Origin of the sequence: Kocuria sp. NBRC 114282 (assembly GCF_030268385.1) — a bacterium.
Lineage (GTDB): Bacteria > Actinomycetota > Actinomycetes > Actinomycetales > Micrococcaceae > Kocuria > Kocuria palustris.
Genome location: NZ_BSQO01000006.1, coordinates 1 through 56476 on the forward strand (window position 1 = coordinate 1; position 56476 = coordinate 56476).

Sequence of the window (56476 nt, forward strand, 5' to 3'; positions counted from 1 at the left end):
GCAACCTGAGCGCCAGCTGCTTCTGCTCCCGGCTGAGATGACCGTGCTTGCCCTGCATCCGGATCCTCCTGTGGTCAGTGACTGTCCCATCTCACAGGAGATGTTGCGCTGACCGCTTGAATCCGCCGATCCTGCGATCGGCTTCGGCTTCTTTCGCAGCGGAGCTCGACCGCCCACAGCGCTGATCGTGGAGTTCATCGACCAGCACAAGCAGAAGTTCGGTGCTCACACCGATCTGCCGCACGCTCATGTCGGCGGGCACGCAGATCGCACCGAGCACGTACTACGCCTTCAAGACCCGCCCACCCTCGAGGCGATCGGTTCGAGATGAACAGCTGCTGGTGCAGATCCGGCGCGTTCACGCGGAGAACTTCGGGGTCTACGGCGCCCGGAAGCTGCACGCTCAGCTGCACCGTGAAGGACTCCCGGTAGCCCGGTGCACGGTCGAGAGACTCATGCGCGCAGCCGGACTGCGCGGGATCAGCCGCGCCAAGGGGCCACGCACGACCATTCCCGGCCATGGCCGCGAGACTCGACCTGATCTGGTCGAACGCGATTTCACGGCGACGGCTCCGAACCAGCTGTGGGTCGCCGACATCACCTACTGCCGCACGTTCGCCGGCTGGGTGTACGCGGCGTTCGTCACCGATGTGTTCTCACGGCGTGTGGTCGGCTGGCAGCTGTCGAAGTCGCTGCGCACCAATCTGGCTCTGGACGCACTGGAGATGGGAATCTGGACCCGCCAGCGCGCTGGCCAGGACGTGGAAGGGCTGAAGCAACACAGCGACAAGGGTGTCCAGTACGTCGCGGTGCGCTACACCCAGCGCCTGTCAGAGGCCGGGGCAGTCGCTTCAGTCGGCTCGACGGGAGATTCCTACGACAACGCCCTGGCCGAGGCCTTCAACTCACTGTTCAAGGCCGAGCTGGTCCGCAATCGCGGGCCCTGGAAGAACATCGACGAGTTGGAGATCGCGACCGCGGAGTACATCGACTGGTTCAATCACCGAAGGCTCCATGGAGAGATCGGTATGATCCCACCCGTCGAGTTCGAGGACGTCTACGATCACGACCAGGCCGTGCCGGCGACCGCCGCTACGGCACTTGCGAGCCTCTAGCAAACCCGGGGCGATACAGTCGGGAGCGCCCGCCGGGGGCGCGCGGTCAGGCGGCGCCGAGCATCCCGCCGGGGTCGATCACCCGGAGGTCTACGCCGTCGGCCTCGAACCGGCGGACGCCCTCGGAGACGAGGAGACGGCCCACGCGCGTCACGCGGTCCCCGTGCCCGGGCGCCACACCCTGGGCCGCGCCGAGCACCTCGTCCTCCCACTCCGTCGATGGGGGAGGCGAGGTAGTCCTGCACGGGGTCCTTCCGGAGGGGCCGGGTCGGCACGGACCGGCCCGGGGCGCACGGGGCCGGATGGACCAGCCTGCGGGCCGGACGGCTCAGCCCCGGGCCGTCACGACGTCCTCATCGACCCAGTCGCGGGAGCGTTCCACGGCCTTCTTCCACAGCCGCAGGGCGCGCTCAGCCTCCTCCTCGTCCATGGTGGGCTCCCAGCGCTTGTCCTCCTCCCAGTTGGCCCCGAGCTCGTCCTGGGACGACCAGAACCCCACCGCCAGGCCTGCGGCGTAGGCGGCGCCGAGAGCTGTGGTCTCGATGACCTTGGGGCGCACGACGGGCACGCGCAGCAGGTCCGCCTGGAACTGCATGAGCAGCTCGTTGGCGACCATGCCACCATCGACCTTCAGCTCGGTGAGGTCCACGCCGGAATCCGCGTTCATGGCGTCCAGGACCTCGCGGCTCTGGAAGGCGGTGGCCTCGAGCGCCGCGCGGGCGATGTGTCCCTTGTTGACGTAACGGGTCATGCCCACCATGGCGCCGCGGGCTGTGGCGTCCCAGTGCGGAGCGAAGAGGCCGGAGAACGCGGGGACAAAGTACACGCCGCCGTTGTCCCCTGCACCGGCGGCCAGGGTCTCGACCTCCGGGGCGCTACCGATCATCCCGAGGTTGTCCCGCAACCACTGGATCAGCGAGCCGGTGACGGCGATCGAGCCCTCCAGCGCGTACACCGGCTTCTGGTCGCCAATGCGGTATGCCACCGTGGTAAGCAGGCCGTTGTCCGAGTGCACCGGCTCCTCGCCGGTGTTGATCAGCATGAAGTTGCCGGTGCCGTACGTGTTCTTGGCCTGGCCGACCTCGAAGCACGCCTGGCCGAAGGTCGCCGCGTGCTGGTCGCCCAGGATGCCGGTGATCGGCGTCTCGCGCAGCAGCTGGTGGCCGGCCACGGTGCCCACCTCGGCGGAGGAGCTGACGATCTCCGGGAGCATGGACATCGGGATGCCCATGTCCGCGCAGATCTCCTTGTTCCAGTCGAGGGTGTCCAGGTTCATCAGTATGGTGCGGGAGGCGTTGGTGACGTCGGTGACGTGCCGGCCGCCCGCGCCGCCGCCGGTGAGATTCCACACCAGCCACGAGTCCATGGTGCCGAAGACGAGGTCGCCGTTCTCGGCGGCCTCCCGGGCCCCGTCCACGTTCTCCAGAATCCAGGCCACCTTGGGACCGGAGAAGTACGTGGCCAGCGGCAACCCGACGCGCTCCTTGTAGCGGTCCGCGCCGGCGTCGCCGGCCAGGCGCTCACAGAGGCGGTCGGTGCGGGTGTCCTGCCACACGATGGCGTTGTACACCGGCCTGCCGGTGCTGCGGTCCCACACCACGGTGGTCTCACGCTGGTTTGTGATGCCCACGGCTGCGACGTCGTGCCGGGTCGCCTCGGCGCGGGCCAGGGCTTCGCCGATGACCTCGCGCGTGTTCTTCCAGATCTCCACCGGGTCGTGCTCCACCCAGCCGGCGCGCGGGAAGATCTGCTCGTGCTCGCGCTGACCGGAGGACACGATGGCCCCATTGTGGTCGAAGAGGATCGCGCGCGTGGACGTGGTGCCCTGGTCGATGGCCATCACGTAGCGGGATGTGGTCATGTCCTACTCCTTCGAAGGTGGGTTACGGGGGTGTGGGGGTGGCGGGCACGTTCCCGCAGGGGAACGTGTCCGCCCGGGTCGGACGGGCAGACCGCTCAGACGGACGAGCTCCTCAGACGAGCAGAGGCGCGGCGAGGCCGGCCAGGACGGCGCCGACGAGCGGGCCGACGATCGGCACCCAGGCGTAGCCCCAGTCCGAGCTGCCCTTGTGCCGGATCGGCACGACGGCGTGGAACAGGCGGGGGCCGAGGTCGCGCGCCGGGTTGATGGCGTACCCCGTGGGGCCGCCCAGGCTCGCGCCGATCGCGACGACGAGCAGGGCCACCGCGAGCGGGCCGAGCCCGGAGGGAGTGGAGCCGAACAGCAGGACCACGAACACCAGGACGAACGTGGCGATCACCTCGGTGACCATGTTCCACAGCGGGTTGCGTATCTCGGGGCCTGTGGCGAAGGTGGCCAGGATTGCGCCCTGGTCCGTCTCCGCCCGGTAGTGGTCGCGGTAGGCCAGCCAGGCCAGGGCCGCGCCGAGGAAGGCGCCGATCAGCTCCGCCGCGAAGTACGCGAGCGTGGTGCCGAGGGTCACGGCGATGCCGGGGGCGTACTCCTCGGCACCGCTGACGAGCAGGCCGACGGTCACGGCGGGGTTCAGATGCGCACCGGTCGCGGCAGCGACATAGACGCCCGCGAAGACGCCCAGCCCCCAGCCGAAGCTGATGAGCAGCCAGCCTCCGCCGTTGCCCTTGGTCCCTGTCAGGACGACGTTGGCGACGACGCCGACTCCGAGCAGGAGGAGGATCGCCGTGCCGGCGATCTCATGCAGGAAGATCGTTCCCATGGACGGGTTCCTCTCAGTGGATGGGGGCGGCGTCGGCGGCTGCGAGCGCGCCGGCGGCGGTGACGTCGTCGTGGGCGGTCTCGCCGCGGAGGCGGGCGGCGACGAGGTTCTTGTACGCGCGGATCTCACCGGCGATGCGCTCAGCATCCCAGCCCAGCTCGGGGGCCACGAGGGACGCGATCTCCTCGGCCGCCGCGACGCCGCGGTCGCGGACCTCGGTGGACAGGCGCGTGCGGCGCTCGATGACGTCGTCCAGGTGGACGACGCCCTCGGTCCGGGCGGCGTGGACGATCTCGGCGCGCAGGTAGCGCGGCGCCTTGGCGAGTGGGACGCTCAGGGACCGGTCCGCGTCGATCAGGTCGAGCACGTGGCGCAGCACGGTGCCGTAGCGGAACAGGAGCCGGTCCACGCGGGCCTCGTCCAGGCCGTAGTCGACGGCGATGCGGTCCGCCTCCGCCTCGATCTCCGAGTAGCCGAGGCCGCCGAGCACGGGGATGTGCTCGGTGAGGCTGGGACGGGTCGGGTGGGTCTCGCGCACCACGAAGTCCACGACGTCCTCGGACATGGCCCGGTACGTGGTCCACTTGCCGCCGGCCACGGCGGTGAGGCCGGGGGCCACCTCGGTGACCGTGTGCTCACGGGAGATCTTGGTGGAGGGGCCGTCGGATCCGGCGACCGGCTGAAGCAGCGGCCGCAGGCCGGCGTACGTGGCGATCACGTCCTCACGCGTGAGGTCCTCCTTCAGCACCGCGTTGGCGTGCTCGAGGATGTAGTCGATGTCGTCCGCGGTGGTGGCCGGATGGGCCACGTCCTCTGCCCACGGGGTGTCCGTGGTGCCGATCACCCAGTACTCGTCCCACGGGATGAGGAACAGCACGGACTTCTCCGTCTTGGTGATCACGCCGGTGGCGGCGTCGGCGCGGATGCGGTCGCGCGGGACGGTTATGTGGGCGCCCTTGGAGGCGAGCACCTCGAGGCCGCCGTCGGCCTCGGCCAGCTCCTGCTGCTCCTGGGTCCACACGCCCCCGGCCAGGATGACGGCGCGCGCGTGCACGTCGAACTCCTCGCCGGAGGTCTCCTCGCGGACGCGCACGCCATGCACACGGCCGTCGTCGCCGCGCAGGTAGTCGGTGACGGCGGTGTAGTTGGCGGCCACGGCGCCGTGGTCCACGGCGGAGCGCACGAGCATCATGGCCAGGCGGGCGTCGTCGAACTGGGCGTCGGCGTACTCCACCGCGCCGACGATCTTCTCATCGTCGAGGGAGGGGAAGGTCGCGGCCATGGAGCGGCGGCTGAGATGGCGGTGCGCGCCCACCGCGCGGCGGCGGCCGAGCGACTGCATGGCGTCGTACATGGTGACGCCGGCGCCGATGAAGCCGCGGTCGATCACCTTGTGGAAGAACGGGAAGACGAAGCGCAGGGGGCGCACCAGGTGGGGCGCGGTCTGGGTGAGCAGCAAGTCGCGCTCACGCAGCGCCTCGTACACCAGCTTGACGTCCAGCATCTCGAGGTAGCGCAGGCCACCGTGCATGAGGCGGGAGGAGCGGGACGAGGTCCCGGAGGCCCAGTCGCGGGCCTCGACGATGCCCACGTCGAGGCCGCGGGTGGCCGCGTCGAACGCGGCGCCCACGCCGGTGGAGCCGCCGCCCACGATCAGGATGTCGAGGGGGGCCTCCGGGCTGGTGGCCCGGAGGCGGGCGAGGTGGACCTCCCGCGTGGCGGCGGAGAGGGGGACTGTTCGCGGGGTCGACATGGAGGGGTCGCTCCTTTATTGGTGGAGGCACAGTGTAGTGGCGTGGCTCACGCTACCAGGTGTCACATCACGAGATCCGGTATCAGCACGAGCCGAGGTCCATGAGGGACTGCCGTACGGATAGGTGACATCTGATCTGGCTTGCCCGTTGGGCGGCCTGGAAGGATGTGCATCATGCCCGCTGCCTACCCCCAGGAGTTCCGGGAAGACGTCGTGCGAGTGGCCCGGTCCCGTGAGGACGGCATCACGATCGCGCAGATCGCGAAGGACTTCGGAGTCCAGGAGATGACGCTGCACAAATGGATCCGCCAAGCCGATATCGACGACGGCAACCGCCCCGGCAGGACACGGGAGGAGTCGACCGAGTTGCGCGAGGCCCGCAAGCAGATCCGGCTGCTCCAGCAGGAGAACGAGGTCCTGCGCCGTGCCGCGGCCTACCTGTCCTAGGCGCACCTGCCGGGAAAAGGTTCTACCCGCTCGTGAGTGAGCTCGCCGCTGACGGCATCCCCGTCGCGGTGTCCCTGCGGGTCCTGAAGCTCTCCCGTCAGCCCTACTACCGCTGGCGGAAACAGCAGGTCACCCAGGCCGAGCTGATCGAGGCATACCGGTCCAACGCGCTGCTGGACGCCCACGTCGACGACCCCGAGTATGGCTACCGGTTCCTGGTCGGCGAAGCCGCCGAGGCCGGCGAAGTGATGTGTGAGCGGACGGCGTGGAGGATCTGCCGGGACAACCAGTGGTGGTCCGTGTTCGGGAAGAAGCGCGGCAAGAACGGGAAACGTCCCGGGCCGCCGGTCCACGACGATCTCGTGAAGCGGGACTTCTCCGCCGATGACGTCAACGAACTGTGGCTGACCGACATCACAGAGCACTGGATCGACGAGGGAAAGCTCTACCTCTGCGCCATCAAGGACGTGTTCTCAGCCCGGATCGTCGGCTACTCGATCAGCGACCGTATGAAGGCGCGACTGGCGGTGAACGCCCTGGACAACGCCGCTTCCCGCCGCGGTGACGTCGCTGGCTGCATCGTGCATTCGGACCGAGGATCCCAGTTCCGGCCGCGCAAATTCGTGCAGACGTTGAACCGTCATCACCTCATCGGATCGATGGGGAGAGTCGGTGCCGCTGGGGACAACGCCGCGATGGAGTCCTTCTTCGCCCTGCTGCAGAAGAACGTCCTGGACCGGAAGCGGTGGCGGACCCGCGACGAGCTCCGGATCGCGATCGTCACCTGGATCGAACGCAAGTATCACCGCCGCCGTCGACAGGCCCGTCTGGGTCGATTGACCCCCATCGAATACGAGACCATCATGAACCCCGCCGTGAGCCTCGCGGCCTGACACCCCAACTGTCACCTGTTCGTGCGGCAGTCCCACGCGTCCCTGGCATCGGTCTTCGACCTGCCGGGATAGAGATCGGCGGCTTTGCGCATCGCCAGACCAGGCAGATACGCAACTTCGCAGCCGACATCACGAGCGACAGCGATCGGCAGGGCACCGATGGTGTTGGGCTGATCCACGACCATCAACACAGCCCCATAGGCCTGCAGAGCGCTGAACAGCTCGCGCAGCTGGGCCTCGTCCTGTGGTAGGGCCTTGTCGAAGAGTCTGGTCCCGGCCGGGTCGAGAGCACAGGCGTGATGCCCGGTCTTCCCGACATCGAGACCGATCACGACGGCGAATCCAGAGGTCATGATGTCGTCCTCCTTGAACGCATCACTGCTGGTCGCAGTCTTGACACCCGATGCCGGCACCCACGTTACGAAGAGACCTCAGGGCGTCCTGGGCCGTGTCCCTATCAGCGGTCAACGCGTGTCTCTCGACCGGGCGGCAACACCCCCCGGACCATCTATGGCAGGGCAACACAGCCATACCCGATCGAGCGACCAGACCCCGTCCATCGGGGTGCTCACAAGGTAACGGGGCTGATCCTGCCCGCCGAGTACCAGCGGGAGCGACGCAAGCTCGCCCAGCGGCGCCGGGCCGCGTTCGCCGCCGGGCCGACCGGGCCGAACCAGGTCTGGCAGCTGGACTTCTCCGAGTTCGAGACCACCACCGGCGGAACCTGGCGAATCGCAGCTCGCCGGGACTACTTCTCCAAGTACGAGTTCGACGCCCACGTGTCGTCGACGGCGAACATGCACGATGCGATCACGGCGATCGAGAAGGCCCTGGCCGAGTCCGAGCAGTTGCTCGGGGCGCCGCTGGCCGACCACGCCCGGGTCGACCCGGAGACCGGGGAGGTCTCCCCGGTGGTGACGGTCGTGACCGACAACGGCGGTCCGTTCCGCTCCTTCACCTTCGAGGCGTTCATCGCCGCCCGTCCCGAGCTCCACCACGTGCGCACGAAGGCCAGGACCCCGGGGTAGAACGGGTCACGCGAACGCGGGTTCGGCACCGTGAAGTACGAGTGGCTCTTCCTGGAGGAGATCGACCACGGGCTGTCTCTGGTCGAGCACGTGGAAGCCTGCCGCGCCGACTACAACCACGTCCGCCCGCACGAGGCCATCGCCTGGAACCGGCCCGCCGAGGTCCACGCCGGGCTGGCCGACCCGACCATCCCCACCTTCGATCGAGAAGAAATCCTGCCACTTACTTGACGCGGGACACTCATCATCTCTCATCGAGTGGCCCCGCTATGTGCGCTTCAGCGATCTCCGTTCTCGAGCGGCCGATTCCGGCCCGCTCAGCGAGCCACCGGCCGAATTGCCACCGTTCACGAGCCTGAAGCGGTGGCGATTCGGCCGGCGGATGCCAGCGAGGTGTGGAATGGGCCTCTCGGACGATGATCGCGGAGTGAGGCTCAGAGGGCCTTCGCCAGTGAGCGGCCGACCGTCCTATCTGTGAAGAGGCACCCGCCCAGGAAGGTGCCCTCCAGTGCGTTGTAGCCGTGGGCACCGCCGCCGCCGAAGCCGGCCGCCTCGCCTGCCGCGTACAGCCCGGGGATGGGCTGTCCATCGGCGCGCATGGCCCGGCCAGCGAGATCGGTCTGGATCCCGCCGAGGGTCTTGCGGGTGACGATCCACCGGCGAACGGCGATCAGGGGGCCGTGGGCGGGGTCGAGGATCCGGTGCGGCTTGGCGATGCGGGTGATCTTGTCGCCCAGGTAGCGCCGGCTGCTGCGGATGCCCATGGCCTGGGCGTCCTTCGAATACGGGTTGGTCATCTCGTGATCCCGTGCTCGGGGGATGTCCTCGACCTCGGTGAGCTCCAGGAGGTCGTCTCCGGTGAGGGCGTTCATCCCATCGACGAGCTCGGGCAGGGTGTCCGCGATGACGAACTCGTCGCCGTGAGCCATGAAGTCCTGCACCGGCCCGGGGCGGGCAGCTGGTGCCCGCGCATCAAGCCAGACCGACGACGGACCGGGGAGGATCCGGATCGCGTGATCGGGCCAGACGGGGTCCCAGTTCTGCAGGCCCTCCCTGTAGTGCCACATCCGATCCCGGTTCACGAGCCGGACGCCCTGATCGGTCGCGATGTCCCGCATGCGTCCGTCCACGTACTCCGGGACGCCGGTGATCATCTTCTGCGGCGGCGTGCCCAGGCGCGAGGGCCACCACTTGCGCACCTGCTCGTGATTGCCGCCGATGGCGATGACGACGGCCTGGGCGCGAAGCTCGAAGCTGCCGACGGGACTGCGGCTGGACGGCGCACCGCGGCGGGCGGCATCCGGCTCCAGCACGGTCCCGACACGCCGGTGACCTGGTCGCCGTCGAACAGGAGGCCGTCGACCTGATGCCGGAAGGCGAAGCGCACCAGACCTGATTCGGCAGCCGCCCGGGCCTTGGCGACGAACGGGTCGGAGATGCCTGTGCCGGTGCCCCAGGTACGTGGAACCTCGGCACGGAGTTGCCGTGGCCGCGTGCGGTGAGGTCGCCTCGCTCGACCCAGCCCACGAGCGGGGTGAACTTCACGCACTGCTCCTTCAGCCACGGGAGCTTGTCATCGGCTGCGAACTCGACGTATGCGCGTCCCCACTGCCGAGCCTATTCGTCCTCGGGCTGCTCGACCTCCAGGCGGTCTCAGCCCTCGGAGCCCTGCCAGTCCTGCCAGGCGAGTTCGAAGGAGTCGCGGACTCCCAGGCGGCGCTGCAAGGGGGAGTCCACCAGGGACATGTCGCCGAAGGACCAGTGCGTCTGGCCGCCGAGGTTGGCCTCGTTCTCCTGCTCGTCGACAGGCGGCCGACGGGGCGGCTCGGCGGAGCCGGTGCCGCTGGGGGCGGGTGCGCCGGTCGATTGGATCTAATACCCCATGGGGGTATAGTCATGTGTAGGAGGAATAGTGGAAACGACGCACTCACAGCATCAGCAGCACGGTCATCCGGCCGCGCACGAGGAGCATGACCACCAGGACCATGGCGGCCATGAAGGCCACGGGGGACATGGAGGTCACGGCGGTCATCACGACCATGTGGCCATGTTCCGCCGCCTGTTCTGGATCTCGGTGGTCCTGGCGATCCCCACGGTCCTGCTCAGCGGGGCCTTCGCGCATCTGGTGGGCTACGACCTGCCGGACAGCCCTGTCATCGCCTGGATCCCGGCGATCCTGGGCACCGTGCTCTACGTCTGGACCGGCCGCCCGTTCCTGACGGGCGCGGTCGACGAGATCAAGCAGCGCAGCCCCGGCATGATGACCCTGATCGCCCTGGGCATCACCGTGGCCTTCCTGGCCTCGTGGGGAAGCCACCTGGGCCTGCTGGACCCGCAGCTCGAGTTCTGGTGGGAGCTGGCGATGCTGGTGGTCATCATGCTGCTGGGCCACTGGGTCGAGATGGCCTCCCTGGCGCGGACCTCCAGCGCTCTCGATGAGCTGGCCGCACTGCTGCCCGACGAGGCCGAGCTGCTCCAGGACGACGGCTCCACGCGCACCGTCGCGCCCTCGGAGCTCAGCGTGGGGGACCGCGTGGTCGTTCGCCCGGGTGGACGCATCCCGGCCGACGGCCGCGTCATCGACGGCCAGGCAGACGTCGACGAGTCCATGGTCACCGGCGAGTCCACCCCGGTGTCCCGTGGTGAGGGCGAGCGGGTCGTGGCCGGGACCGTGGCCACCGACCGGCCCCTGACCCTCGAGGTCACCGAGATCGGCGAGGACACCGCTCTGGCCGGCATCCGCCGTCTGGTCGAGCAGGCGCAGTCGTCGTCGACCCGCGCGCAGCGCCTGGCCGACCGTGCCGCGGCGCTGCTGTTCTGGTTCGCCCTGGGGGCCGCGGTGATCACCGCGGTGGTCTGGATGATCGTCGGCACCCCGGACATGGCCCTGACCCGCGTGGTCACGGTGCTGGTCATCGCCTGCCCGCACGCCCTGGGCCTGGCGATCCCGCTGGTCGTGTCCATCTCGACCGGCCGGGCCGCCCGTCAGGGCGTGCTGGTCACCGACCGGGGCGCACTGGAGGCCATGCGCGGGATCGACACGGTCGTCTTCGACAAGACCGGAACGCTGACCCGCGGCGAGCCGGCTCTGCTGGAGACTCAGCTGGCCGACGACGCCGACGGGCTCGACGTGGGCCGCCTCATCGCGCTGGCAGCTGCCGCAGAGGCCCGCAGCCAGCACCCCCTGGCCCGAGCCATTGCCGCTGCCGCCGAGCAGCGCGGGCTGCAGGTTCCGCAGGCCTCCGAGCACGACAGCTCCACGGCGATCGGCGTGTCCGCGGTCGTCGACGGCACGCAGATCCGTGTGGGCGGGCCCGGGCTGCTCGAGCAGACCGGCGCACAGGCGCTGCCCTCCGAGCAGTGGGACCGCGACGGCCGCACCGTGCTGCACGTGCTGCGCGACGGCCGCACGATCGGCGCGCTCGCTCTGGCCGACGAGGTCCGACCGGCCGCTCGCGAGGCGATCGAGGCCCTGCATGATCTGGGCATCGAGACCGCCATGCTCACCGGTGACGCCCAGAATGTGGCCGATGCCGTGGGTCGAGAGCTCGGGATCGACCGCATCGAGGCGCAGGTGCGCCCCGAGGACAAGAACGAGCGCGTCAGCGATCTGCAGTCGAAGGGCCGAAGGGTCGCCATGGTCGGCGATGGTGTGAACGACGCCCCCGCCCTGGCTCAGGCGGATGTCGGTCTGGCCATCGGCGCGGGCACGGACGTGGCGATGGCCTCGGCCGGGATCGTGCTGGCCTCGGACGATCCGCGCTCGGTGGTCTCCGTGGTCCGGCTGTCCAAGGCGTCTTACCGGAAGATGGTGCAGAACCTCTGGTGGGCCGCCGGCTACAACCTCATCTCGGTGCCGCTGGCCGCCGGTGTGCTCGCCCCGATCGGCTTCGTGATGCCCATGGCCGTGGGCGCGCTGCTCATGGGCGCCTCGACCGTGGTGGTCGCGCTCAACGCCCAGACCCTGCGCGGACTGGACCTCTCGCCGGAGGCGTCCGTGCAGTGGGCCTCACGCCAGGGCTGACGCCCTCCCCACAGGGCCGCAAGGCCCGCTATCCAGCACGGCAACTCAAGAATCAGAGGAGATCGATCACATGAACAGGACCTTCAGGACCACCGGCGCGGCCGCTGCAGCAGCGGCAGGGCTGCTGCTGTTGAGCGCGTGCGGCACCGGTGAAGAGGACCAGAGCGCCGGAGGCGGCCACGAGGGCCACTCGGCCGCTGCGTCGTCGACCTCGGAGTCCTCGGGCGCAGCCTCCGACAACGCGCACGAGGGCCACTCCGAGGAGGGCGGGCACGCCCACAATCCTGACGGCGGGCCTGCGCCCGAGGGCATCCAGGAGGCGTCGGACCCGACCTTCGCCGTGGGGGACACGGTCCGGGTCACTGCCGATCACATGCCCGGCATGGAGGGCGCGGAGGCCACCGTCTCCGGGGCCTTCGACACGACCACCTATGCCGTGTCCTACACCCCGACCGATGGCGGCGAGCCCGTGGAGGACCACAAGTGGGTCGTGCACGAGGAGCTGCAGGACCCGGGCGAGGCACCGCTGGCCGACGGCACCGAGGTCGTGCTCCAGGCAGATCACATGGAGGGCATGGAGGGTGCCGAGGCCACCATCGACAGCTCCACCGACGAGACCGTCTACATGGTCGACATGACGATGGACGGCATGGAGATGACGAACCACAAGTGGGTCGTGGAGAGCGAGCTCGAGCCGGTGGAGTGAGCGCCCGCCTCGGTGCCGTGGAGCATCCCCGAGCCTGAAGGACAGCGCCCCGACCGCCGTACGGCGGCCGGGGCGCTGTCGTGCTCAGCGACGGATCAGGTCGCCGGAACCACCATGTTCTGCGCGAAGAACTCGGTGATCTCCTCCCGGGCGCTCAGCGGCAGGACGTGGGCCACGTACATGTCCGGGCGCTGGATGACCAGTGCGCCCGCGCGGTCCACCTGCCGCAGGTCGAAGATGTCGGCGTCCTGATCGGCGGCGAAGACCTCCTCGCGATCGGTGAGCCCGTACGGGCCGACCTTCGGCAGGAACAGCGACGGGACATCGGCCAGCTCGATCTCCGTGTACGGCTGCTGGTAGATCACCTTGGCGTCGAACACGCTGTTCAGATCGGAGCCCTGCGGCGTGAAGCGGCGCACGGGCGAGTCCTCGGAGCCCTCCAGCCATTCGGCCAGCTCCAGGACGGCCGAGCCGTCCTGGTCCGCGAACGCGTACAGGCGCCACCGGCCATCGGCCTCGAACAGGTGCCCCAGCTCCCGCGGGGAGGTGTCGGCCACCCTGCGCACGGGCGCGGAGTGGAAGCGCTTGCCGATCGGGAAGCCGGCGGCCAGCTGCTGGTGGGTGTCCTGGCCGATGATCGAGGACGCCGGGTACTGCGTGGCGAAGCCGTTGGGGAACTCAGCGTTCTCGGCGTAGAAGCGCCCGATCTCCTCGGGGTCCTCGAGCTCCTCCGGGCGCTTGGACATCATGGATGACCATTCCTTGTCGAACGCGATGAGGTTCTCCGCGATCTGCTGCCGCTCGGCCGAGTACGTGGTCAGCAGAGAGGGATCGCTGCGGCCCTCGAGCACCTGACCCAGCTTCCAGGCCAGGTTCCAGCCGTCCTGCATGGAGACATTCATGCCCTGACCCGCCTTGGCGCTGTGGGTGTGGCAGGCGTCGCCGGCGATGAACACCCGGGGGAGCTGGGCGCCGATCCGGTCCACGGGGACGTCGTCGAACTTCTTGGCGACCGTGTGGCGCACCTCGTAGACGCTGTACCAGGTCACCTCCTTCACCTCGATCGAGTACGGGTGCAGGATCCGGTTGGCGCGCTCGGCCGCCTCCTCGACGGTCGTGGCGCGCAGCTGCTCACGGTTGCTGTCGTCGATGTCGCCCAGGGACACGTAGAAGCGGAACAGGAAGCCGCCCTCACGGGGGATCAGCAGGATCGAGCCGTCCTTGTCGGAGAGGATCGCGCACTTCTGGCGGATGTCCGGGAAGTCGGTCTCGGCCAGCACGTCCATCACCGCCCAGGCGTGAGCGGACGGGTCCTTCTCGACCTCGATGTCCGTGCAGTCGCGCACCCGGCTGCGGGCTCCGTCGTTGCCGATGACGTACTTGGCGCGCACCGTGCGCTCGCGGCCCTGGGGATCGCGCAGCAGCACCTTGACCGGATGCTCCTGGGACTCGTCCACCTCCAGCTCCAGGAACTCATAGCCGTAGTCGGGCGTGATCCTGGCCGGGCCGCGCTCGGCGTACTCGGCGAAGTAGTCGATGACCCGTGCCTGGTTGACGATCAGGAACGGGAACTCGCTCACGCCCGAGGGCGGGTCCTCGGCTCGCACGCCGCGCATGATCCGGCTGGGATCCTCGGGATCGGGCCCCCAGAAGTGCACATCGACCAGCCGGTGCGCCTCGGCGTTGATGCGATCGAAGAAGCCGTAGGCCTGGAAGGTCTCGCTGCTTCGGGCCCAGAGTCCGTCGGCGCGGCCTACCTCCAGGCGGCCCGGGCGGGAGTCGATGATCCGCGTGCTGATGCCGGGGTAGCGCGAGAGCTGGGCGGCCTGGATGATCCCGGCCGGTCCCGCGCCCACGATGAGCACGTCCATGGTGTCCGGCAGGTCCGTCGGCCGATCGACTCCTGTGCCGGCCGGCTCCTTCACGAGCGGATCATGGGCGACGTATCCGTGATGGTGGTACTGCACAGTGCACCTCTGTCTTCCTCGCCGGGTGATGCTGCGGTCGTTGGACGGATCGGATCGGCCTGCGGTCCTGACGACGCGGTAGGCATCGGGACACCTTGAACGTTACGTAGATCACACGCCGGGGTCCAATATCTGGAACTGAATGATCGGCAGCGGGGAGGGGCAGGGTCTGCTGACGGACGGTGTGATGAGCAACATTCCTGCGGCGTAGGCGCCCGGCGTGCTCCAGGCGGAACGGGGCGCGGCGGCGCGGTGGCCGCTCCGGTCCTCGGGCTCAGCACCGGCTACGTCGTGGTGGCCTTCGTGCTGGCCGCGGGGTTCGGCCCGCTGATCGCCTCCGTGCCGATCGCCCTGACCGCCAAGTCGCTCGTGTTCTTCGCGACTTTCCTCCCGCAGTTCGTCACCGCGGCGGCGCCCCCTGCCGCTGTGGATGCAGTTGGCGGCGCTCGGGCTCACCTGGGCCGCGATGGCGGCGGTCTTCAACGTCTTCCTGGGCATGGCCTCCCGACGACTGCTCACCGGCCAGCCCTCGGCCGCCGGCATCATCAGCCGCATCACGGGCATCGCCAGGGTCGCCATGGGCCTGTGGCTGGTCGGTGAGCGGATCTGGGCCCTGGCCGCCCATTCGGGCTGACTCCCGCCAGCGCTCACCGGCGTCGCTGGGTTCAGTCGGAGGTCTCCGCGGAGCGGTGGGCCTCCGGCAGCGGAGCGCGCTGCGAGGCCGTGGCCACGACGTCGTCGAACGTGTCGCGGAAGATGCAGCGCAGCAGCGTGCTCGCGTCCTGGTCGGTCTCCACCAGGTCCGGCAGCCGCAGGCTGAGCAGGGTGTTGATCAGCATCCCGCGTGCCAACAGCGTCTCCGTGCGCTGCGCTGAGAGCCCGATCTCGACGCGCAGCAGGCGGTAGATGCTCAAGAAGCCGTGTGGCCAACGTGGTGGGCGTGCTGTTCTCGCCGGGAATCTTCGGATCGGTGTTCATCCTCATCCAGCTCCCGCAGGTCGCCCAGGGCGCCACGGCTCTGGAGGCCGGTGTGAGGACCATGCCTCCGCTGACTGGGCTCATCACGCCCAGGATCGGCGTGCGCCCGGCGATCGTGGCCGGGCTGGCCTGCATGACGGCCAGCCTGGTCTGGATCGCGCTCGTGCTGGAGGGGATCGTCCCGGAGGACCAGGCCGTGGCCTCCGGAACGAGTTCGACGGCCCGTGAGATCGGCGTGGCCCTGGGCATCGCGGGGCTGTCGGCTGTGTTCACGACCGCAGGCGGCGAGCTGACCCCGGACGGCTTCAGCGACGGCGCCGTTCCCGCGATCGCGGCCGGTGCCATCGCGCTGGCCGCTGCCACGCTGGCAGGACTGCTGCTGCTCGGATTCAAGCCGGTGCGGGTCTCCCCGCTGACCGGCGAGCCGGTGGTGCGCCACCGCGCGGAGCAGCCCCGGGCCAAGCACCTCCAGCGGTGAGGTCCCCACAGCCCCGTAGCGGAGTCGACGCCCGGGCCTAAGCTGACGCCCATGGACGACTTCCTGAGCATCCCGGCGCTGCGAGGCCCGCTGGCCTCCCTCGTCCCGCTGTCCGACAGGCATGCCGAGGACCTGGCGGCCGCCGCCGGCCAGAAAGGCATGCAGTCGCTGTGGTACACCCGCATCCCGGCTGCCGAACCAGCGTCCGTGGCCGAGGAGATCGCGCTGCGCCACCGCCAGCACGCCGAGGGCTCCATGGTCCCGTGGGCCGTGCTCGATGCCGACGGCCGTGCGGTCGGGATGACCACGTTCATGCACATCGAGTCCGAGCATCGGCGCCTGGAGATCGGCTCCACCTGGCTGGCCCGCAGCGTGCAGGGGACAGGGGTCAACCCGCAGATCAAGCTGCTGATGCTGGCCCGTGCCTTCGAGGACCTGGACTGCATCGCGGTCGAGTTCCGCACGCACTGGCACAACCGGCAATCCCGGGCCGCGATCGCCGCACTGGGGGCCAAGCAGGACGGCGTGCTGCGCAGCCATCAGCTCATGGACGACGGCTCGCTGCGCGACACCGTCGTCTTCTCGATCACCGCCGCGGAATGGCCGATCGTGCGCCGCGGTCTGCTCGAGCGGTTGCGCTCGCGGCATGGGATCGAGCCCGCCGATGCCCTCGGCGGGCCCTGAGCGTCCGAGCGGACGGGCCCGCCGGCCGGGGCTCAGCCCAGGTGTCCCGGCCCGAACCTCCGCCTGTTCGAGTGCTCGGTGAACTCCGCGGCGGCGCGCATGGAATCGACGTTGCCGGTGACCGGATTCGGCTGGTGCCGGCTGCGGGCGGCGTAGAGGGAGATCAGGTTCATGGTCACGGCGCGGCGATTGCGTCCGCCCATGAGCTTCATGACGTGGATCCCCAGCCAGGCGAACCATCCGGCGGTGCCGGTGATCGCGACCTCGCCGGGGGCGACCACGATCGCAGCGCGTCGTCCGATCGTGGCCGCCTCGCCCAGGTTGGTGTAGTGGAACGGCCGCAGCGGCTGGCCCTCGACCTCGGCGCGGACCATGCGCGCAGCATGGACGCCGGTCTGGATGGCCGGCTGTGCGAGCTGGGCCAGGGGCTCGTCGAGCGAAGCGATGTCTCCTGCGGCGTAGATGCCCGGATGGCCCTTGACCTGCAGGGTCTCCTCGACGGCGAGCGCACCGCGGCCCGTGACGGGCAGGCCCCATTCGGAGACCCGCTTCTCCGGGCCGGTGCCGGCGGCCCAGATCGTGATGTCCGATTCCAGCACGGTGTCATCGGCCAGCACCACGAAGTCATAGCCGACGGCCTTGACCCCCTGGCCGGTGCTGAGCTCCACGCCGCGCTCGCGCAGCTCGTCGGCCGCGTAGTCGCGCAGCTTCTGGTCCTCGAACTGCTTGAGGATGTCCTTGCCGCGCTGCAGGATCCGGATCTGCAGGACGCGCTCGTCGAGCTCCGGGTACATGGTCATCAGCTCGTCGCGGCGGAAGTCGGCCAGAGCACCGGCGACCTCCACGCCCGTGGCTCCGCCGCCGACGATCGAGACGTGCAGGAAGTCATCGGGATCGGAGCGGGTCGAGCGCTCGAGCTCTGCGAAGATCCGATCGCGGATGGCCGTGGCGTCCTGGCGGGTGTACATGGGCATGGCGTGGCGTCGTGCCCCCGTGGTGCCGAAGTAGTTGGCCGAGATGCCGTTGGCAATGATCAGGTGGTCGAAGGAGATCTGCTGCGTCTGCGCACCGCCGTCCTCGACGGACACGATGCGGCGCTGCGGATCCACGCCCACCACGTCGCCCTGGCGCACGCGGAGGTTGGGGGCCTTCCGTGACAGCCCGCGCAGCACCATGGTGACGTCGCCGGGGTTCAGGCCGCCGGTGGCCACCTGGTACAGCAGGGGCTGAAAGGTCTTGTAGATGTTGCGATCGATCAGGGTCACGCGAACGCGCGCATCCCGCAGCTCGAGCGCGGCATTGGCTCCGGCGAACCCGCCGCCGATGATCACGACGTGCGGCCAGGACATCCCGTCGGGCGCCGGGATGCGGCGGCGGAAGGCGGACAGCGGGGACATGGCACTCCTTCGCAGAAGGCGGTCGGTGAGATCTGATGGCTCGGCAGGGTGTTCGGGCCCGTGGACCGGACATCGCCGTCGGCTCCCCAGTATGCGACCTGACTCGGACGCCGCGCGGTAGCGTGGGGCGGATCACCCCGTCAGTCCCGCAGTCGAGAGGCGGAGCATGAGCCCGATCGAGGCGCTGGTCGTCCTGCACCCCGTGAGCGCCCGCGCGGCGGCAGGGCGTCCCGTGAGCGAGTGCCTCCATCCGCTGCCCGCTGAGGCACCGGCCCTGCGGGTCGAGGACCGCGGCGTCTCCCGCGGCGACGGCGTGTTCGAATCCCTCACGGCCTACGACGCAGACCCCGTGGATCTGCCGGCGCATCTGCAGCGACTGGCCCGCTCTGCCGACCGCCTGGAGCTGCCGGAGATCTCGGGCGCCGTCGTGGAGGCAGGCGTGCGCCGCGCCCTCGAAACGGCCGGAGCGGGGGAGACGACCGTGCGGATCGTGGTGACCCGCGGCCCGGAGGGCGCCTCCGAGCCCACGGCCTGGGTCACTGCCGCCCCTGCTGCGGATCTGTCCGACCAGCGCCGCGACGGAGTGCGAGTGGTCCTGCTCGATCGCGGCATGCGCTCGGATGCTGGACGAGAGGCCCCCTGGCTGCTCACCGGCGTGAAGACGTTGTCCTATGCGATCCACGCGGCGGCAGCTCGGGAGGCGCGGCGCCGCGGGGCGGATGACGCCGTGTTCGTGAGCACCGACGGATTCGTGCTCGAGGCCACCACGGCCTCCGTGCTGGTGCGTCGAGGGCGGCGGATGATCACGCCGCCGCAGGAGCACGGGATTCTGCGGGGTACCACGGTGACCCGCGCTGCCGCGGTTCTGTCGGAGCTGGGGATGCCGCTGGAGTCTCGTGCGCTTCCGGCTGCCGAGCTCTCGGACTGCGATGCCCTGTGGCTGCTGTCGAGCGGGCGGCGCGCGGTGCCGGTGATCGAGCTCGACGGCCGCCCGGTGCCGCTGGACCGCGAGGTCACCGCGGCGCTGGAGCGGGGGCTGGGCCGCCCGCAGGACTGATGCCGGGAGTGATCAGACGAAGACGCTGCAGGACGCGGTCTTCGAGGAATCGGTGCCCTTGTGCTCGAACACGATCTCGTCGTCGAGCTTGATCGAGCACTCGAGGGACAGGTCGCTGTCCTTCGTGTCGCCCGTGACCACCAGGCGGGGCCAGCTGCCCGACGGGATCTCGATCTTCTTGGACCAGCTGTCGCTGAATTCCTCGGTCTCGACCTGGCCGTCGACCTCCCACTCGACCGACCCGCCGGAGCTGGCGGCGGCCTCAAGCGTGACCTTCTGCATGGCCTCGTCCGGCAGCTCGGTCTCCTCGGTCATGGCCGAGGCATCGTCCGAGGCGCCGTCGTCAGCCGAGGCGGTGTTGACCACGAACGCCGTGGGGATCATGACGGCGGCGACTACCAGTCCGATGGCGACGGCGAAGCCGATCACCCAGCCGAGCGCTGCGGCGCTGCGGCGCGCCCAGGGGACGCGAGGCTGATCGTCGGTCGAGCCGGCGTGGTCTTGGGGCTGAGGCACGGTGGGCGTTCCTGCGGGTCTAGGGGGTGCTGCGAGTGTCCTGCACAGAATACGTCCCCGAGGGCCCCTGCGCGTGCGCCGACGCTCATGGCGGGGAGTCGTCGGGCGGATCGCGAGCCGTCTGGACGGAGGGGAAGTGCGGAGAGAGCCCTCGGCACAGGACGAAGGGCCCGGTCCCTCACCAGTTCAGCGAGAGGCCGGGCCCTTCGAGCAGGCGGGTCAGAGGAAGGTGTAGAAGCCGTCCACCTTCATGGCGTTCACCGGGTGGACCAGGGTGCCCTGGTCCGGGTTCAGGGCTGAGATCATGAGACCGTCGCCCAGGTAGATGCCCACGTGGGAGCCGTTGTTCTGGGAGACCAGGTCGCCGACCTGCGGGGTCGAGGTCTTCTGCGCGGCGCCGAACTGCTGCCAGGTCACGCGGGGGATGGAGACCCCGTTCTGGGCGTACACCCACTGCGTGAAGCCGGAGCAGTCCCAGTTCTTGTACGCGGTGCCGCCCCAGACGTAGTTGCCGCCAAGACCGCGCATGGCGGTCTCGACGATGGCCTTGCCGTCGGCGCTGGAGGCACCGTCGGTGATCGACTGCACGTCGATGGCCGTGGTGTCGTCGTTCGAGGCCGCCTGAGCCTGGGCCTGGGCCGAGGTCTCGTAGCCGGAGCCCGAAGCTGCGCCGACGGAGCCCCAGGGAGTCTGCTCCGTGTCGTCGGCGACGACACCGGCGGCGACCGCCGCGTTGAGCACGGAGACGGCCTCTGCGCGGGTGATGCCGTCCCCGACGCCCAGTCGGCCGTCGGTGTCCGGCAGGACGTCCTCGTCGTGCAGCCAGTCCAGCTCGGTGTATCCGGCCTGCGAGGCGGAGACGTCCTGGAAGCGGCTGGTCTCCGGGGCGGTGTGGGCCGGTGCGCCGGCCGAGCGGTGCAGGATCAGGCCCAGGGCGGTGGAGTCCACCGGGGCGTCCGGACGCAGGGTGCCGTCGCCCCAGCCGTTGATCAGGCCCTCCTCGACGGCCCAGGCCAGTGCACGCTTCTGGTGGTGGTCGGAGCTGTCGGTGTAGCCCTCGAGGACGCTGAGATCGGCCTCGGGCTGACCGGCGAGCCGGTAGAGCATGGTCAGGAAGTCGGCGCGGGTGACATCGGCGTCGGGGCGGTAGGTGCCGTCGTGGTGGCCGACGATGACTCCGGTCGAGGACGCCCAGTCGATGTCGGCGGAGGCCCAGTAGGCGTCGGTGACGTCGCGGAAGTCGATGGGACCCGTGGGGCGGGGGCCCACGGACTGCGTGGAGACCGCCGTGCCGACGGCTGCGGAGTCGGTCGAGGCCTCGGCCGAGGACGAGGAGGTCGAGGCGGGGCCGGCCGCCATCGGGTTGGCGACGGGCTCGGCTGCGCTGCTCAGGCCCAGACGGGAGGAGCAGGCGGGCCAGGCGCCCCAGCCCTGCCCTGCCAGGACGTTCTCGGCCACGGCGATCTGCTGCTCGCGGCTGGCGTCCTGCGGCTGGCCCGTGCCGCCGAACGAGGACCAGGTCGACTGGGTGAACTGCAGGCCGCCGTAGAAGCCGTTGCCCGAGTCGATGGCCCAGTTGCCGCTCGACTCGCACTGCGCGAGCTTGTCCCAGTCGGATTCGGGCGCGGCCTGCGCGGGAACCGCGCCGAGGGTTGCGAGGGTGCCGCCGGTGACTGCGACGGTGGCTGCGACGCTGAGGGCGCGGGGAGATCTCATGTGGTGCTGCAACTTCCTGAAGGGGGGGGCATCGGTATCCGAGCCGGGGCTCTTATGACCTGGTCCGAGGACCGTGGGGAAGCGGTCGGGAACCTGCCGGCGGGCCAGATCGCTGTGGTGCTGACGGGTTCCGTGTCACCTCGTCCGATGCTCAGCGTCGCGGGCGACTGAAGATCACGGTTGAGTAACGCGGATGACTCTAGGGTGGGCTCCGGGGAGGGGCAAGACCGCTCGGTTACCGCAACGTTAATTTGGGGTGATTTTCCCTGGCTGCGGACGCGAATCGCCTGGTCGCAAGTGTATATTACTTTGCATCTAAACATATGCGGGGCGTTCGTCACTGTGGATCTGCCGCTCGGGCGGGTCTCGCGCGCGGCGCATCGGATCGGCTTGTCAGCAGTGATACTTTGTTCGCGCACTGCGGTGTCCGAGTGGCCACTGCCCATGAACCATCGATACCCCCACGGAGGCGGGAATGTCCCACGCGGCGGGCTCTGATCAGGGCCGTTCGGCCGAGACGGGTTCGGCACCCATAGCGGATGTCGTGAAGGTCTTCGGCAAGCTTCTTCCCCGTCAGCTCCAGGATGAGCTGGCACTTCTCAAGCTCGAGCTCAAGGACAAGGGCGTCAGCCTCGGCAAGGCTGCCGCGCTGCTCGGCGCCGCGCTGGCCTTCGGTGCTCTGCTCGTCATCGCGCTGGTCGCCGCGGCGATCGCCGGCCTGGCGACCGTCATGCCCCTGTGGCTCTCGGCGCTGATCGTGGCCGCCTTCTTCCTGGTGGTCCTCGCGATCCTGGGCCTGATCGGCTTCCTGCAGATCAAGAAGGCCATGCCGATCAACCCGGTCCAGACCATCCGCGGCCTGAAGTACGACCTCGGCGTCGTCAAGGAGGGCTCGGCCTACACCGAGGCCCGTGTGCGCCGCGAGGAGGCCGAGGCCAAGGAGCGCAAGGCCGAGGAGAAGCGCAAGAAGGCCGACGAGGCAGCCACCGCGCCGCCCGCGCCCACCGAGGCTCAGCTGCGTCAGCGCCTGAAGGTCCGTCGCGACCGGCTCAAGGAGCTGCGCGACGACGTCGAGGGCCGCAAGAACAAGGTCCAGTCCACCACCAAGGGCTTCGTGGACCGCACCCGCAGCTCCGCCTCGGGCGTCGACCTCAAGAAGGCGGCCAAGGAGGAGGCCCTCGGCGGCCGTGCGGCGCCGATGGGCGTCGCCGCCGCAGCCGGCACTGCGTTCCTGGTCCTGCTGATCCGGCTCATCCGCCGCTGATCCGTTTCCTGCCGTCGCAAGGCGCCAGGTCCCCGTCCGAAGGCCCGGCTCCCGCAAGGGGGCCGGGCCTTCGGACTGTCCGGGTCTGAGTCGGGCACGTCATGCGAGGATGCCTCGAGGGGCTCGCCCGAGGTCGACGCCCGGGCGGCGGCCGATCCGCACACGGCGGTGAGCCGACTGTGAGTCTGCTCATGCGGTACTGGGCGAGCGGTGCGGATCCGACGCACCAGCGTGCATCGTCCCTACACTGGCGGGCAGTGTTCGTCCCGCACCCACCGGTCCGGGGCTGCGACGCGCCTTCACGGCTCGTCGCACGGAAGCCGCAAGCAGAGGGCTGGAGGTCCCCGCATGGTCTGGTGCGCCCTGGCACTCGCCGTGCTGTCGGCGGTCTTCATGGCCCTCGGGACGCATCTGCAGTCGATCGCGGTCGTGGCCGGCGCCGCTGATGGGAAGCTCACGCTTCCGATCATGCTCGGCCTGCTGCGCTCCCCTCGCTGGGCGACCGGCCTGATCTGCCTGGGCCTCGGAACAGCCCTCAACGTGACCGCGCTGAGCCTGGCTCCGGTGAGCGTCGTCCAGCCCGTGGGCGTGTTGGGCCTGGCCCTGGTCACCCTGCTGCACTGCCGTCACGCGGGCCTGACGATCAATGCCGCGACCTGGCGCGCGCTCGGTCTGTGCGCCGGGGGAGCGGCGCTGTTCGTGCTCAGCGCCGTCCGCTTCACGGATCCGGCCCTTCGCATCACTCACCGCGCCGGCACCGCCGTGACGGTGATCCTGGCGGTGGTGCTGCTCGTCGTCGCGCTGGCCCTGCTCCTCCTGCGGCACAGAGGGCGCGCGCTGATGCTGCTCGTCTCGGCCGGCACGCTCTACGGCTTCGTGGCTCTGGAGATGAAGATCATCACCGCGCAGCTGCGCATCGGCGACGGCCCGTGGTGGCAGAGCATCGACCCGGTGAACGTCGCAGGCCTGCTGGTGGCCGCCGCTGTGGGAGGCTGGCTCGTGCAGTCCGCCTACGCCAGTGGACCGCCGGAGCTCGTGATGGCTGGACTGACGGTCGTCGACCCCATGGTGGGCGTGCTGATCGGCCTGTCGGTGCTCGGCGAGGCCGGGCCCGACTTCGGTCCCGGTCCCGCGGTGCTGCTGATGGTGTGCGCCGCAGCCTCGATCAGCGGCGTCTTCGTGATGTCCCAGTTCCACCCCGAGGTCCTGGCCCGACGGACCGCGGACCCCGCCCTGACCCTCAACCCTTCGGGAGTCGATTCTCCGTGAGCCCTTCCCCGGCAGATCCGCAGCCGCCCCAGGACCCCCGCGGGGTGATCCGGGATGACTACATGCTCCCGGAGCTCCCGCTGGACGGTGTGCCGGAGCCTGTCGACGGGCGCCTTCGGGTCCTGGTGGTGGCGGAGACCTACCCGCCGGACATCAACGGCTCGTCGCAGTTCTCCCACCGCCTGGCGCAGGCCATGGCGGGCAGGGGCCACGACGTCCACATCGCCGCACCGCGTCCCAGCAAGGGACGGACCATGACCCGGATGGACGGCGCGGTCACCGAGCATCGCTTCCGCTCGCACACCGCCTTCACCTACGACACGTTCCACCTGTGCTTCCCGTGGGAGGTGCGGGGCGAGATCTCTCGGCTGATGGACGAGCTGCGCCCTGACGTGGTGCATATCGAGTGCCACTACATCCTGGGCAGGTACTTCGCCAAGGAGGCTCAGTCGCGCGGCATCCGCCTGATCGGCACCAACCACTTCATCCCGCAGAACATCGAGCAGTACCTCCCGCTGCCGGACCCGCTCCGACGCCTGTACCGCAGGTTCTCGTGGCGGGATATGGCCTCGGTCTTCTGCCGCTGCGACGTCGTCACGGCACCCACCCCGCTGGCTGTGGAGTCCATGCGAGCCAACGGCTTCGACTTCCCCATGCATGCGCTGTCCAACGGGATCGACGCCGCCCAGTACGACCTCAAGCCCGGGGAGGTCCTGCCTCCGCGGGACCGCCCGACCGTCCTGTTCGTCGGGCGGCTGGACCCGGAGAAGCACATCGACGTCCTGCTGCGGGCCGTGGCGAGCATCGCGGATCGCAGCGACGTCGGCGTGGAGATCGTGGGCCAGGGCGGTGAGTACGACCGGCTGGCCGAGCTGGCGCAGCAGCTGGGCATCGCGGATCGAACCGTCTTCCGGGGATTCGTCTCCGATGAGGAGCTGCGGGTGGCCTACCTGCGCGCCGATGCCTTCTGCCAGCCCGGCACCGCCGAGCTGCAGTCCCTCGTGTCCCTCGAGGCCATGGCGGCCTCCTCTCCGGTGCTGCTCGCCGATGCGCGCGCCCTTCCGCACCTGGTGGACGAGGGCGTCAACGGCTGGCTGTTCCCGCCCGGCGATCACGAGCAGCTGGGCAGGCTCCTGCTGCGGCTCCTCGAGCTGCCGGAGGACCAGCGCCGCGAGATGGGAGCGGCGAGCAGGAGGATGGTCGCCGAGCACAGCTTCTCGGCCACGATCGATGTCTTCGAGCAGCTCTACCGCGGCGTGGACCCGGATCTGCTGCTGGGGTCCTGGCCGCAGACCGGACCCCTCCCGATCGTCCCGCCGGCTTCGGGCCCGGGATCGGGCGACTGATCAGGCCCAACCCGACGGCTCGACTAGACTGTCGAGTCGTCGTCCTCGCGCCCGCACCGCAGTGCAGGCGCCCGTGGCGGACGAGGGGCGGTAGCTCAGCTGGTCAGAGCAGAGGACTCATAATCCTTGGGTCGCGGGTTCAAGCCCCGCCCGCCCTACGCAGCGAACCTCAGCGCCCCGAGCACCCTGGCTCGGGGCGCTTCGCGCGGCAGACGCGGCCTATGGCAGGGGCAGCAGGACCGACGGTCGCTGGGCCCCCACGAACGGCAGGGGATGGACGTAATCGTCGTCCAGGCGCACGCCCCAGTGCACGCAGGCCCGCACTGTGGTGAGACAGTGATTGCGGCCGGAGAGCACGCCGATGACCTGTCCCTTGCGCACGCGATCGCCCTTCTTCAGATCCGATTCGACCGGCTCAAAGCTCGAGCGCAGGCCGTCGCCGTGATCGATGGTGATGGTCGCCCGGTCCACGACCGTGCCCACATGGCTGACGCGCCCGTCCGCCGGAGCCAGGATCTCGCCGTCGAGGCCGACGGTCAGATCCGCGCCTCGGTGCCCAGCCAGCCATCGCTCGGACGGCGGATCGAAGTCGCGGACCACCCTGGGCTGGATGGTCACGGGCCACTGCCAGGTCCCGTGCACGGCGGCCAGCAGGTGCTGATCGGCGGCATCGAGGGAGCCCGGGACCAGCGGCAGCGCGGTGGAGATCGCCGCAGCTCGGACAGCCTGGCCGGAGGCGGCATGTGCCGATGGGGGAGTCGCCGGAGCGGACAGCGCCCAGCTGACCAGCACCGCAGCCGCGACCAGCAGCGTGCTGTGCGATCGTCGGGCCATGGGGGACGGCGAGGGCTGCTCGGGGCCGGCGGAAGCGGTGGCGCGGGAGGCGAGTGCGTTCATGCGGGCAGGATGCGGTGGATCGCGGCAGCGCGGCTCCTACTGGGGATGCAGCGGAGCCTCGAGCCCCGCGTCACGGCCCGGTCAGGCGCCTGTGGAGTCCCCGCGCCTGGCCCGTCATGACGCGGTTCATGTAGTACCCTGGTTCCGCAGTGTCACCACCTGCGCCGTCCGCATGCCTGAATCAGGCACCGGCGGCGGCGCTGGGCACTGACTTCGCGCGCATCGTCGTCGGGATCCGTCAGGCTCCGTCCTCTCGCAGACCCGACCCGCCCGCCACGGTCCTCGGCCTCCCGGTCGCAGGCGGCGGACGGAGAGCAATCCCCGGTTCCCGGGGCCGCTCCACGCGGTGCGCCAGGGACGATCCGCCGACCCGGCGGACACGTCGACCAACCGCAGACGGCGCTCCGCATGCCCGGACCAGGGGTGCGCGAGCGCAGAAATGAAGGAGCACGACATGTCTGTCGTCACCATGCGCCAGCTGCTCGACAACGGCGTCCACTTCGGCCACCAGACCCGTCGCTGGAACCCGAAGATGAAGCGCTTCATCCTCACCGAGCGCAACGGCATCTACATCATCGACCTCCAGGGCTCGCTGGCCTACATCGACCGCGCGTTCGAGGCCGTCAAGTCCACGGTCGCCCACGGCGGCACCATCCTGTTCGTCGGCACCAAGAAGCAGGCGCAGGAGACCATCGCCGAGCAGGCGACCCGCGTGAACATGCCCTACGTGAACCACCGCTGGCTCGGCGGCATGCTCACCAACTTCTCCACGGTCTCCAAGCGGATCGACCGCATGAAGGAGCTCGAGCAGATCGACTTCGACGACGTCGCCGGCTCGCAGTACACCAAGAAGGAGCTCCTGCTCATGCGCCGCGAGGCGGAGAAGCTGGAGCGCACCCTGGGCGGCATCCGCAACCTGTCCAAGACCCCCTCCATGGTCTGGGTCGTGGACACCAAGAAGGAGCACCTCGCCATCGACGAGGCGCAGAAGCTCGGCATCCCGGTCGTCGCGATCCTGGACACCAACTGCGATCCGGATGAGGTCACGTTCCCGATCCCGGGCAACGACGACGCCATCCGCTCCGTGAACCTGCTGACCCGCGTGGTCGCCGACGCCGTCGCCGAGGGCCTGCTGGCCCGCGGCGGTGCCAAGGGCGGCTCGGAGGCTCCCGAGGAGCCCATGGCCGAGTGGGAGCGCGAGCTGCTCGAGCAGCACAACGCCGCTGCCGAGGCTGAGAAGTCCGCCGAGTCGGCCGCCGAGTCCGCCAAGGTCGCCGCCGCCGGCGAGCAGACCGAGGCTCCGGCCGCTGAGGCGGAGACCGCCGAGACCCCGGCCGCCGAGTCCACCGAGAGCTGATCCTCTCTCCGTCCGGCGCCCTCGCCGGCGCCGGACGGAGCCCGCGGGCGGAGACGATCCCGCCCGCTGTTCACCTGACATTCGCTCCGATCCCGCATCATCGGGAGCGGAGCACGCCCGGAGCGGACCGTCGACGGTCTGCACAGGGCGACGATCGATCAAGGAGCTCACATGGCGAACTACACCGCCAAGGACATCAAGGAACTGCGCGAGCGCACCGGCGCCGGCATGCTGGACGTCAAGAAGGCCCTCGACGAGGCTGACGGCGATCAGCAGAAGGCGCTCGAGATCATCCGCGTGAAGGGTCTCAAGGGCGTCTCCAAGCGCGAGGGCCGCGCGACCGCCGAGGGCATCGTCGTCGGCCGCATCGAGGGCCAGAAGGGCTACCTCGTCGAGGTCAACTCGGAGACCGACTTCGTGGCCAAGGCCGAGCCGTTCGTGGCCTTCGGCGAGAAGGTCATGGACGCCGCCGTCGCCGTCGACGCCCAGGATCTGGACACCCTGCTGGCCGCCGAGGTCGACGGTCAGAAGGTCTCCGACCTGGTGACCGAGACCGGCGCGCTGCTCGGCGAGAAGGTCGTCGTGCGCCGCATCGCCAGGGTCGAGGCCCCGCTGGTGGAGCTGTACCTGCACCGCACCTCCAAGGACCTCCCGGCCCAGGTCGGCGTGCTGCTGGCCGTGGACGGCCAGGGCGCCGAGGCCGAGACGGCCGCTCACGACGTCGCCGTGCACATCGCTGCGCTCTCCCCGAACTTCCTCACCCGCGAGGACGTCCCGGCGGAGACCGTCGAGAACGAGCGCCGCGTGGCCGAGGAGACCGCCAAGGCCGAGGGCAAGCCGGAGCAGATCCTCCCCAAGATCGTCGAGGGCCGCCTCAACGGCTTCTACAAGGAGAACGTGCTGGTCGACCAGGACTTCGCCAAGGACGCCAAGCAGTCCGTCGGCGCCGTCCTGAAGGCCGCCGGTGCGACCCCCAAGGCGTTCGCCCGCTTCCGCGTCGGCGCCTGATCCGCAGCGCTTCAGCGCACAAGCGCCCCCGCTCGCGCCCCTCACGGGACCGGGCGGGGGCGCTTCGTCGTCTGCGGAGCCTGCCTCCGGCCTGGTCTGCGCCGTTGCTTCCCGTCGACCGAGCTCGCCGTGCAGGGGGAGCCCGGTCCGTGCCGCAGAGCAGATCCGAGCTGGCCGCTATGCTGGTCCGTGCCCAGCGGCCGTGACACGGCCGCGGCGCCCGCGGCCTCGCCCATCGCCGCGGGGCACGTCAGCGACTGCCAGGAGGCACCATGCCCACCACCACCCCCTCGGAGATCCGCGACGGAGCGCTGCGCGCAGATCGCGAGACCGATCGCTCGGCCACGAGCCCGGGGGAACGAGGGCAGCGTCGCCGCATCCTGCTGAAGCTCTCCGGCGAGGTGTTCGGCGGCGGCCGCGTGGGCGTGGACACCTCGGTGGTGCGCAACATCGCCGAGCAGATCGCCGCCACGGTCGGACAGGTCGAGACCTCGATCGTCGTCGGCGGAGGCAACTTCTTCCGCGGGGCAGAGCTCTCCCAGGCAGGCATGGACCGCTCGCGCGCCGACTACATGGGCATGCTCGGCACCGTGATGAACTGCCTGGCGCTGCAGGACTTCCTGGAGCAGTGCGGCGTGGACACCCGCGTCCAGTCGGCCATCTCCATGGAGCAGGTCGCAGAGGCCTACATCCCGCGGCGGGCGATCCGGCACATGGAGAAGGACCGCGTGGTGATCTTCGGCGCCGGAGCCGGCCTGCCCTACTTCTCCACGGACACCGTCGCCGCCCAGCGCGCCCTGGAGATCGAGGCCGACGAGGTCCTGATGGGCAAGAACGGCGTGGACGGCGTCTACACCGCCGACCCCAACGTGGACCCCTCGGCGGTGCGCCTGGAGTCGCTGACCTACGACGAGGCCATCACCCGCAACATCCGCGTGATGGATCAGACCGCGTTCTCGCTGTGCCGGGACAACAACGTGTCCATGCGCGTGTTCGGCATGCAGGGCGAGGGCAGTGTCACGCGCGCGATCCTGGGCGAGGACATGGGCACCCTCATCACCGTCTGAGCCGCCGTCGTCCCGCGGCGTGTGCACTCGCCTCGCTAGACTGGGCCTCAGTGCCCGCAGCCGCGCTGCCCACCTGATCGGTCCGGACCTCGCACCGATCCCGCAGACCACGCAAGGAGCTTGAAGTGATCGACGAGATCCACAACGAAGCCAAGACCGGCATGGACAAGGCCGTCGCGCACGCCGCTGACGAGTTCGCCGCCATTCGCACCGGACGGGCGAACCCCTCCCTGTTCGCCAACGTGACGGTCGAGTACTACGGCGCCCCCACGCCGCTGAACCAGCTGGCGTCCTTCCAGAACCCGGAGGCCCGCACGCTGCTCATCACGCCCTACGACCGCTCCGCCCTGGGGGAGATCGAGAAGGCGCTGCGCAACTCGGACGTCGGCGCCAACCCGGCCAACGACGGCAACGTGATCCGCGTGGTCATGCCGGAGCTGACGGAGGAGCGCCGCCGCGACTACGTCAAGATCGTGCACTCGAAGGCCGAGGACGGCCGCATCTCGGTGCGCAGCATCCGCCGCACGGCCAAGGAGGCCATCGAGAAGCTCGTCAAGGACGGGGAGATCGGCGAGGACGAGGGCAAGCGCGCCGAGAAGGAGCTCGACGCCCTGACCAAGAAGGCCTCGGAGCAGATCGACACCGCGGCCAAGAACAAGGAAGCAGAGCTGCTGAAGGTCTGATGCCCACCGTCGTCGAAGAGCCGTCGTCCGCCCCCGCCCAGAAGACCTCCCGCGCAGGCCGCAATCTGCCTGCCGCGATCGGAGTGGGCGCGGGGCTGATCGTCGTGCTCCTCGTCGGCCTGTTCCTGGTGCCGCCGGTGGTCGCCCTCCTGGCCGCCGCGGCCGCGGGCCTGGGCGTGTGGGAGGTCTGCGGCGCCCTGGCCCGCGGCGGCATCAAGGTGCCTCGCGCTCCCGCCGCCGTGGGCGCGGCCGTGCTGCCGCTGGCCGCCTTCGTCGGCGGGTCCGAGGCGCTGATCATCGCGCTGATCCTGGTCTGCACCGTCGTGATCCTCTGCCGCGTCTTCGGGCGGACCGACGGCATGGTCCTGTCCGTGATGTCGTCGCTGTTCGCGGTGACCTGGGCGGGCCTGCTGATCTCGCTGGCGGTCCTGCTGTTCCACACCCCGGAGGGCCCCGCCAAGGTCCTGCTCGTGATCCTCATGGCGGTCGGCAACGACACCTTCGGATACATCGCCGGCGTGCTGTGGGGCAAGCACCCCATGGCACCGCGGATCAGCCCCAAGAAGACCTGGGAGGGCTTCGCCGGGTCCATGCTGGGCTCCCTCATCCTCGGCACGGTGCTGGGCGCGCTCATGCTCGACGTCCCCTGGTGGCACAGCACCGTCCTGGCCTTCTTCCTCGTCATCGTCTCCGCACTCGGCGACTTCTCCGAGTCCATGGTCAAGCGCGAGCTCGGGGTGAAGGACATGGGCGACCTCCTTCCCGGCCACGGCGGGGTCATGGACCGCATCGACTCGATCCTCTTCGCGATCCCGGTGGGCTACGTGGTCTTCGAGCTGCTGGTCGCGGTCGGCAGGCTCGGCCAAGGAGGCTGATCCGTCATGAGCACCGCAGCCGACACCCCTGACGCCGAGGGGACCGCAGGCGCACAGGCGCCGCAGGAGGGCCTGGGGCGGGTCGCCTCGCGCTCGTGGGGCTACCGCGTCGCCGACGTCGACGCCTTGCTGCTCCCGCTGCTCGGCTCGGGCCCCGGGGATGACGAGCCCGACGACAGCGTGCTTCCTGAGCCCGAGACGCTGCGCACCGCGACCTTCCGGCGTCAGCGCGGCGGCTACATCCCCGCCGAGGTCGACGCGGCGATCGATCGGCTCGAGGACCGTGCGGCCGCAGCCCATGCCCGGCGCCGTCAGGCGGAGGACGGCCCCCAGGCCTGGGACGACGGCATGGACCGACGGCTCGAGCAGATCTACGGCCGGCTCCGCCGTCCGAGCGGACACCGCTTCCGCGCCCCGTCGTCGGCCTCGACCCGTGGCTACAGCGCCCGACAGGTCGATGAGCTGTGCGAGACGGTGCTCACCGAGATCGATCGCCAGCAGGCCCCGGATGCCGACATGATCCGCCGCGCGGTGTTCGACCCCGCCTACGGCCAGGACGTGTACGAGGAGAACCAGGTCGATGCCTTCCTGGACGCCCTCGTGGACCTGGTGCTGATCCTGGACTGAGCGCCGGCCGGGGGAAGTCTTGGCAACTCGATGCCATTTCTCGGAGTGGCGCCCTCAACCTTGAAGATCGCTGATTATGGTGTGTGTCACACCTGTGAGTAACAGAGCTCACGTCGACTCTTCATCGAGAGGATCCCCGTGACCGACCAGCCCCGCATCGCGGAGCCGACGGCAGAGGACTTCATGGCGGCCCAGGCTTCGCTTCAGTTCCAGTCCCTGCGCAGCACGCACCGCCGCTTCGTGTTCCCCATGACCGTGTTCTTCCTCGTCTGGTTCTTCCTCTACGTCCTGCTGTCCATCTACGCGCCGTCCTTCATGGGCCGCGAGGTGCTCGGCAACGTGAACCTCGGAGTGATCCTGGGCCTGCTGCAGTTCGTGACGACCTTCGGCATCACCGCGGCCTACGTGGTCTTCGCGAACAAGAACCTCGACAGCCAGGCGCAGGACATCCGCGCCGATCTCGAGGCCGGCGACTTCGCCTCCCGCTCCCGCAGCACCGGACAGGAGGCCTGAACCCATGAGCCCCCAGATCTCCCTGGCGGAGACCTCCTCGAGCACGGTCGGATCGCCCTGGATCAACATGTCGATCTTCCTGGCCTTCGTGGCGGTGACCCTGGTCGTCGTCATCCGCGCCTCGAAGTCCACGCAGAGCGCGGCCGACTACTTCGCCGGAGGCCGCTCCTTCACCGGCACCCAGAACGGCCTGGCGATCGCCGGCGACTACCTCTCGGCGGCGTCGTTCCTCGGCATCGTGGGCGCGATCGCCGTGCAGGGCTACGACGGCTTCTTGTACTCGATCGGGTTCTTCGTGGCCTGGCTCGTGGCTCTGCTGCTGATCGCCGAGCCGCTGCGCAACACGGGCAAGTTCACGATGGCGGACGTCCTGTCCTTCCGCCTGCGCCAGACCCCCGTGCGCATGGCGGCGTCGATCTCCACTCTCAGCGTCACGCTCTTCTACCTCCTGGCGCAGATGGCAGGCGCGGGTGCGCTCGTATCCCTGCTGCTGGGGGTGACCTCCCGCACCGGGCAGTCCGTGGTGATCCTGGCCGTGGGCGTCCTGATGATCGCCTACGTGCTGATCGGCGGCATGAAGGGCACCACGTGGGTGCAGATCATCAAGGCCTGCCTGCTGGTCGCCGGCGTGGCGGTCATGACGGTGTGGGCACTGGCGCTGTTCGGCTTCAGCTTCTCCGGCCTGCTCGGGGGAGCCGTGGACACCGCAGGCGACCACGCGATCCTGGAGCCCGGGCTGCGCTACGGGCTCAGCGAGGTCACCAAGCTCGACTTCGTCTCCCTCGGCCTGGCCCTGGTGCTCGGCGCGGCGGGCCTGCCCCACGTGCTGATGCGCTTCTACACGGTCCCCACGGCCAAGGAGGCCCGCAAGTCGGTGGTCTGGGCCATCGTGCTGATCGGCACCTTCTACCTCTTCACCCTGGTGCTCGGCTATGCGGCCGCGGCCCTGATCGGCGCCGACCGCATCGCGGCGGCTCCGGGCGGAGTGAACTCGGCGGCGCCGCTGCTGGCCTACGAGCTCGGCGGATCCCTGCTGCTCGGGTTCATCTCAGCCGTCGCCTTCGCCACGATCCTGGCGGTCGTGGCGGGTCTGGCCATCACGGCATCGGCGTCGTTCGCCCACGACATCTACGGCAACGTGCTCAAGAAGGGCAAGGCCACCGGCAAGGAGGAGCTGCGGGTCGGCAAGATCACCGTGGTCGTGATCGGCGTCGTGGCCGTCCTGGGCGGGATCGGTGCGCAGGGGCAGAACGTCGCCTTCCTGGTGGCCCTGGCCTTCGCGGTCGCGGCCTCGGCGAACCTGCCCACGATCCTGTTCTCGCTGTACTGGAAGCGCTTCACCACCCGCGGCGCGGTGTGGTCCATGTACGGCGGCCTGATCACCGCGGTCGTGCTGATCATCTTCTCCCCGGTGATGTCCGGGGCGGAGACCTCAATGATCGCCAGCGCCGACTTCGCCTGGTTCCCGCTGACCAACCCGGGCATCGTCTCGATCCCGGTCGGCTTCCTGCTGGCCATCATCGGCTCGCTCACGGAGCGCCGCCGCGAGAACCGCGAGAAGCAGGCCGAGATGGAGGTCCGCTCCATGACGGGAGTCGGGGCCGAGCCCCCGGTCGATCACTGAGCTGCGCGGCTCTCGGATCATCTCGGGGCTGACCTGGGGCGATTCGATGCACAAGTGCATCTGAGAGAAGTGTGAGAGACGCCTCAGCGGCTCGGGGCGAGGATGCTCCCCCCGAGCCGCTCAGGGGCTACTCTCGAGGAGATGCTCAGCAGTCTGAGCACTCGACCCCCAGTTCAGGGACGTCGCACTGGCGTCCCAGAAGAGGAGAAGCACCATGATCGGATCCATCATCGCCTGGCTGGTTCTCGGCATCATCGCCGGCGCCATCGCCAAGCTCATCATGCCCGGCAAGCAGGGCGGCGGCATCGTGATGACCATCATCCTGGGCATCATCGGCGCCTTCGTCGGCGGCCTGATCGCCATGGTCATCCCGGGCCTGCACCCGGCCGGCAGCACCCTGTCCATCGGCTCGATCGTGCTCGCCATCATCGGCGCGCTCGTCGTGCTGTTCATCTACGGCGCCCTCACCAAGGGCAGCCGCGGCGGTGCCGTCGAGCGCTGAGCCGACGCGTTCCGCAGCACCTGCAAGCGCCCCGTCCCTCGTCGAGAGGGGCGGGGCGCTTCGTCTCCTCCGGGCCAGGGGGCGTGCGCGGAAGGGGGGCGCGTCCAACGCGCTCCGGCAGCGCTGGAGGCAGGTCGGCATACTGGAGCCATGTCCGAGATCTCCAGCGAACAGCGTCCCGCCCCCGAGGCTCCCCTGTGGGCCGAGTCCCAGCGCCGCATCTGCATCCTGGGCTCGACCGGCTCCATCGGCACGCAGGCGCTCGACGTCGTGCGCACCGCCGCGGCGTCGGCCGATCAGCAGGCCCCATTCCGGGTGGTGGCCCTGGCGGCCGGCTCGTCGAACCTCGAGCTGCTCGCGGAGCAGGCCGTCGAGACCCGGGCCCCGCTCGTGGCGACGTCCGGCGATGTCCAGGACGCGGCGCTGCTCGAGCGCATGATCGCCTCGCGGGTCCTGGCGCTGGGGGAGGACTATTCCCCGCAGATCCTCGCGGGATCGAAGGCCGCCGTGCAGGCGGCGCGAGCGCCGGAGGCCGATCTCGTCCTCAACGGCATCACCGGCTCGATCGGGCTGGCCCCCACCCTTGCCGCCCTGGAGGCCGGCAAGCTGCTGGCCCTGGCCAACAAGGAGTCGCTGATCGCCGGCGGTGAGCTGGTGCGCCGGGCCGCGCAGGCCTCCCCGCACGACGACCCGCTGATCCCCGTGGACTCCGAGCACTCAGCCCTGGCCCAGGCGCTGCGCAGCGGCGCGTCGGCAGAGGTCGATCGGCTCGTGCTGACGGCCTCCGGCGGACCCTTCCGCGGGCGCTCGCGCGATTCCCTGCGGGACGTGCGCCCGCAGGACGCCCTGGCCCATCCCACCTGGGACATGGGGCTGATGGTGACCACGAACTCCTCGACCATGGTCAACAAGGCCCTCGAGGTCCTCGAGGCCCACCTGCTCTTCGACATCCCCTTGGAGCGCATCGACGTGGTGGTGCACCCGCAGTCCGTCGTGCACTCGATGGTGCAGTTCGTGGACGGCTCCACCATGGCTCAGGCCTCCCCGCCGGACATGCGCCTGCCGATCGCGCTGGGCCTCGGCTGGCCGCATCGGGTCCCGGGCGCCGCCTCGCCGTGCGACTGGACTCAGGCGGCGATCTGGAGCTTCGAGCCGCTGGATGAGGAGGCCTTCCCAGCGGTGCGTCTGCTCAAGGAGGCGGCGGCTTCAGGGCCCACCGGCCCTGCCGTGTTCAACGCCGCGAACGAGCAGGCGGTCCTGGCCTTCCACGCCGGGCGCCTGCGCTTCCTGGAGATCGTCGAGCTCGTGGCCGAAGTCGTGCGGGAGCATGAGCCCGTCGACGAGCTGAGCCTCGAATCGGTGCTGGCAGCCGAGGCCTGGGCTCGCTCCCGCGCTGATGAGCTGGTGAGGCAGAGGCGTCGATGAGCCGGGACGCGGCCGACGTGCAGTCGGTGCCTGAGCCAGAGCCCGTGCCAGGCCTCGTGGGGGGCTCGCCCGCACCGGACTCAGATGCTAGGATCTGCGCCGGATGACGAGATCCGGCGCGAAGCTCTGGCTGGCCGGACGGCAACCCTCTCACCGTGGTGGGGTGCCCCAGATGACCATCCGGCTCCGGTTCCGCACCGCGGCAAGCACGGATTTGGGTTCGTGCGCAGCATCGATGCGCACGCCTGACGTTCAGCGCCGCCGGTCACCCCGATGGGATCGGACAGCTCGCTGAACGAAAGGCAACCCCTCCCATGCGCGCACACCGTCTCTCCGCCCTGGCCATGACCACAGTCCTCGGCCTGACCCTCGCCGGCTGCGGCGGCGGCGGCGACTCCGATGAGGCCCCCTACGACGACGGGGTCATCAAGATCGGCGTCGTCGGCACCACCCCCGTGAACGAGGCCCTCGTGGAGAAGGCCGAGGAGGAGGGCATCACCGTCGAGCTGGTCGAGCTCTCCGAGTACAGCCAGGTCAACCCGGCGACCGTCTCCGGCGACGTCGACATGAACTGGTTCCAGCACATCGCGTACCTGGCGGACTACAACAACAGCTCCGGGGAGAGCATCACCCCGATCGCCTCGACCTCGATCTACCCGCTGGGCCTGTACTCCAACAAGTACGAGTCGCTCGAGGACATCCAGGACGGCGACGAGATCGCCATCCCCAACGACTCGATCAACCAGTCGCGCGCGCTGCTGCTGCTGCAGGCCAACGGCCTGGTCGAGTTCACCTCGGACACCACCGCCCCGACCGAGTCGGACATCGACACCGAGGCCTCGAAGGTCTCCGTCACCCCGGTCTCGGCCGAGCAGACCGTGCTGTCTCTGGACTCCGTGGCCGGCTCCGTCATCAACAACGACTTCCTGGCCCGCGGCGACATCGATCCCGATTCGGCCCTGGCCTCCGACGGCGCCGAGAACGAGAACGCCCGTCCGTACGTGAACCTGTTCGCCACCACCGAGGCCAACAAGGACGACGAGACCCTCCACAAGGTCGCCGATCTCTTCCACACCCCGGAGGTCGAGGAGGCCGAGAAGGAGGACAGCAAGGGCACCGCGGTGACCATGGACCTCTCGCAGGAGGAGCTGGAGCAGGTCCTCTCCGATTACGAGGAGGACCTCCAGAAGTGACCCCGGCCGAGCAGTTCCACCCCGGCAGCGAGCCGGTGGCCGAGGCCGCTGACACGCAGCGGCGTCGGCCCGGGCCCGAGACCGAGGCGATCGTGCGCTTCGACGGCGTCACCAAGTCCTTCACCACGGGCAAGGGCAGGACCAAGCGGGACGTGACCGCAGTCGACGATGTCACCCTCGACATCCGCCGAGGCGAGATCTTCGGCGTGATCGGCTACTCGGGTGCCGGCAAGTCCACGCTCGTGCGCCTGATCAACGGCCTGGAGCCGGTGACCTCCGGCGTCGTCGAGGTCGACGGCCGCCGGGTCGACGGCCGCACCGAGAATCAGCTGGCCCCGATCCGTCGCGACATCGGCATGATCTTCCAGCAGTTCAACCTGTTCACGTCGCGCTCCGTGGCCGGCAACGTCGAGTACCCGCTGAAGCAGGCGGGCTGGTCGGCGGCCGATCGCAGGGCGCGCGTGAAGGAGCTGCTCGAGTTCGTCGGGCTCTCTGAGCGGGCGGGCAACTACCCCGAGCAGCTCTCGGGCGGGCAGAAGCAGCGCGTGGGCATCGCCCGGGCGCTGGCTGCCAACCCCAAGATCCTGCTGGCCGACGAGTCCACCTCCGCACTGGACCCGGAGACCACCCAGGAGGTGCTGGCGCTGCTGCGCCGGGCCAACCGGGAGTTCGGGATCACGGTCGTGCTGATCACCCACGAGATGGACGTGGTGCGCTCGATCGCCGATCGCGTCGCGGTCATGGACAGCGGACGCGTGGTCGAGATGGGCCCCACGGCCCAGATCTTCTCGGCCGGGCAGTCGCCCACGACCCGTCGCTTCGTCTCCACCGTCGTCCACGCCGAGCCGGACGCCGAGGAGCTCGCGCACCTGCGCGCGCGCCACGACGGCCGCCTGGTGGTCATGGAGATCCGCGAGGGCGTCGATGTCGGCACGGTGCTCAGCCGCGCCGCCGCTGAGCGCGGCGTGGGCTTCAGGATCGTGTTCGGCGGGGTGTCGGTGCTGCAGGAGCAGTCCTTCGGCTCCCTGACCGTCGAGCTGCTGGGCGAGCCGCAGGCCGTGGAGGACACGATCGCCCGGCTTGCAGAGGCCACGACCGTGAAGGAGGTGTCGGCATGACCAACTGGTCCGTTCTCGGCCCTCAGCTGCTGACGTCCATCGGCGAGACCCTCTACATGGTCGTGGTGACCATGATCATCGCGGGGTTCCTGGGCCTCGTCTTCGGCGTCGCGCTGTACGTCACGCGTCCGGGCGGCATCTATGCGAACCGCCCGCTGAACACCGCGATCAACCTGATCGTGAACTTCGTGCGGCCGATCCCGTTCATCATCCTGCTGGCGGCCCTCGGCCCGCTGACGGAGACGGTGATCGGGACCAGGCTCGGGCAGAACGCCGCGATCTTCGCCATGACGATCGCCGCCCTGTTCGCGGTCGCGCGCATCGTCGAGCAGAACCTCATGTCGGTGGAGCCCGGTGTGATCGAGGCGGCTCGCTCCATGGGCGTCTCGCGGTTCCGGATCATCACCACGGTGATCCTGCCGGAGGCCCTGGGCCCTCTGGTGCTCGGCTACACGTTCCTGGTCATCGGTGTGACCGACATGTCCGCCATGGCCGGTGCCATCGGCGCTGGCGGTCTGGGCGACTTCGCGCTGCGGCTGGGCTACCAGCGCTTCAACGACGAGGTCACCTGGGCTGCGGTCGCGGTCATCATCGTCCTGGTGCAGACCGTGCAGTTCGTCGGCAACGCCATGGCGCGCAGGATCATGCGCCGCTGACCCGTCAGCGGCACCGCCTCACGGGCGCGGGCCCGGCTTCCTCCAGGGGAGCCGGACCCGCGCCCGCCGTCGTGATCCTCATCTTTCCCCGGGCCCCGTCCTGAGGGACCACGACGACGGGCGAAGCCCACGGAAGCCCAAGGGCGAGGCAACCGCTGTGCCGTCCTGCCGGTGTGGTGGGATATGCGCGTGAGCGTCCTGATCTTCGTCCTCGGCGTCCTGCTGGCAGCCCTGGCCCTCATCGCCTCAATCGCCCTGCACGAGGTGGGACACCTGCTGCCCGCCAAGCTGTTCCGGGTGCGGGTGATGCAGTACATGGTGGGCTTCGGGCCCACGCTGTTCTCGCGGGTGCGCGGGGAGACGGAGTACGGGATCAAGGCCGTCCCCCTGGGCGGCTACGTGGCCATGGTCGGCATGTATCCGCCGGTGGCCGGCCACCGAGCCGGCGTGGACTCCACCGGGGTCATGCAGCAGATGACGTCGCAGACCCGATCCGTGGCAGCGGCCCAGCTCCTGCCGGGGGACGAGGACCGGGCCTTCTATCGCCTGCCGGTGTGGAAGCGCATCGTGATCATGCTCGGCGGGCCGATCATGAACCTGCTGATCGCGATCGTGTGCATCACGGTGCTCGTCACGGGCTTCGGCTCCCAGCAGCCCACCACCACGCTGGCCACGGTGAGCCGCTGCGTGCAGGCCGTGGACCCGGCCGCCGCCTCCCAGTCCGCACCGGCCTCCGAGGGGGAGTGCGCGCAGGACGACCCCGCGGCTCCGGCGCACGCGGCGGGGCTGCGCCCCGGAGATGTCGTCGTGTCCCTGGGCGGCAGCCGGGTCGAGTCCTGGGACGAGCTCACCGAGATCGTCCGGGAGGGGGCCGGCCAGCCGATCGAGGTCGTCTACGACCGCGACGGCGAGCGCGCTTCGACCACGATCACTCCGGTGGAGACCTCGCGTCCGGCCGTCGACTCCACCGGTGCCCCGATCGTGGAGGACGGGCGCTACGTCATGCAGGACGTGGGATTCATCGGTGCCTCATCGCTCACCGAGCTGACCCCGCAGCCGATCAGCGCGGTGCCGGGGGAGGTGCTGAACGGTCTGGAGCGCGTGGCCGGCGGGCTCATCCGGCTGCCGGTCAACGTGTGGAACGTGGCCGTGTCGACCTTCACGGACGCCCCGCGCGATCCGGAGGGGCCCATGTCCGTCGTGGGCGTGGGGCGGATCTCCGGTGAGGTCGCCAGCACGGATCAGCTCGAGCTGCGGGAGAAGACCGCCACCCTGGTGGGGCTGGTGGGGTCGGTGAACCTGGCCCTGTTCGCCTTCAACCTCATCCCGCTGCTGCCCTTGGACGGCGGGCACATCGCCGGTGCGCTGTGGGAGCGGATCCGCCGCACCGCCGCGCGCGTGCTGGGCCGCAGGGACCCCGGGCCGTTCGATCCGCTGCGGCTGCTGCCGATGACCTACGCCGTCTCGCTGACCATGCTCGCAATGACCGCGGTGCTGGTGCTGGCAGATCTGATTGAGCCGGTGCAGCTGCTCTGAGGCGCCGCAGTCAGGCATGAGCCGTGGCTCACTCCGCGGACGAACCGGGTTGACCGCTGGGGCACAATGGAGGCCGATCCATCCTCGACGCAATCAGGAGCCAACTGTGAGTCCGGTCAGCCTGGGCATGCCCGCCGCACCCCTTCCCGTCCTCTCGCCTCGCCGCAAGACCCGGCAGATCCGCGTGGGCTCGGTGGGTGTGGGCTCGGACTCCCCGGTGAGCGTGCAGTCCATGACCACCACGCCCACCACCGACATCAACGGCACGCTGCAGCAGATCGCCGAGCTCAACGCCGCCGGCTGTGACATCGTGCGCGTGGCCTGCCCGTCCCAGGACGACGCCGACGCGCTGCCGATCATCGCCATGAAGTCCCCGATCCCGGTGATCGCGGACATCCACTTCCAGCCCAAGTACGTCTTCGCCGCGATCGACGCAGGCTGCGCCGGAGTGCGTGTGAATCCGGGCAACATCCGCAAGTTCGACGACCAGGTCGGCGAGATCGCCCGTGCGGCCAAGGACGCCGGCGTCTCGATCCGCATCGGCGTGAACGCGGGCTCGCTCGACAGGCGCCTCATGGAGAAGTACGGCAAGGCCACCCCGGAAGCGCTGGCCGAGTCCGCGCAGTGGGAGGCCTCGCTGTTCGAGGAGCACGACTTCCACGACTTCAAGATCTCGGTCAAGCACAACGACCCCGTGACCATGGTGCGCGCCTACCAGCTGCTGGCCGAGCGCGGCGACTGGCCCCTCCACCTGGGCGTGACGGAGGCCGGTCCGGCGTTCCAGGGCACCATCAAGTCCGCCACGGCCTTCGGCGCCCTGCTCTCCCAGGGCATCGGCGACACGATCCGCGTCTCGCTGTCGGCTCCTCCGGTCGAGGAGGTCAAGGTCGGCGCCCAGATCCTGCAGTCGCTGGGCCTGCGTCCCAAGAAGCTCGAGATCGTCTCCTGCCCGTCGTGCGGGCGGGCCCAGGTGGATGTCTACAAGCTGGCCGACGACGTCACCGAGGGGCTCAAGGACCTGACGGTGCCGCTGCGGGTGGCCGTCATGGGCTGCGTCGTCAACGGTCCCGGTGAGGCGCGCGAGGCCGATCTGGGCGTGGCCTCCGGCAACGGCAAGGGCCAGATCTTCGTGAAGGGCGAGGTCATCCGCACCGTCCCGGAGGATCAGATCGTGGAGACCCTAATCACCGAGGCCAACCGCGTCGCAGAGGAGATGGGCCTGGAGGAGGACGAGGAGTCCGGCGCCTCGCCCACCGTCACCGTCGGGTGAAGCTCTTCTCGAACGCGCAGACGCGGCTCGTCCCGCCCCACGCCGTTCCGCGCTCGGAGCTCGACCGGCTCCTCGGACAGGATCCGATCTCCTCGGTGTTCGTCGCCGAGCACGTGGCGCAGCTGCGCGACGTGCCCTCCCGCGCGACGCAGCCGGTCGTCGGACTCGCACGCGGTCATCGTCCCCGCCCCGGCGCAGCGGGGCGCTCGCTCGAGCTCTCGGGCGCCTGCTGGGTCGGCTCCAACGTGGTCCCCGTTCATCTGGGGGAGGGAGGGGCGGAGGCCGTCGGCGCGCACCTGGTCGGCGCGCGCCAGGCCCGAGCCTCCTTCTTCGGCCCCCGCGACGACGTCCTGGCGCTATGGGCAGCGGTGCAGCGCCGCTGGCGCGAGCCGTTCGCCATCCGGCAGTGCCAGCCGCTGCTGAGCATCGATCAGGCCCCTGCGGTCGAAGGGCATCCCGAGGTGCGCCTGGGGCGTCCCGGCGAGATCGAAGCCGTGCTGCCGGCCAGTGCGGCCATGTTCGAAGAGGAGGTCGGCTTCTCCCCGTACGTGGAGGGCAGGGAGTCCTATGTCCGCCGCGTCCAGCAGCTGCTGGCCCGGCAGCGCACCTTCGTGCTGATGCGCGACGGTCGGGTGGACTTCAAGGCGGATCTCGGCGCCGCGGCGGGCGATGTCTGCCAGATCCAGGGCGTGTGGGTGCGCCCCGAGCTGCGGGGCAGGGGGCTGGCGGCTCCCTGCATGGCCGCCGTCGTGGAGCAGGCGCTGCAGCGCTTCCAGGCCGTGAGCCTCTACGTCAACGACTACAACACCGCCGCGCTGCGGACGTACGAGCGGGTGGGATTCCAGCGGCACGGGACCTTCGCGACCGTGCTCTTCTGAGGCCGGAGTGCCGGTTCGCGCGGCAGGTTCGCAATAGTTTTTGTTGCTCCCGGCATTCGACGCCGAGCAGCTCGTCCCGACTCGCTCGTCTGCGCTCCCCGAGCGCACCCGTCGAACGGCGAGCCTGCGAAAAGCCCTCACACCATGGCCCAGCAGCTGCGCTTCCGCACCCTCTTCGCGGGCACCGCCATCGCGGCGCTCGCCCTCACCGGATGCGGCCAGGGCGGCGGCGACTCCGTCCCCGATGTCTCCAGCCTCAGCAGCTCGCAGAGCCAGGAGACCAAGGATGGTCTCGAGGGCATGCAGTTCCTGTTCGAGACCGCCTCGCAGTCCTGATCCCGAGGACGGGGCAGCCGCCTCGACGCTTTTCCTTTCGAATTCATACAGCCCCCGCCGGTGAAACATTCCGGCGGGGGCTGTTGCGTGTGCGATAGTTATCAACATGAGGTGGCGCGCATCACACGCACCTCAGGGCGGCCGTCGCCCGCATCCATGAAGCTCTTCTCCGGCGCTCGTCGCCCGGAGCCGTCGAAAGGCTGGGACCTCCCATGGCAGCATCGCTTCGCTTCCGCACTCTCTTCGCAGGCACCGCCATCGCGGCACTCGCCCTCACCGGCTGCGCCGGCGGCGGCGGGGGAGACGACTCCTCGGGCGGCGAGGAGAGCGCCGCGCCTGAGGCTCCCACCGACTACACGACCGAGCAGGTCGAGTCCACGCTGGCGGCCTCCACGGTCGACGGCGAGGAGCTGTCGAATGTCACTCCGGCGGCAGATGCCGTGGGCGAGGACATGAGCCAGGAGGGCATCTCCATGATGGAGGGCATCCTCGAGGAGGCCGAGATCGATCCGGCCGAGTGCCAGGATCCGCTCCTGGGGCAGCTGACGGGCGGCATGCTCGAGGACGTCATGAAGGATTCGGTCATGGGCGCCACTGCTGACGGCGTCTCCATCACGGCCTACCCCATGGACTCCAAGGAGGCGGCCGACGACCACGTCAACGGCCTGCGTGACGCCTACAAGGACTGCGGCGACGTCACCATGACCCTCATGGGCGAGGAGATGGGGATCAAGACCACCACCGAGGAGATCGATGTGGAGGGTGCCGGCGCGGCCATCTCGCAGGACGCCGAGGTCGAGGCCCAGGGGCAGACCAGCACGACCTCGACCGCCATGATGAGCGTCGGCAACGTCGTCATCTCGATCTCGGATCCCAGCGCGGGCATGGGCGGTGAGGAGAGCGCCGAGCCGACCGACTACACCTCGATGCTCGAGGAGATCGCACCCACCTTCGTCGAGGGTCCGGCCGAGCCGTCGGAGGGCGCCTCGGATGAGGCATCTGCGGAGGCCTCCGACTCGGAGTCCTGACCGTGACGGCTTTGCAGCACGACGACCGCACCCGCGCGACGCTTGCGGGTGCGGCTGTCGTCGAGCGGACGGTGCGCAGCTCGGATGTCGACGGCCAGGTGGAGCAGAGGCTGCGGGGTGAGCGTGGGGCGCGGCGCTGAAGAAACATTGCCGACGCGCGTGCGCGAATGTGCGATAGTGATCCCATGAGGTGTCATCCGTCATAGCGGCGCCTCGTCGGGCAGATCCCGCATCCTTGAGCTCGCCTCCGGCGCTCGTCGTCCGGACCCACGAAAGGCTGAAACCCCCATGGCAGCACAGCTTCGCTTCCGCGCCCTCTTCGCCGGCACCGCCATCGCGGCGCTCGCGCTGACCGGCTGCGTCCAGTCCACCGACGACGAGGGCGGGGACGACAGCTCGTCGTCCTCCGAGGAGAGCTCGGCCCCCGAGTCGAGCGCCCCCGAGGAGACGACCGAGGCCTCGGAGGAGAGTGCGGAGTCCACCGACGAGGAGTCGTCGGACGACGAGTCGGCTTCAGAGGACGAGTCCGCCTCGGACGACGCATCGGCCTCCGAGGACGAATCCGAGTCCCCGGACTCCTCCTCGAGCTCTGCCGCTTCCGGCGAGGCCCCGGAGGACCTCTCGGACTCCGACCTGCTCAGCAGCCTGTCCACGCAGATCAACGGCGCCCAGCTCATGGCGATCACCGCCGACCAGCTCGCCTCCACCGGCACCGATCCGGAGGAAGATCTGCTGGAGGCTTTCGGGGAGGACTTTGCCGTCTCGCCCGCCAGCTGCCAGGACCCGTTCCTGAACGCCCTGCTGGGCGGAGTCCATGACACGGACGGCGTCCTGGCTGTGGATCAGGAGGGCTCCCTGATGGTCTCGGCCGAGACCTTCGATGACGCCGCCGCCGCAGAGGACGCCCTGCAGGCCGACCGCGACGCCGCCGATGGCTGCGGCGAGGTCGAGGTCACTGCGGACGGCACCTCCGAATCCGCTGAGCTGTCCACCTCGGATCTCGAGGTCGAGGGTGCCGACAGCGCCTACGAGGCCACCGTGGAGATAGAGGGCGAGTCCATCTCCACTGCCGGAATGGCCTATGGCAACACCGTGATCACGGTGGTCGACACGGGGCAGATCGAGGGCGATCCCGCCCCGGACAATGCCGCGCTGCTCGAGGAGGTCGCGACCGCCCTCTCCGAAGGCTGAGTCGCAGCCTCCGGAGCGTCCGGCCCCTGACGGGAGCCGCACCGGCTCGACGGCCCGAGGAGCACCTGCAGCGCCAGGTGCTCCTCGGGCCGTCGTCGTTCCCGCCCTGTCCCGGATCGTGGTGCTGCGGGGCCTCACAGCGCGCTGTCCGGACGCCCGCGGAAGCGGGCCGTCGGGGCTAGGATGGGCGGGATCCGGACCCGGACGTCAATGCTGACGGCACCGCGCACCGCCGGAAGGGCGCCGCTCATCGGCGGTGCCGAACGTGACGACCTGTGAAACGGAGCGCCTGTGGCACTGCGCCTCTCCTCCCTGTTCCTGCGCACCCTGCGCGAAGACCCGGTCGATGCCGAGGTCGCCAGCCATCGTCTGATGGTCCGCGCCGGGCTGATCCGCCGAGCCGCGCCGGGGATCTACACATGGCTTCCGCTGGGGCTGAGCGTTCTGCGGAAGGTCGAGGAGATCGTCCGCGAGGAGATGGCCGGGATCGGGGCCCAGGAGGTCCACTTCCCGGCCCTGCTGCCGCGCGAGCCCTACGAGGCGACCGGCCGCTGGGAGGACTACGGCGACAACCTCTTCCGCCTCAAGGACCGCAAGGACGCGGACTACCTGCTGGCGCCCACGCACGAGGAGATGTTCACCCTCCTGGTCAAGGACCTGTACTCGTCGTACAAGGACCTGCCGGTGCGGCTGTACCAGATCCAGACCAAGTACCGCGATGAGGCCCGCCCCCGGGCCGGGCTCATCCGCTCGCGCGAGTTCATCATGAAGGACTCGTACTCCTTCGACATCGACGACGCCGGCCTGGAGGAGTCCTACCGCCTGCACCGCGAGGCCTATGTCCGGCTCTTCGACCGGCTCGGGCTGCCCGTCGTGGCCGTCGCCGCCACATCCGGGGCCATGGGCGGCTCGCGCTCGGAGGAGTTCCTGCACCCCACGCCCATCGGCGAGGACACCTTCGTGCGCTCGCCGGGCGGCTACGCGGCCAACGTCGAGGCCGTGACCACCGTGGTGCCGGACTCCCTGCCGCTCGAGGGCCAGCCGGAGGCGCATGTGGAGCACACGCCGGACTCCGCCACCATCGAGACCCTTGTGCAGCGCTCCGACGAGATGCACCCCAAGGACGACGGCCCCTGGTCGGCCGCTGAGACGCTGAAGAACGTCGTGCTCGCCGTTACCACCCCAGAGGGCGAGCGGCGCCTCGTGGTCATCGGGCTGCCGGGCGATCGCGGCGTGGATCTCAAGCGCGTCGAGGCCGGGATCGGCGCCCTGATCGGCGTCGGGGGAGAGGTCGAGGTCGAGCAGGCCACGGAGGCCGATCTGGCCAAGCACCCGCAGATCGTCAAGGGCTACCTGGGTCCGGGCCTGAACATGGAGGAGCCGCTGCTGGGCGTGAAGTCGACCACCGGGCTGCCCTACTACGTGGATCCCCGCGTGGTCCCGGGCTCGCGCTGGCTCACCGGTGCGAACATCGCCGACCGACACGTCTACGACCTCGTGGCCGGCCGCGACTTCACCTGGGACGGCACGGTCGAGTGCGCCGAGGTGCTGCCCGGCGACCCGGCCCCGGACGGCTCCGGGCCGCTGGAGGCCGCTCGGGGCATCGAGATGGGCCATGTGTTCCAGCTCGGGCGCAAGTACGCCGAGTCCCTGGGGCTGAAGGTCCTGGACCAGAACGGCAAGCAGGTCGTGGTGACCATGGGCTCCTACGGCTTCGGCGTCACCCGCGCGGTGGCCGCGCTCGTGGAGTCGAACCACGACGACAAGGGCATCATCTGGCCGCGCCACCTGGCCCCGGCGGACATCCACGTGGTCCCCACGGGCAAGGGCGAGGACGCCGCCGAGGCGGCCGAGCAGATCGTCGCCCAGCTCGAGGAGGCGGGCGTCAGGGTGCTGTTCGACGACCGGAAGAAGGTCTCCCCGGGCGTGCGCTTCGGCGACTTCGAGCTGCTCGGCGTGCCGAGCATGCTCGTGATCGGCCGCGGGCTGGCCGATGGCCTGCTCGAGATCAAGGATCGGGCCACGAGCGATTCACGCGAGATCCGCCGCGAGGACGTCGTCGCGGAGGTCCTGGCCGAGATCGACCGCTGAGTCCGTCGCACCCATGACGAAGGGGCCCGAGCCGCACGGCTCGGGCCCCTTCGCGATCTGCTGCGGTGCGGCCTCAGTCCTGAAGACCGGGCAGCGGCCCCACGGGCTGGTCGTCCTGCGCCCGGGCGATGGCCAGGCGCATGAGCACCGCAGTGCCGGGGTCGGGGGAGGGGGAGTCGAGCTCCTGGGCCTGGGGATCGGATGCCGCGGCGACCTGGGCCAGGGCGGTGTCCTGGAGCTGGTCCATGAGCCGGTCGCGGGCGGCATCCGGATCGTCGCGGAAGCCCTCGGGCATGCCGGGGGAGCCGTCGATCACGGACGGGTGGCGCTGCTCGAGGGCGGCGAGCCAGTCGCTGTCCTGGACCGGCAGCAGGGCCTCTGCCCAAGCTGAGGAGTCCGGCCTCTGGTGGGACGGCAGGTGCGACCAGGTCCGGGCTGCGTCCCTGGCCTGTCCGAGCTGGCGGGCCAGGGCCAGCTCGGGATGCGGCGACTCTCCCGCGGCCGTCGGCGCCGGGTCCTGGCCGTCCTGCGCGGCCGGCAGGGCGTCGTCACCGGTGAGCTCGGGGACGGCGCGCTCGACCTTCTTCGCATCGGCGCCGAGCTCCAGGGCCGTGGCGGCGCGATGGGCGGCGATCGAGCTGAGGACGACCTGCTGCTCGGGCGCTGCGGACGGGCCGTGGACGATCATCCGAGCACTGGACAGGAAGGCGCCTGGCAGGCCGGGGACGTAGTCGGCCTGGCTCACGCCCACGGGCGCCCCCTGCTCGTCGGCGGCCTCGAGCGCGCGCTGGGAGGGCTGCAGCGCGTCGAGCTGGTCCTGCAGCTCCGCTCGCAGCTCGTCCTGCTGCGCCTGGGGAAGCTCGTCGAGGCCCTCCGAGTCCAGCAGCTGCTCGGTGTCCCGGTAGACCTGTGCCACGGCGATCTCCCCGTCGTCGGCGGGACGCCCCGGGCCCAGTCGCCAGATCAGCACCGCCAGAAGGATCACGACCAGAGCCGCCGCGACGATCGCGGCGGCTCGGCCGCGGGAGGTCAGCTTCATGCCGGGAGGCTCCTTGCTGCTCAGACGGGGCATCCCGCTCGGGCTCATGTGCGCCCATGGTAGGTCGCACCCGGGGGCGGCGGTGGGTCGGGCTGTCCCAGCCAGCCGCTACGCTCGTGCGCACAAGCGCTCTCGGCGGCTCGGACTCGGCCCGCGTGCCGGGAGCGGGATGCGGAGAAGCTGCCCGAACGCGGCCGGTCCCGCACCGACTACCCCAAGACGCAGGAGGACATCGTGAGCGAGCACCCCGCCCAGGACCCGCTGGCGGCCAAGCTGCAGGAGCTGCTGAGCCCCGTCGTCGAGGCTCAGGGCCTGTTCCTGGAGGACGTCGAGGTGGAGGGCTCGGGCTCCCAGCGGATCGTGCAGGTCCTGGTCGATCTGCCGGAGGACCGCACCGACGGCGTCGACATGGAGGACATCGCCCGCGCATCGCAGGCCGTCTCGGAGGAGCTCGACCGCGCGGATCCGGTCGACGGTCCCGCCTACGAGCTCCAGGTCTCCTCGCCCGGGGCCGCCCGCGCGCTGGAGCGCCCGCGGCACTGGCGGCGCTCGATCGGCCGGCTCGTGGACGTGCAGCCGGTGGATCGCACCACGCACGGGCGCAGCTTCGAGGCCCGCGTGCTGGAGGTCCAGGGCGAGCAGGTCACCCTGCAGCGCAGCACCCAGGTCAAGAAGGGCATGCCCATCAAGCTGCAGGACCCGGAGACCTGGGACCTGTCGCAGATCAAGCAGGCCCGGGTCCGCGTCGAGGACTGAGCTGCTCGTCCCGCCGGGGCGGTGGTGAGCGCACCGGTGTAGACTGCCTGGCTGACACCGGCGGCGCCGAGGGCCTCGAGCACCCTTCGCAGGCACCCGCGCAGCGCCGTCATAGACCCGCGAACAGCGTTCCGTCCCACCGGACGGTGCGCTGTCGTCGCACTCGGGGTCCTCGCGCGGCGGGGAGCCCGATCGGCTCGATCCGGAAAGGCCCCTCGATGGACATCGATATGAGCGCCCTGCGCATGCTGGAGCGCGAGAGCGACATCCCGCTGGATCTGCTGATCCCCACCATCGAGCAGGCGCTCGTGCTCGCCTACCAGCGCTCGCCCGGGGCCATCAAGGACGCCCGCGCGGAGCTGGACACCAAGACCGGTCGCGTGACCATCTGGGCCGCCGAGGTCGACGAGGACGGCAACCGGGTGGGCGAGTTCGACGACACCCCCTCCGGCTTCGGGCGCATCGCCGCCTCCACGGCTCGCAGCGTGATCGTGCAGAAGCTGCGCGACGTCGAGGACGACACCGTGCTGGGCCACTTCAAGGGCCGTGAGGGCGAGATCGTCTCCGGGCAGATCCAGCAGGGCCGCAACCCCCAGATGATCCAGATCGATCTGGGCACCGTGGAGGGCGTCCTGCCCCCGCACGAGCAGGTTCCCGGCGAGAAGTACACCCACGGCAGCCGGATCCGCGCCTTCGTCGTGGAGGCCAAGCGCGGTCCCAAGGGGCCGTCGATCACCCTGTCGCGCTCCCACCCGGACCTGGTGCGCCGCCTCTTCGAGTTCGAGGTCCCGGAGATCGCCCAGGGCGACGTCGAGATCATGGCGATCGCCCGCGAGGCCGGCCACCGCACGAAGATGGCGGTCGTGGCCAACACTCAGGGGATCAACGCCAAGGGCGCGTGCATCGGCGAGATGGGCACCCGCGTGCGCGCGGTGATGAACGAGCTCGGCGGCGAGAACATCGACATCGTCGACTGGTCGGGCGACCCCGCCCGCTTCATCGCCGCCGCGCTGTCGCCGGCGAGCGTGGTGCGTGTGGACGTGCTCGACGAGCGCGGCCGCTCGGCCCGCGCTGTGGTCCCCGACAGCAAGCTGTCGCTGGCCATTGGCAAGGAGGGGCAGAACGCCCGCCTCGCAGCCAAGCTGACCGGATGGCGGATCGACATCCTCTCGGAGTCGGACGACCGCCAGCGCCGCGAGGCCTGAGCGGATCGCGAGGCCCGGCCTCCGCTGCGCCCGGCTCGACGGCACGGGAGAGGACAGCCTCCGGGCATCGGATGGTCCCGATCCCTCCGGCCGTCCGGGCCGGCCCGGAGTGCGCTGTGCGCGGCGATACTGCGTGGGCGTCCCGGGAGGAGTAGGATGGTCGTCGGTCCAGCCGCAGCCGTGCCCGCCTCCAGCAGGAGCGCTCGGCCCTCGCGGATCCGGCAGGAAGAGGTGCGTACACACGTGGGACACGTTCCGCAGCGCACCTGCATCGGCTGCCGCGAGGTCGTCGGCCAGGACCGGCTCGTGCGTCTGAGCCTCGTCGCAGGAGAGCAGGAGCCCGTCGTGGTTCCTGATCCCGCGCGTCGGCTCGGAGGCCGCGGAGCGTGGCTGCACCCTTCGCGCGAATGCGCGGACAGGGCCCTTCGACGGAGAGCCTTCAATCGGGCCTTCCGGCGATCCGTTCCGATCCAGGACGAGGCGCTGCTGATCGAGCAGATCCTCCAGGGTGATCGGGACGGCAGCACCAGCACGACCGCCGCAGTCCGCACTGCGGCCGGAAGATGACCTCATCCCGCACGGCATGGGACTGAGGACACAGGATGCACTTGATGGGGAAGCGAGCAAGAAGCTGATGGACATCCGATGAGTGCCGAACGATGAGTGCCCCAGCGCACTCGGCAATGGATGCCCTCCTACGGTCCGAGCGACTCGGAGGGTCTCCGACAGACCGTTAGTCGGTCCGCCTCCTGTCACGAGCGCGGGCCGGGACAGGAGAGAAGTGGCTAAGCAGAGAGTTCACGAGCTCGCCAAGGAGCTCGGGATGACGTCCAAGGAGGCGATCTCGGCCCTGCAGGAGCTGGGCGAGTTCGTCCGGGGCGCGTCCTCGACCGTGGAGCCCCCGGTCGCCAAGAAGCTAAAGGAGTCGCCGCAGGCCAAGGCCGCGCTGGCGAAGAAGGGCGAGAAGGAGGGCTCGGCCAAGGCCGAGACCTCCAACCCCGCCGCCAAGCCGTCCTTGGCCGGTGCCAAGCCGGCAGGCGGCGCCAAGCCCGGCGCGTCCTCCGCACCGAAGCCCGGACAGTCGGTTCCCACGCCGGCGACCGCCGGTCAGACCGCGCAGCCCGAGCAGAAGACCGAGGAGCAGGCCAAGCCTGCTGAGCAGGCGCCGCCGGCGCCTGCCGCCGAGTCCGAGCCGGCCGCGGCCCAGCCGGAGAAGCCCGCCGCCGAGAAGCCCTCGGCCGAGCAGGCTCCCGCACCCGAGGCCCCGAGCAAGCCCGCCCCCAAGCCGGGCAGCGCGGCTCCCAAGCCGGGCGGTCCCCGCCCGGGCAACAACCCGTTCACGCCCAAGCAGGCCGGCGGGGCGCAGCGCCCCGCCCGCTCGCAGGGCGGCCCGCGTCCGGGCAACAACCCGTTCGCCGCCCAGCAGGGCATGGGCACGCAGCGCCCCGGCCAGGCCGCTCAGGGCGGTCCCCGTCCTGGCGCCCCGCGTCCGGGTCAGGGCGGTCCTCGCCCCGGTGCACCTCGTCCGGGCGCCCCGCGCCCCGGCCAGGGTGCCGGTGCAGGCGGTCCCCGTCCGGGCGGTCCGCGCCCCAGCCCGAACATGATGCCGGGCCACACCAGCAACGTTGCTCCGGTCGGCACCCGTCCGGCCCGCGGCGGCGGTGCCGGCGGCGGTCGACGCGGCGGTCCCGGTGGACCCGGCGGCGGTCCGGGCGGCGGCTTCCGTCCCGGCGGCGGCCCCGGTCGCGGCGGTCGCGGCGCCACGCAGGGCGCCTTCGGCCGCGGCGGTCCTTCGCGCAAGGGCCGCAAGTCGAAGCGCGCCAAGCGCCAGGAGCTGGAGCAGATGAATGCTCCCAAGGTCGGCGGCGTCTCGGTGCCGCACGGCGACGGCAATACTGTGGTGCGCCTGCGCCGCGGTGCCTCGCTGATGGACTTCGCGGAGAAGATCGACGCGAACCCGGCCTCGCTGGTCACCGTGCTCATCCACCTCGGTGAGATGGCCACGCAGACCCAGTCGCTGGATGAGGAGACCTTCGAGGCGCTGGGCGCCGAGCTGGGCTACGTCATCCAGATCGTCTCCCCGGAGGACGAGGAGCGCGAGCTCTTCGAGTCCTTCGACATCGACCTCGAGGCCGAGCAGGCCGCCGAGGGCGAGGAGCAGCTCGAGAAGCGTCCTCCTGTCGTGACCGTCATGGGCCACGTCGACCACGGCAAGACCCGACTGCTGGATGCCATCCGCAACACCCGCGTGATCGAGGGCGAGGCCGGCGGCATCACCCAGCACATCGGCGCCTACCAGGTGTCCCAGGAGGTCGACGGCGAGGATCGCGCGCTGACCTTCATCGACACCCCGGGTCACGAGGCGTTCACCGCCATGCGTGCCCGCGGTGCGCAGGTCACGGACATCGCCCTGCTCGTGGTGGCCGCCGACGACGGCGTCATGCCGCAGACGGTCGAGGCCCTGAACCACGCCCAGGCGGCGAACGTGCCGATCGTGGTCGCGGTCAACAAGATCGACAAGCCCGAGGCGAACCCGGAGAAGATCCGCGGTCAGCTGGCCGAGTACGGCCTGGTGCCGGAGGAGTACGGCGGCGACACCATGTTCGTCGACGTCTCCGCCCGCCAGTCCCAGAACATCGACGAGCTGCTCGAGTCGATCGTGCTGACGGCCGACGGCGCCCTGGAGCTGCAGGCGAACCCGAACAAGGACGCCCGCGGCGTGGCCATCGAGGCCAACCTGGACAAGGGCCGCGGCGCGGTCTGCACCGTCCTGGTCCAGTCGGGCACCCTGCGCGTGGGCGACTCGATCGTCGCCGGCGGGGCTCACGGCCGCGTCCGCGCCATGTTCGACGAGACCGGCGCCGCGGTCGAGGAGGCAGGTCCCTCCCGTCCGGTGCAGGTGCTCGGCCTGTCCACGGTGCCGCGCGCCGGCGACACCTTCATCGCGACCGAGGATGAGCGCACCGCTCGCCAGATCGCGGAGAAGCGCCAGGCGGCCGATCGCAACGCCCTGCTGGCCAAGCGCCGCAAGCGCGTCACGCTCGAGTCGTTCGACCAGGTCGTGGCCGAGGGCAAGATCGACACGCTCAACCTCATCATCAAGGGCGATGTCTCCGGTGCCGTCGAGGCGCTCGAGGACTCGCTGCTGAAGATCGAGGTGGCTCCGGACGAGGTCCAGCTGCGCGTCATCCACCGCGGTGTGGGTGCGATCACGCAGAACGACGTCAACCTGGCCACGGTCGACAACGCCGTGATCATCGGCTTCAACGTCCGACCGGCCGAGCGCGTCACCGAGCTCGCCGACCGCGAGGGCGTCGAGATGAAGTTCTACTCGGTGATCTACAACGCCATCGACGACGTCGAGGCGGCCCTGAAGGGCATGCTCAAGCCGGAGTACGAGGAGGTGGATCTCGGCAAGGCCGAGGTCCGCGAGGTGTTCAAGTCCTCCAAGTGGGGCTCGATCGCCGGCTCGTACGTCACCGAGGGGCTCATCCGCCGCAACGCGAAGGCCCGCCTGGTGCGCGACGGCAACGTCGTCAAGGAGGGCCTGACCATCGAGTCGCTGCGCCGCTTCAAGGACGACGCGACCGAGGTCCGCGAGGGCTACGAGTGCGGCATCGGCCTGGGGTCGTTCAACGACATCAAGGAAGGCGACGTCATCGAGACGTGGGAGATGCAGGAGAAGCCCCGCGCCTGATCGTCGTCGATCCCTCGTGCGGCCCGCATCGCTGGGTCCGTTCCGCAGCCGCCCTCGGGCGGACGGGTCGGACCCGCGGTGCGGGCCGCACGCTCCGGCACCGCCTCGGTGCCGCCCCTGACACTGCACTGCAGCGCACGGACCCGCGGGTCCGCGCGCGAGAACGGGAGAGATCATGGCCGATGCACAGCGGGCTTCCCGCATGGCCGACCGCGTCAAGGTGATCGTGGCGAAGGCTCTGGAGCGCCGGGTCAAGGACCCGCGCCTGGGCTTCGTGACCGTCACCGACGCCCGCGTGACCAACGACCTGCAGCACGCGACCGTCTACTACACGGTCTACGGCAGCGCCGAGGAGAAGGCCGATTCGGCCCGTGCCCTCGAGTCCGCCAAGGGCATCCTGCGCGCCGAGGTCGGCAAGAACATCACCGCCCGGCTCACGCCCACGCTCGAGTTCGTGGCCGATGAGATCCCGGAGGCGGCCTCCAACCTGGAGGACGTCCTGCGCCGGGCCAAGGAGAAGGACGCGGCTGTCGCCGCCTCCGCGGCCGGGGCCACCTACGCCAACGGCGAGAACTCCTACCGCACGGACGAGGCCGACGACGCCCAGTCCGCGGCCGCTGAGGCCGACGACGAGGATCCCAGCGGCACTCGTGAGCGCTGAGCCGCAGGCGGGCGGATCGGGGCGCAGCGCGCAGACGCCGCGCCCCGATCCCTCGCTGACCGTGCCCGAGGGACTCGTGGTCGTGGACAAGCCGAAGGGCTGGACCAGCCACGACGTCGTCGGGCGGATGCGCCGGCTGTGCGGGACGCGCAAGGTCGGCCACGCCGGGACTCTGGACCCCATGGCCACCGGTGTGCTGATCGTGGGCGTCGGGCGCGGGACCAAGCTGCTGACCCACCTGGTGGGCGCGGACAAGACCTACGAGGCCACCATTCGCCTGGGCGCCACCACCGTCACCGAGGACGCCGAGGGCGAGCTCACCGGCACCGCGGATCCGAGCGCCGTCGCGGCCGTCACGGACGAGCAGATCCGCGCGGCCGTCGCCGAGCTGACCGGAGACCTGGAGCAGGTCCCGTCCGCGGTCTCGGCGATCAAGGTGGACGGCAAGCGCTCCTACGCCCGCGTGCGCGCGGGGGAAGAGGTCGCCCTCGAGGCGCGGCCGATCACGGTCTCGCGCTTCGACGTGACGGAGATCCGCCGGGACCGCGATGCCCTGGAGCTCGACGCCGTCCTGGACGTCTCGTCGGGGACCTACATCCGGGCGATCGCCCGCGATCTCGGCGAGGCCCTGGGGATCGGCGGTCACCTCAGCGCGCTGCGCCGCACCCGCGTGGGCGCCCTGGGCCTCGAGCAGGCCCGGGAGCTGGAGGCGCTCACCGGGATCGTCGCCGGGGGAGCAACGGTGCCGTCCACCTCGCTCGACCAGGCGGCCCGGGCCATGTTCCCGGCCCGTGAGCTCACCGCGCAGCAATCGGTGGAGATCGGGCAGGGCAAGCGCATCGGACCCACCGGCACCGGACCGGGGGAGCTCACCGCAGGCTTCGATCCGCAGGGCCACGTGGTGGCCCTGCTCGAGGACCGCGGACACGCCGAGGAGCGCACCGCCAAGTCGGTCCTGGTCTTCCAGGCGCAGGGCTGAGAACGGACCGGTCGCCACGGCGGCCGCAGGACAGGAAGCAGAGAAGACACGGATGCTGTGGGGATATGACGGGTGGTTCTGGGCCTCGGTGGTCCTGGGCGGCCTCTCGACGCTGATCTGCGCCGTGGAGGCGCTGCGCAAGCGGCCCCCGGGAGATGCCACGCAGGGCTCCGTGCTCGTGCTGGAGGCCTTCCTGCTCGTCTACCTGATCGGCTCGATCTTCCTGGGGATCCTCGGTCCGGCGGCCTCGGGCTCGGCGCTCGAGTACTGGGGCTACCTGCTGACGGCGCTGCTGATCCCGGCGGGCACCTTCATCTGGTCGCTCGTGGAGCGCTCGAGCTGGTCCAACTGGATCCTGGCGGCCACGGGCCCCACGATCATCGTGATGGTGTACCGGATGAACTTCATCTGGTACTACCAGTGAGTCGAGAGGACGCCATGCAGCACACCGACCCTGAGAGCCCGCGCTCCGCCGGCTCCGAGCCGGAGCCTCCCGGGCGACTGCAGTCGCGCTTCGGGCCGCGGGAGGGCGCACGGCGCACCGACCCGAAGTCCTCGGGCTTGGGCCGGGTGATCATCGTGGTCTACGGGATCTTCTCGTTGTCGGCCGGAGTGCGCTCGCTGTATCAGATCCTCACCCAGTTCGACGTCGCTCCGCTGGCCTACCTGCTCTCGCTGTTCTCCGCGACCGTCTACGTGGTGGCCGCAGTGGCGCTGGCGAAGACCGGGCCTGGCTGGCATCGGATCGCCACGGGTGCCGTGCTGGTGGAGCTCATCGGCGTGCTCGGCATCGGCGCGATGACCTTCGCCGCCCCGGAGCTGTTCGCCGATGAGACCGTCTGGTCGCACTTCGGCCAGGGCTACGGCTATATCCCGCTGCTGCTGCCGATCGTGGGGCTGATCTGGCTGCGCCGCACCCGCCCCCTCACC

52 protein-coding genes, 1 tRNA gene, 3 pseudogenes, 1 riboswitch and 1 other annotated feature (1 of these 58 cut by a window edge) are annotated in these 56476 nt (G+C 70.1%); of the genes and pseudogenes, 42 read left to right on the plus strand and 14 right to left on the minus strand.

Going from position 1 to position 56476, the window contains the following annotated elements; all coding sequences use genetic code 11:
* Positions 1-145 precede the first annotated feature (145 nt).
* Positions 146-275 (plus strand) — a sequence feature (AL1L pseudoknot).
* Positions 222-1115: an IS3 family transposase gene (locus QSJ40_RS10165; protein WP_285730711.1), complete on the plus strand. Its 894-nt coding sequence runs from the start codon at positions 222-224 to the stop codon at positions 1113-1115. It overlaps the preceding feature by 54 nt.
* 46 nt (positions 1116-1161) lie before the next feature.
* On the opposite strand, the gene QSJ40_RS10170 is transcribed toward QSJ40_RS10165, so the two are convergent.
* The 4 genes from QSJ40_RS10170 to QSJ40_RS10185 form a co-directional block, all read right to left on the minus strand.
* Entirely contained in the window at positions 1162-1314 is a 153-nt protein-coding gene (locus QSJ40_RS10170) for a hypothetical protein (RefSeq protein ID WP_285730713.1), read from the minus strand.
* A 129-nt stretch (positions 1315-1443) separates the two neighbouring features.
* Positions 1444-2976 carry a glycerol kinase GlpK gene (gene glpK / locus QSJ40_RS10175; RefSeq protein WP_285730715.1) on the minus strand — a complete coding sequence of 511 codons (1533 nt, stop codon included), beginning with the start codon at positions 2974-2976 and terminating at the stop codon, positions 1444-1446.
* Between the two features lie 112 nt (positions 2977-3088).
* Positions 3089-3811 (minus strand): MIP/aquaporin family protein, encoded by a 723-nt coding sequence (locus QSJ40_RS10180; protein WP_061711362.1) that lies wholly within the window; start codon positions 3809-3811, stop codon positions 3089-3091.
* A gap of 13 nt (positions 3812-3824) precedes the next feature.
* The gene (locus tag QSJ40_RS10185) at positions 3825-5564 is read right to left on the minus strand and encodes a glycerol-3-phosphate dehydrogenase/oxidase (RefSeq protein ID WP_285730718.1); all 1740 of its coding nucleotides are present in this window, start codon (positions 5562-5564) and stop codon (positions 3825-3827) included.
* Positions 5565-5738: 174 nt separating this feature from the next.
* On the opposite strand from QSJ40_RS10185, the gene QSJ40_RS10190 reads away from it, so the two are divergent.
* Positions 5739-6904 (plus strand): IS3 family transposase gene (locus tag QSJ40_RS10190; protein ID WP_502875250.1). Its coding sequence is split into 2 segments (ribosomal slippage): positions 5739-6008 and positions 6011-6904, totalling 1164 coding nucleotides; the frame shifts between segments, so codons are not numbered across the junction.
* Positions 6905-6939: 35 nt separating this feature from the next.
* On the opposite strand, the pseudogene QSJ40_RS10195 reads toward QSJ40_RS10190, so the two are convergent.
* Positions 6940-7257 (minus strand): annotated as a pseudogene (locus tag QSJ40_RS10195) (IS110 family transposase); the annotation flags it as partial.
* Between the two features lie 444 nt (positions 7258-7701).
* Between QSJ40_RS10195 and QSJ40_RS10200 the strand changes: the two are divergent.
* Positions 7702-7932, plus strand: a complete 231-nt coding sequence (locus tag QSJ40_RS10200) for a hypothetical protein (RefSeq protein WP_285730720.1) — start codon at positions 7702-7704, stop codon at positions 7930-7932.
* A gap of 12 nt (positions 7933-7944) precedes the next feature.
* A pseudogene (locus tag QSJ40_RS10205) lies at positions 7945-8163 on the plus strand (integrase core domain-containing protein); the annotation flags it as partial.
* A 203-nt stretch (positions 8164-8366) separates the two neighbouring features.
* Here the strand turns inward: QSJ40_RS10205 and QSJ40_RS12825 are convergent.
* Positions 8367-9245: an FAD-binding protein gene (locus tag QSJ40_RS12825; protein WP_352156447.1), complete on the minus strand. Its 879-nt coding sequence runs from the start codon at positions 9243-9245 to the stop codon at positions 8367-8369.
* A 65-nt stretch (positions 9246-9310) separates the two neighbouring features.
* Positions 9311-9496, minus strand: a pseudogene (locus tag QSJ40_RS12830) (hypothetical protein); the annotation flags it as partial.
* A gap of 483 nt (positions 9497-9979) precedes the next feature.
* Between QSJ40_RS12830 and QSJ40_RS10215 the strand changes: the two are divergent.
* Entirely contained in the window at positions 9980-11956 is a 1977-nt protein-coding gene (locus QSJ40_RS10215) for a heavy metal translocating P-type ATPase (RefSeq protein ID WP_502875251.1), read from the plus strand.
* A gap of 70 nt (positions 11957-12026) precedes the next feature.
* Entirely contained in the window at positions 12027-12662 is a 636-nt protein-coding gene (locus QSJ40_RS10220; RefSeq protein ID WP_024290122.1) for a YdhK family protein, read from the plus strand.
* A gap of 95 nt (positions 12663-12757) precedes the next feature.
* On the opposite strand, the gene QSJ40_RS10225 is transcribed toward QSJ40_RS10220, so the two are convergent.
* Positions 12758-14629, minus strand: a complete 1872-nt coding sequence (locus tag QSJ40_RS10225; protein WP_285730722.1) for an FAD-dependent monooxygenase — start codon at positions 14627-14629, stop codon at positions 12758-12760.
* Positions 14630-15059: 430 nt separating this feature from the next.
* Between QSJ40_RS10225 and QSJ40_RS10230 the strand changes: the two genes are divergently transcribed.
* On the plus strand, positions 15060-15263 hold the full coding sequence (locus tag QSJ40_RS10230; RefSeq protein WP_285730724.1) for a hypothetical protein: 204 nt from the start codon (positions 15060-15062) through the stop codon (positions 15261-15263).
* A gap of 31 nt (positions 15264-15294) precedes the next feature.
* On the opposite strand, the gene QSJ40_RS10235 is transcribed toward QSJ40_RS10230, so the two are convergent.
* Positions 15295-15543 carry a hypothetical protein gene (locus QSJ40_RS10235; protein ID WP_278855866.1) on the minus strand — a complete coding sequence of 83 codons (249 nt, stop codon included), beginning with the start codon at positions 15541-15543 and terminating at the stop codon, positions 15295-15297.
* Positions 15544-15551: 8 nt separating this feature from the next.
* On the opposite strand from QSJ40_RS10235, the gene QSJ40_RS10240 reads away from it, so the two are divergent.
* The gene (locus tag QSJ40_RS10240; protein ID WP_285730727.1) at positions 15552-16085 is read left to right on the plus strand and encodes an MFS transporter; all 534 of its coding nucleotides are present in this window, start codon (positions 15552-15554) and stop codon (positions 16083-16085) included.
* A gap of 51 nt (positions 16086-16136) precedes the next feature.
* Positions 16137-16769 carry a GNAT family N-acetyltransferase gene (locus tag QSJ40_RS10245; RefSeq protein ID WP_285730730.1) on the plus strand — a complete coding sequence of 211 codons (633 nt, stop codon included), beginning with the start codon at positions 16137-16139 and terminating at the stop codon, positions 16767-16769.
* Positions 16770-16801: 32 nt separating this feature from the next.
* Here the strand turns inward: QSJ40_RS10245 and QSJ40_RS10250 are convergent, their stop codons facing one another.
* Complete coding sequence (locus QSJ40_RS10250; RefSeq protein ID WP_285730732.1) at positions 16802-18166, minus strand: NAD(P)/FAD-dependent oxidoreductase; 1365 nt, start codon at positions 18164-18166, stop codon at positions 16802-16804.
* 166 nt (positions 18167-18332) lie between these two features.
* Here QSJ40_RS10250 and QSJ40_RS10255 point away from each other — a divergent pair, with 166 nt between their 5' ends.
* Entirely contained in the window at positions 18333-19223 is an 891-nt protein-coding gene (locus QSJ40_RS10255; RefSeq protein WP_006214433.1) for an aminotransferase class IV, read from the plus strand.
* 12 nt (positions 19224-19235) lie between these two features.
* Here QSJ40_RS10255 and QSJ40_RS10260 read toward each other — a convergent pair whose 3' ends face one another.
* On the minus strand, positions 19236-19739 hold the full coding sequence (locus tag QSJ40_RS10260; protein ID WP_006214435.1) for a hypothetical protein: 504 nt from the start codon (positions 19737-19739) through the stop codon (positions 19236-19238).
* Between the two features lie 219 nt (positions 19740-19958).
* Entirely contained in the window at positions 19959-21455 is a 1497-nt protein-coding gene (locus tag QSJ40_RS12835; protein ID WP_502875252.1) for a transglycosylase family protein, read from the minus strand.
* A gap of 475 nt (positions 21456-21930) precedes the next feature.
* Here QSJ40_RS12835 and QSJ40_RS10280 point away from each other — a divergent pair, with 475 nt between their 5' ends.
* The 4 genes from QSJ40_RS10280 to QSJ40_RS10295 all read left to right on the plus strand — a co-directional run bounded on the left by QSJ40_RS10280 (position 21931) and on the right by QSJ40_RS10295 (position 25492).
* Positions 21931-22719, plus strand: coding sequence for a phage holin family protein (locus tag QSJ40_RS10280; RefSeq protein ID WP_285730736.1), 789 nt, complete (start codon positions 21931-21933; stop codon positions 22717-22719).
* Positions 22720-23067: 348 nt separating this feature from the next.
* Positions 23068-23988 carry a DMT family transporter gene (locus QSJ40_RS10285; RefSeq protein ID WP_053447622.1) on the plus strand — a complete coding sequence of 307 codons (921 nt, stop codon included), beginning with the start codon at positions 23068-23070 and terminating at the stop codon, positions 23986-23988.
* Between the two features lie 62 nt (positions 23989-24050).
* Positions 24051-25334, plus strand: coding sequence for a glycosyltransferase (locus tag QSJ40_RS10290; protein WP_285730854.1), 1284 nt, complete (start codon positions 24051-24053; stop codon positions 25332-25334).
* Positions 25335-25418: 84 nt separating this feature from the next.
* Positions 25419-25492 (plus strand) — tRNA-Ile (locus QSJ40_RS10295).
* A gap of 61 nt (positions 25493-25553) precedes the next feature.
* Here QSJ40_RS10295 and QSJ40_RS10300 read toward each other — a convergent pair.
* A complete protein-coding gene (locus tag QSJ40_RS10300) occupies positions 25554-26231 on the minus strand; it encodes a M23 family metallopeptidase (RefSeq protein ID WP_285730740.1) in 678 nt (225 codons plus the stop codon).
* 454 nt (positions 26232-26685) lie between these two features.
* Here QSJ40_RS10300 and rpsB point away from each other — a divergent pair, with 454 nt between their 5' ends.
* The 20 genes from rpsB to QSJ40_RS10400 all read left to right on the plus strand — a co-directional run bounded on the left by rpsB (position 26686) and on the right by QSJ40_RS10400 (position 47209).
* Complete coding sequence (rpsB, locus tag QSJ40_RS10305) at positions 26686-27588, plus strand: 30S ribosomal protein S2 (RefSeq protein WP_006214444.1); 903 nt, start codon at positions 26686-26688, stop codon at positions 27586-27588.
* 171 nt (positions 27589-27759) lie between these two features.
* Positions 27760-28596: a translation elongation factor Ts gene (gene tsf / locus QSJ40_RS10310; RefSeq protein WP_006214445.1), complete on the plus strand. Its 837-nt coding sequence runs from the start codon at positions 27760-27762 to the stop codon at positions 28594-28596.
* 272 nt (positions 28597-28868) lie between these two features.
* Entirely contained in the window at positions 28869-29663 is a 795-nt protein-coding gene (gene pyrH, locus QSJ40_RS10315; protein WP_285730744.1) for a UMP kinase, read from the plus strand.
* 125 nt (positions 29664-29788) lie between these two features.
* Complete coding sequence (gene frr / locus QSJ40_RS10320; RefSeq protein ID WP_006214447.1) at positions 29789-30346, plus strand: ribosome recycling factor; 558 nt, start codon at positions 29789-29791, stop codon at positions 30344-30346.
* On the plus strand, positions 30346-31221 hold the full coding sequence (locus QSJ40_RS10325) for a phosphatidate cytidylyltransferase (RefSeq protein ID WP_006214448.1): 876 nt from the start codon (positions 30346-30348) through the stop codon (positions 31219-31221). Before frr ends, QSJ40_RS10325 begins: the two co-directional genes overlap by 1 nt.
* A 6-nt stretch (positions 31222-31227) precedes the next feature.
* Positions 31228-31848 (plus strand): DivIVA domain-containing protein, encoded by a 621-nt coding sequence (locus QSJ40_RS10330; RefSeq protein ID WP_259872487.1) that lies wholly within the window; start codon positions 31228-31230, stop codon positions 31846-31848.
* Between the two features lie 183 nt (positions 31849-32031).
* The gene (locus QSJ40_RS10335; RefSeq protein WP_051990437.1) at positions 32032-32361 is read left to right on the plus strand and encodes a DUF485 domain-containing protein; all 330 of its coding nucleotides are present in this window, start codon (positions 32032-32034) and stop codon (positions 32359-32361) included.
* 4 nt (positions 32362-32365) lie between these two features.
* Positions 32366-33985, plus strand: a complete 1620-nt coding sequence (locus tag QSJ40_RS10340; protein ID WP_285730748.1) for a monocarboxylic acid transporter — start codon at positions 32366-32368, stop codon at positions 33983-33985.
* Positions 33986-34199: 214 nt separating this feature from the next.
* The gene (locus QSJ40_RS10345; RefSeq protein WP_006214452.1) at positions 34200-34487 is read left to right on the plus strand and encodes a GlsB/YeaQ/YmgE family stress response membrane protein; all 288 of its coding nucleotides are present in this window, start codon (positions 34200-34202) and stop codon (positions 34485-34487) included.
* A 150-nt stretch (positions 34488-34637) separates the two neighbouring features.
* Positions 34638-35912 (plus strand): 1-deoxy-D-xylulose-5-phosphate reductoisomerase, encoded by a 1275-nt coding sequence (dxr, locus tag QSJ40_RS10350; protein ID WP_285730751.1) that lies wholly within the window; start codon positions 34638-34640, stop codon positions 35910-35912.
* A 102-nt stretch (positions 35913-36014) separates the two neighbouring features.
* A riboswitch (SAM riboswitch) is annotated at positions 36015-36127 on the plus strand.
* Between the two features lie 99 nt (positions 36128-36226).
* On the plus strand, positions 36227-37105 hold the full coding sequence (locus QSJ40_RS10355; protein ID WP_285730752.1) for a MetQ/NlpA family ABC transporter substrate-binding protein: 879 nt from the start codon (positions 36227-36229) through the stop codon (positions 37103-37105).
* 35 nt (positions 37106-37140) lie between these two features.
* On the plus strand, positions 37141-38223 hold the full coding sequence (locus QSJ40_RS10360; protein WP_206391100.1) for a methionine ABC transporter ATP-binding protein: 1083 nt from the start codon (positions 37141-37143) through the stop codon (positions 38221-38223).
* Positions 38220-38879, plus strand: a complete 660-nt coding sequence (locus QSJ40_RS10365; RefSeq protein WP_259872484.1) for a methionine ABC transporter permease — start codon at positions 38220-38222, stop codon at positions 38877-38879. Before QSJ40_RS10360 ends, QSJ40_RS10365 begins: the two co-directional genes overlap by 4 nt.
* A 183-nt stretch (positions 38880-39062) precedes the next feature.
* Positions 39063-40415: a M50 family metallopeptidase gene (locus QSJ40_RS10370; RefSeq protein ID WP_053447619.1), complete on the plus strand. Its 1353-nt coding sequence runs from the start codon at positions 39063-39065 to the stop codon at positions 40413-40415.
* Between the two features lie 106 nt (positions 40416-40521).
* Positions 40522-41685, plus strand: coding sequence for a flavodoxin-dependent (E)-4-hydroxy-3-methylbut-2-enyl-diphosphate synthase (ispG, locus tag QSJ40_RS10375; RefSeq protein WP_006214458.1), 1164 nt, complete (start codon positions 40522-40524; stop codon positions 41683-41685).
* On the plus strand, positions 41682-42563 hold the full coding sequence (locus QSJ40_RS10380; RefSeq protein WP_285730756.1) for a GNAT family N-acetyltransferase: 882 nt from the start codon (positions 41682-41684) through the stop codon (positions 42561-42563). The genes ispG and QSJ40_RS10380 overlap by 4 nt, the downstream gene beginning before the upstream one ends.
* A 144-nt stretch (positions 42564-42707) precedes the next feature.
* Entirely contained in the window at positions 42708-42899 is a 192-nt protein-coding gene (locus tag QSJ40_RS10385; protein ID WP_206391041.1) for a hypothetical protein, read from the plus strand.
* A gap of 212 nt (positions 42900-43111) precedes the next feature.
* On the plus strand, positions 43112-43927 hold the full coding sequence (locus QSJ40_RS10390; protein WP_259872622.1) for a hypothetical protein: 816 nt from the start codon (positions 43112-43114) through the stop codon (positions 43925-43927).
* A gap of 288 nt (positions 43928-44215) precedes the next feature.
* Complete coding sequence (locus tag QSJ40_RS10395; RefSeq protein ID WP_285730759.1) at positions 44216-45118, plus strand: hypothetical protein; 903 nt, start codon at positions 44216-44218, stop codon at positions 45116-45118.
* Between the two features lie 291 nt (positions 45119-45409).
* Positions 45410-47209: a proline--tRNA ligase gene (locus QSJ40_RS10400; RefSeq protein WP_285730761.1), complete on the plus strand. Its 1800-nt coding sequence runs from the start codon at positions 45410-45412 to the stop codon at positions 47207-47209.
* A gap of 73 nt (positions 47210-47282) precedes the next feature.
* Here the strand turns inward: QSJ40_RS10400 and QSJ40_RS10405 are convergent, their stop codons facing one another.
* Positions 47283-48248 (minus strand): polyadenylate binding domain-containing protein, encoded by a 966-nt coding sequence (locus QSJ40_RS10405; RefSeq protein ID WP_285730763.1) that lies wholly within the window; start codon positions 48246-48248, stop codon positions 47283-47285.
* A gap of 234 nt (positions 48249-48482) precedes the next feature.
* On the opposite strand from QSJ40_RS10405, the gene rimP reads away from it, so the two are divergent.
* The 8 genes from rimP to QSJ40_RS10445 form a co-directional block, all read left to right on the plus strand.
* The gene (gene rimP / locus QSJ40_RS10410; RefSeq protein WP_251714705.1) at positions 48483-49004 is read left to right on the plus strand and encodes a ribosome maturation factor RimP; all 522 of its coding nucleotides are present in this window, start codon (positions 48483-48485) and stop codon (positions 49002-49004) included.
* 218 nt (positions 49005-49222) lie between these two features.
* Positions 49223-50209, plus strand: coding sequence for a transcription termination factor NusA (gene nusA / locus QSJ40_RS10415; RefSeq protein ID WP_024290153.1), 987 nt, complete (start codon positions 49223-49225; stop codon positions 50207-50209).
* A 156-nt stretch (positions 50210-50365) separates the two neighbouring features.
* Positions 50366-50776, plus strand: coding sequence for a YlxR family protein (locus QSJ40_RS10420; RefSeq protein ID WP_006214466.1), 411 nt, complete (start codon positions 50366-50368; stop codon positions 50774-50776).
* A gap of 214 nt (positions 50777-50990) precedes the next feature.
* On the plus strand, positions 50991-53906 hold the full coding sequence (gene infB, locus QSJ40_RS10425; protein ID WP_006214467.1) for a translation initiation factor IF-2: 2916 nt from the start codon (positions 50991-50993) through the stop codon (positions 53904-53906).
* Between the two features lie 175 nt (positions 53907-54081).
* The gene (gene rbfA, locus QSJ40_RS10430) at positions 54082-54567 is read left to right on the plus strand and encodes a 30S ribosome-binding factor RbfA (RefSeq protein WP_006214468.1); all 486 of its coding nucleotides are present in this window, start codon (positions 54082-54084) and stop codon (positions 54565-54567) included.
* The gene (gene truB, locus QSJ40_RS10435) at positions 54557-55546 is read left to right on the plus strand and encodes a tRNA pseudouridine(55) synthase TruB (protein ID WP_006214469.1); all 990 of its coding nucleotides are present in this window, start codon (positions 54557-54559) and stop codon (positions 55544-55546) included. Before rbfA ends, truB begins: the two co-directional genes overlap by 11 nt.
* A 52-nt stretch (positions 55547-55598) precedes the next feature.
* A complete protein-coding gene (locus QSJ40_RS10440; protein ID WP_006214471.1) occupies positions 55599-55970 on the plus strand; it encodes a hypothetical protein in 372 nt (123 codons plus the stop codon).
* Between the two features lie 14 nt (positions 55971-55984).
* Positions 55985-56476: the 5' portion of a hypothetical protein gene (locus QSJ40_RS10445; protein WP_006214484.1), read on the plus strand. 36 nt of this gene lie beyond the right edge of the window; only the first 492 of its 528 coding nucleotides appear in the window; its start codon is at positions 55985-55987; its stop codon lies off the right edge, out of view.

Excerpts from the sequence above, each read along its gene's own strand:
- glpK (WP_285730715.1), bottom strand. The coding sequence starts at position 2,976 with ATGACCACATCCCGCTACGTGATGGCCATCGACCAGGGCACCACGTCC.
- QSJ40_RS10180 (WP_061711362.1), bottom strand. The coding sequence starts at position 3,811 with ATGGGAACGATCTTCCTGCATGAGATCGCCGGCACGGCGATCCTCCTC.
- QSJ40_RS10185 (WP_285730718.1), bottom strand. The coding sequence starts at position 5,564 with ATGTCGACCCCGCGAACAGTCCCCCTCTCCGCCGCCACGCGGGAGGTC.
- QSJ40_RS10200 (WP_285730720.1), top strand. The coding sequence starts at position 7,702 with ATGCACGATGCGATCACGGCGATCGAGAAGGCCCTGGCCGAGTCCGAG.
- QSJ40_RS10215 (WP_502875251.1), top strand. The coding sequence starts at position 9,980 with ATGTTCCGCCGCCTGTTCTGGATCTCGGTGGTCCTGGCGATCCCCACG.
- QSJ40_RS10220 (WP_024290122.1), top strand. The coding sequence starts at position 12,027 with ATGAACAGGACCTTCAGGACCACCGGCGCGGCCGCTGCAGCAGCGGCA.
- QSJ40_RS10230 (WP_285730724.1), top strand. The coding sequence starts at position 15,060 with ATGCAGTTGGCGGCGCTCGGGCTCACCTGGGCCGCGATGGCGGCGGTC.
- QSJ40_RS10245 (WP_285730730.1), top strand. The coding sequence starts at position 16,137 with ATGGACGACTTCCTGAGCATCCCGGCGCTGCGAGGCCCGCTGGCCTCC.
- QSJ40_RS10250 (WP_285730732.1), bottom strand. The coding sequence starts at position 18,166 with ATGTCCCCGCTGTCCGCCTTCCGCCGCCGCATCCCGGCGCCCGACGGG.
- QSJ40_RS10255 (WP_006214433.1), top strand. The coding sequence starts at position 18,333 with ATGAGCCCGATCGAGGCGCTGGTCGTCCTGCACCCCGTGAGCGCCCGC.
- QSJ40_RS12835 (WP_502875252.1), bottom strand. The coding sequence starts at position 21,455 with ATGAGATCTCCCCGCGCCCTCAGCGTCGCAGCCACCGTCGCAGTCACC.
- QSJ40_RS10280 (WP_285730736.1), top strand. The coding sequence starts at position 21,931 with ATGTCCCACGCGGCGGGCTCTGATCAGGGCCGTTCGGCCGAGACGGGT.
- QSJ40_RS10285 (WP_053447622.1), top strand. The coding sequence starts at position 23,068 with ATGGTCTGGTGCGCCCTGGCACTCGCCGTGCTGTCGGCGGTCTTCATG.
- QSJ40_RS10290 (WP_285730854.1), top strand. The coding sequence starts at position 24,051 with ATGCTCCCGGAGCTCCCGCTGGACGGTGTGCCGGAGCCTGTCGACGGG.
- QSJ40_RS10300 (WP_285730740.1), bottom strand. The coding sequence starts at position 26,231 with ATGAACGCACTCGCCTCCCGCGCCACCGCTTCCGCCGGCCCCGAGCAG.
- rpsB (WP_006214444.1), top strand. The coding sequence starts at position 26,686 with ATGTCTGTCGTCACCATGCGCCAGCTGCTCGACAACGGCGTCCACTTC.
- tsf (WP_006214445.1), top strand. The coding sequence starts at position 27,760 with ATGGCGAACTACACCGCCAAGGACATCAAGGAACTGCGCGAGCGCACC.
- pyrH (WP_285730744.1), top strand. The coding sequence starts at position 28,869 with ATGCCCACCACCACCCCCTCGGAGATCCGCGACGGAGCGCTGCGCGCA.
- QSJ40_RS10325 (WP_006214448.1), top strand. The coding sequence starts at position 30,346 with ATGCCCACCGTCGTCGAAGAGCCGTCGTCCGCCCCCGCCCAGAAGACC.
- QSJ40_RS10330 (WP_259872487.1), top strand. The coding sequence starts at position 31,228 with ATGAGCACCGCAGCCGACACCCCTGACGCCGAGGGGACCGCAGGCGCA.
- QSJ40_RS10335 (WP_051990437.1), top strand. The coding sequence starts at position 32,032 with ATGGCGGCCCAGGCTTCGCTTCAGTTCCAGTCCCTGCGCAGCACGCAC.
- QSJ40_RS10340 (WP_285730748.1), top strand. The coding sequence starts at position 32,366 with ATGAGCCCCCAGATCTCCCTGGCGGAGACCTCCTCGAGCACGGTCGGA.
- QSJ40_RS10345 (WP_006214452.1), top strand. The coding sequence starts at position 34,200 with ATGATCGGATCCATCATCGCCTGGCTGGTTCTCGGCATCATCGCCGGC.
- dxr (WP_285730751.1), top strand. The coding sequence starts at position 34,638 with ATGTCCGAGATCTCCAGCGAACAGCGTCCCGCCCCCGAGGCTCCCCTG.
- QSJ40_RS10355 (WP_285730752.1), top strand. The coding sequence starts at position 36,227 with ATGCGCGCACACCGTCTCTCCGCCCTGGCCATGACCACAGTCCTCGGC.
- QSJ40_RS10365 (WP_259872484.1), top strand. The coding sequence starts at position 38,220 with ATGACCAACTGGTCCGTTCTCGGCCCTCAGCTGCTGACGTCCATCGGC.
- QSJ40_RS10370 (WP_053447619.1), top strand. The coding sequence starts at position 39,063 with ATGCGCGTGAGCGTCCTGATCTTCGTCCTCGGCGTCCTGCTGGCAGCC.
- QSJ40_RS10385 (WP_206391041.1), top strand. The coding sequence starts at position 42,708 with ATGGCCCAGCAGCTGCGCTTCCGCACCCTCTTCGCGGGCACCGCCATC.
- QSJ40_RS10390 (WP_259872622.1), top strand. The coding sequence starts at position 43,112 with ATGGCAGCATCGCTTCGCTTCCGCACTCTCTTCGCAGGCACCGCCATC.
- QSJ40_RS10395 (WP_285730759.1), top strand. The coding sequence starts at position 44,216 with ATGGCAGCACAGCTTCGCTTCCGCGCCCTCTTCGCCGGCACCGCCATC.
- QSJ40_RS10405 (WP_285730763.1), bottom strand. The coding sequence starts at position 48,248 with ATGAAGCTGACCTCCCGCGGCCGAGCCGCCGCGATCGTCGCGGCGGCT.
- nusA (WP_024290153.1), top strand. The coding sequence starts at position 49,223 with ATGGACATCGATATGAGCGCCCTGCGCATGCTGGAGCGCGAGAGCGAC.
- QSJ40_RS10420 (WP_006214466.1), top strand. The coding sequence starts at position 50,366 with ATGGTCGTCGGTCCAGCCGCAGCCGTGCCCGCCTCCAGCAGGAGCGCT.
- rbfA (WP_006214468.1), top strand. The coding sequence starts at position 54,082 with ATGGCCGATGCACAGCGGGCTTCCCGCATGGCCGACCGCGTCAAGGTG.
- QSJ40_RS10440 (WP_006214471.1), top strand. The coding sequence starts at position 55,599 with ATGCTGTGGGGATATGACGGGTGGTTCTGGGCCTCGGTGGTCCTGGGC.